The organism is Micromonospora sp. NPDC005413, assembly GCF_040606435.1.
In the GTDB taxonomy this organism is placed as follows: domain Bacteria; phylum Actinomycetota; class Actinomycetes; order Mycobacteriales; family Micromonosporaceae; genus Micromonospora.
This window is the reverse complement of record NZ_JBEXEV010000006.1, coordinates 55,280-112,003: the sequence shown is the minus strand read 5'-3', so window position 1 is coordinate 112,003 and position 56,724 is coordinate 55,280. Positions and strand designations below refer to the sequence as shown.

Below are 56,724 nucleotides of genomic sequence, written 5' to 3'. Positions count from 1 at the left end.
ACCCGCTGCCGAACCCGCGGCGTGGCCGGCTTGCCCGGCGTGGCCGACGGTTCCGGGTCCGGTGGTGTGGAAACGGCCTGCTCGGGCTGGCCGCCACCGAACGCGTTCCAGGACGGCCCGGCCCCCAGGCTGCGGGTGGCCCGGCTGAGCAGGTCCGAGTCGAAGCGGGCGGGCGCGGCGACGGCCGCCGTGAGGGCCCGTGCGCCATGTTCGGGCTTGAGTGCCGCCGTACGCCGGTCTCGTTCCGGCACCGTGGCACGGGCCACGGCGGCTCCGGCCGGGTCGGCGCGGCGCAGCACCAGTGACGCCGATGGGATCTCCAGGTGGGCGGTCACCCCACCGCCGGCGGTGGCGGCCAGGCCCACCTCCCAGCCGTGACGGCGGGCCAACCGGCCCACCACGAAGAGACCGAGCACCTCGGTCGGTGTCAGGTCGAGCCGCTCCCGGCGGGCGAACCGGGCGTTCTCCTCGGCCAGCCGTTGCTCGCCCATGCCGATGCCGTGATCCACCACGGTGATCCGCGCGCCGAGGCCGGACGCCTCCGCGGCCACCAGCACCCGGGTGTGGGGCGGGGAGAAGACGGTGGCGTTCTCCATCAGCTCGGCCAGCGCCAGGATGAGGTCGCCGACCACCGCTGGCGCGGCCGAGATGCCCGCAGGCACCCGCACCTCCACCCGGGTGTAGTCCTCGATCTCGCCGAGCGCCAACCGGACCACATCGGCCAGCGGCACCGGCGCGGTGTGCGGGTCGGCCCCGGCCGAGCCGGAGAGCACCACCAGGCTGCCGGCATTGCGCCGCAACCGGCTGGAGATGTGGTCGAGGCGGTACAGGTGCTCCAGCCGGCCCGGGTCGACCTCCTGCTGCTCCAGCCGGTCGATCAGCGCGATCTGCCGGCCCACCAGGTTCTGGGTGCGCCGCCCGACGTGGCCGAACATCTGCGCCACGTTGCGTCGCCCGGCGACCTGCCGTTCGACCAGCCGCGCCGCCGTGCTCTGCACCCGGTCGAAGGCTCGGGCCAGGTCGCCGATCTCGTCGTTGGCCCGGATGTCCACCGGCTCCAGTCGGACCGGTTGATGACTTTCCGCCTCGTCGTCGGTGACCCGGACCAGCTCCGCCTCCGCGATGCGGGCGACCCGGTCGGCCGAGCGGGTGAGTCGGGTCAGCGGCCGGGCCACCGTCCGCGCGACCGCCGCGCTGAGCAGCACCACAAGCGCCAGGATCAGCGCCGCCGCGGCACCGACCAGGTACGCGGCGGTCAGCGCCCGCCGCTGCTCGGCGGTCACCTCGGTGAGCACGTCGGCGACCAGCTTCTTCTCCACGAACTGACCGAGTCGGATCATCGTGCGGACGGCCGGGAAGAGCGCGTCCATCGGCACCTCGCGGACCGCGCTGGCCGGGTCCCGGGCGCTGGTGACCAGGAAGTCGGCGCTGGTACGCGCGGCCACGGCCGCGTCGTTGAGCTGTGCCACCTTGAGCTGCTCGGGCGTGATCAGGCTACGGAAGCGCCTACTGTCGACCTGGAGGGCCGCGATGCACGCCACGTACCCGGCGGTGGTGTCCGGGCTGCCGATCGCCTTGACCAGCACGCTCAGAGTGGCGCAGGCGCCCAGGCCCTCGTCGGCGCGGAGCAGCCCGTCGAGGGCGAGCACCTGACGGCCCGGCAACGTGTCGGTGTCCACACCGAACACCAGCTGCAACGACTCGATCAACCCCATGTTGACCGGGCCGAAAGCCTCCATCACCTGGCCCGGGTTCGCCACCCGGGCCAGCACGGCCGTCCGCAGGTCGATGAGGCTGGACACCCCGTCCAGGGCGCGGTCGACCCGGTCGGTCAGCGCATCGCTCCCCCCGGCCCGCAGGTCGGCCACCCGATCGTCGACATCGGCGGACTTGCGGACCAGCTCGCTACGGTCGACCCTGCCGAGCAGGTAGCCGACCGAGAGGATGCGTTCCTGCTGGAGGTCCTGGACCAGGCTGCCGACGCGGCTGGCGAGCCGTACCCGGTCGGCGGTGTCGCCGGCCCGCTGCGCCGCGGCCACCCGGTCGAGCATCACGGGCACGGCCAGGCCGACCATGCTGAGCAGCGGGATCACCACGAGCAGCGCGAGCTTTCCGCGGATGCGGAGCCTACCGAGCAGCATCGAACGCCCCCCACTGTGTGGCCTCCAGGTCACCGACCGCGCCGGCCGGTTGCAGCCCTCGCGGGTCGCCGGCCGCCGGTTGCCAGGGGTCGCCCTGCGACGGGGTGTCGGGGCTGTCCGCGTGGGTCGCGGCCATGGCGGCCCGGTGCCGGGCCCGGCGTCCGGCGGTGATCAGCAGCGCGGCGAGCCAGCTCAGCAGCAGCCCGGCGATCACCCCCGCGCCGATGGTCAGCCAGCGGTCCCGGTCGAGCTCGTCGATGCGCTCGACCAGCAGGGCGTCCAGCTCAGCGAGGATGACCGGCTGAAGTTGGCGGGCTGCGCGGTGCGTGTTGATCCCGGCGGCGCCCACCTTGCCCGGGTCCACCACGCCCGTGCCGTTGGCCGGGGCGGAGTACGCGGCCAGGGCCTCCACCGAGCGTTGGTAGTTGTCCAGCGGGGTGAGCACGTTGGCGCCGAGATCGGTGCTCTCCGAGCCGTCCACGGCGGAGCGCAGGTTGTCGACGAGGTCGTTGGCGGGTGCCAGGGCGCTCACCCGTAGGGCGGTCAGCTCGAGCAGGCCGCGGGGTTGCTCGGCAGCCGGCCGGCGGGAGACCAGCGTGGCCAGATCGGCGAGCCGGCTGGCGGCCACCACCGCCTCGGGCAACTCCTGGCCGGCGCTGTCCTGAAGGAAGAAGGAGTCGGCTGCGGGATCGCGTACCAGCCCGGAGCTTTCTCGAACCTTGCTGTGCAGATCCAGCAGCAGGTCGGTGACCTCGCTGTACGCCGTGAAGGCCGACTCCGGGTCGGCGGGGCTGCGGTCGCCCAGCGCTTCCAGCTTGGCCCGTACTCCGGCCCAGCGTTCCTGGCTGAGCAGCTCGACGCCGATTCGCGCGTCCACCGCGGCGGCCTCTTCGATCGCGCGGTTCAGCGCCTCGGAGGAGGCGGGGCGGCCGTTGACCGCGGCGGACTGGGCCTCCACGAGGGCATCGGCGACCGGGGCCAGAGCGCTCAGGTACTGCACGCCGAGCCGTTCCCGGGCGGCCAGGTCCCGGTCGTGGGTGGTCTGCCGCCAGGTAGACGTGAAGAGCAGACCCACCGGTGCCAGTAGTGCCCCGACGAGCAGCAGGGGCAGCAGTCGGCCCAGGGCGGACGGCCGTCGACGGGCCCGCGGCGCGGGGACTGTCATGTGTGTTTCTCCTCCGGCGTGGGGCGCGGATCGGCGCGGTGTCGGGTAAGCCGACAAGTCCCGTGCACCGGACCGGAAAACTAATCGAAACCCCCACGGGTCAGGCCTTGGTCGATGAGTCAGGTTCGCGTCACTTCGCGCGATGTCACCATTCGTCCTTGTCTCCGACACGCTCTGTTTCATCCGTGGGTGTGACATGGAGGGATCGAGGTGGATATCCGACGAAGATCGGAATTCACGGAATCCGAACTCAACTCACTGCGCCGCGCCAGACGATGCGCGCTCGCACCCCACCCGTCACCGATCGGGGCAACCGGACGGACGTACGGCGGATCTCAGCCAACGCTCAGGCTGTGGGCCGTACCGTGTGCCGCATGACATCGCCGTCGCCGGCCGCGTGGTTCCGGCGTGCCCTGCCCACCCGCCGTCGCGCGACCGCCGCAGCGGCGGTCGTCGTGCTGTTGGCCGCCGCCGTGACCTGGGCGGTGTGGCCACAGGGACCGGGCGTACGCACCGAGAACGCGATGCTCACCGTCCGCTCCGGACCGTCCGGCGACCAGCCGGTGGACCTGGACACGACCTTCTACCTGCCGGACGACGCCTCGTCCGGTCGGAAGGTGCCGGCGGTGCTGTTGGCCCACGGGTTCGGCGGCACAAAGGAGTCGGTGCGCTCCGACGCGGAGGAGTTCGCCGGGCGCGGCTACGCGGTGCTGACCTGGACCGCGCGGGGCTTCGGGCGCAGCGGCGGCGAGATCCACCTGGACAGCCCGGACTACGAGGTGCGCGACGCCGAGCGGCTGCTGGACTGGCTGGCCGCTCGGCCGGAGGTGCGCACCGACGCCGCCGGTGACCCGAAGGTCGGTGTGGTCGGTGGCTCGTACGGCGGTGGGCTGGCCCTGCTGCTGGCAGCCCAGGACCCCCGGGTGGACGCGATCGTCCCCATGATCACCTGGAATGACCTGTCCCGTGCCTTCCTGCCGGAGAGCACCGGCGGAGCGCCGACCGAGGGTGTGTTCAAGAAGGGCTGGGCTGGCCTCTTCTTCGGTGGCGGCGGCAACGTGGGTTCCGGCCCGGCCGGGCTCTCCGGTGGGACCGCCGCCCAGCCGGAGGGTGCACCGGCGTCGGCCGGCCCGCCCAGCCCGGAGCCGGGGGCGGGCCCGGGCACCGGTCCCGGTGGCGCTCCGGCTGGTGCAGCCAACCCGTCCTGCGGTCGCTTCGCCGCCGACGTGTGCGCCGCGTACCTGCGGATCGCCACCACCGGGCAGGCCGATCAGGCCGCCGTGGACCTGCTGCGTCGCTCCAGCCCGGCAGGCGTGCTGAACAAGATCACGGCACCCACCCTGCTGGTGCAGGGCGAGGCGGACACGCTCTTCCCCCTCGGTGAGGCCGACGCCAACGCGAAGGGCATCGCCGCCGCCGGCACCCCCGTGAAGGTCGCCTGGTTCACCGGAGGTCACGACGGCGGTGCCGGCCCCCGCTCGGACTCGGACCGTGTGAAGTTCCTGACCGTCCAGTGGCTCGACCACTACGTCAAGGGTGCGGGCGACGCGCCCGGCGACGACTTCACCTGGTCGCGAATCGCCGGCTTCGACGCGCTCGACCGGGGTCTCGTCGCCACCGGCTTCCGCCGCGCCGACTACCCGGGCCTGACCGGCGACGCCCGCCGGGAGGTCGCGGTCGCCGGCCCGGCCCAGTCGATCGCGAACCCGCCCAACGGCAACCCGGCCGCCATCTCCTCGATCCCGTTCGCTGGCGGGCTCGCCTCGCTGCTGGACGGCGTGGCTGGCGACGTGCCCGGCCAGCACGCCCGGTTCGAGTCCGCGCCGCTGACCGAGGCGGTGGACGTGGCGGGTGCGCCCACCGTCACCCTGCGCGCCGCGTCGCCGACCGGTGAGGCGGTGCTCTTCGTCAAGCTCTACGACGTCGACAAGGACGGTGCGGCCACCCTGCCGAGCGGGCTGGTCGCCCCGGTTCGCCTCACCGGCCTGCCCCAGCGGGTGCAGGACGCCCGCCCGGTCACCGTGACGCTGCCCGGGATCGTCCGCCGGGTGGAGGCCGGCCACCGGCTGCGCCTGGTGGTGGCCAGCTCCGACCAGGCGTACACCACGCCTGCCGAACCGACCGTCTACACGGTCGCGGCGGACGGCGCGGTCACGCTGCCCACGGTCAGCGGCGAGCCGATCCCCACCGCGGCGACGATCTGGCGCTGGGTGCTCGCCGGTCTGCTCGCCGCCATCGCGATCGGCCTCGTCGTGGTCGTGGCGGTGGTCCGCCGCCGGCACCGCCGCCAGGACCGGTCGGTGCATCCGGAGTACGCGGACACCCCGCTGGCCGTGCGCTCACTGCGCAAGGAGTACGCGGACGGCTTCGTCGCGGTGTCGAACGTCGACTTCGAGGTGCACCCGGGCCAGGTGGTGGGTCTGCTCGGGCCGAACGGCGCCGGTAAGACCACCACACTGCGGGTGCTGATGGGGCTGACCCAGCCGACCGCCGGGGAGATCTACGTCTTCGGTCGCCGGCTGGTGCCCGGCTCGCCGGTGCTGTCCCGGATCGGCGCGCTGGTGGAGGGGCCCGGTTTCCTGCCGCACCTGTCCGGGTTGGACAACCTGAAGGCGTACTGGCAGGCCACCGGGCGGCCGGCGGAGGACGCGCACTTCGACGCGGCGCTGGAGATCGCCGGGCTGGGCGACTCCGTACACCGGAAAATCAAGAACTACAGCCATGGGATGCGTCAGCGGCTGGCGATCGCCCAGGCCATGCTCGGCCTCCCCGAGCTGCTGGTGCTGGACGAGCCGACCGACGGGCTCGACCCGCCGCAGATCGCCGAGATGCGCCGGGTGCTCCAGCGGTACGCCACGGACGGCCGGGCGGTGCTGGTCTCCAGCCACCTGCTGGCCGAGGTGGAGCAGACGTGCACGCACGCGGTGGTGGTGAACAAGGGCCGGATCGTGGCGTCCGGGCCGGTGGAGGAGATCGTGGGCGAGTCGCCGAGTGTGCTCTTCGACGTCACCGACCCGGTGGCGGCGCGGGCGGTGCTGGAGCAACTGCACGGGGTCCGCGTGTTGCCGGAGAGTGACGGCCAGTTGGTGGTCGACACCAACGGCACGGCCCGCAGCGAGGTGGTCGCCGAGCTGGTGCGTGCCGGCATCGGGGTGGACCGGGTGGTGCCCCGACGGCGCCTGGAGGACGCGTTCCTCGCCCTGGTGGGCGAGAACTCTCGGGGAAGCGGTGACCGCTGATGGCTGGCTCTTCCGTCGAGACGCCGCTGGGCGTCACCGACCCGGCCGGTGCGGCCCGGGGCTACCGGCCGTCGGCGACCATGCCGTTCGCGGCGGAGTTCCGTCGGCAGGCGTCCCGGCGGCGGACCCAGCTGGCGCTCGGGTTCATGGTGCTGCTGCCGCTGATCATCCTGGTCGCGTTCCAGTTCGATTCGGGCGGCGACGACGACAACGGCCGCAACGAGTTCTCCAGCCTGGTCGACCTGGCCACCTCGGGCGGGCTCAACTTCACCCTGTTCTCGATCTTCGTCTCGGCGTCGTTCCTGCTGGTGGTGGTCGTCGCGCTGTTCTGCGGCGACACGGTGGCCAGTGAGGCGAGCTGGGGCAGCCTGCGTTACCTGCTGGCGATCCCCGTGCCCCGGGCCCGGTTGTTGACGGTGAAGCTGGTGGTCGCGCTCGCGTACTCGGGACTGGCTCTGCTTCTGTTGGCAGGCACCGCGCTGTTGGCCGGCACCCTGCGCTACGGGTGGTCACCGTTGCGCAGCACGGTCGCCGCCGAACTGGAGCCCACCGAGGGGTTGCTCCGGTTGCTGGCCGTGCTCGGCTACCTGGCCGTCGTACTGCTGGTGGTGGCCGGGCTGGCGTTCCTGCTGTCGGTGATCACGGACGCCGCGTTGGGCGCGGTCGGCGGCGCGGTGCTGCTCTGGATCCTGTCCAGCATCCTGGACCAGATCACCGCCCTGGGCGCGGTGCGCGACTTCCTGCCCACCCACTTCAGCACCGCCTGGCTGGGGTTGCTCTCCACCCCGGTGCAGACCGACGACGTGGTACGCGGCTGCATCTCGGCGATCAGCTACGCGACGCTGTTCTGGGGCTTGGCGTTCTGGCGCTTCACCCGCAAGGACATCACGTCATAGCCGGCTGTCCGGTGGGCTCACCGATGACGGCACCGCGCTCGGTGCCGGCGGCGGGGCCGGTCGCGTCGGTGCCGGCGTGGACGGGTCGGCCTTCTTCCAGGCGCTGACGCCGATCCGGCCGGTGTTGCCCAGGTCGACCGGCCCGTCCGGGTCGACCTCCTCGGCCGGCTGCCCGGCAGCGGGTGCCACCGTCAGAAACTCGCCGTTGGTGGCCACCACGGTCGAATCGGTGACCAGGTTGCGCCAGAGCACCACGGCGGTGGCCCGCTCCTGGGGGGCGAGAGTGACCTTCCGGGGCGGCTGGTCGAAGCCCGAGGTGATCTCCTTGGCGCCATTGACCACCCGCAGCAAGATCGGCTCGCGCTGCTCGTCGAACACGTGCAGCACCGGGTACCCGTTGAGCTGGTAGGGGCTGTCGCCGCAGTTGACCAGCTCCAGGCCGAGGGCGCGCAGGCCCATCGCGGCGTCCCCGCCCGTCGACCGGATCCGAACGCCGGACGCCGGGCACGTGGCCATCGGGTCGACGCTCGCTGAAGGGTTGGGTGCAGTCGGTGGTCTCGGGCCGTCCCCGGACTGGCCGCGATGGTCGGCAGGAGTGCAGCCGCCGAGCACGAGAGCCATCGCGACCGACGCGCTGATGCGTCGCCGTGCTGCCGCGTCGCGAGAGATCATCCGTTGATCCTCGCCCACGTAGGCAGCACACCACCGCCCGGCCCCGGCCCTCGCCGGCTCTCACTGCGCCGCCACACGAGTTGCCTGGGGACCTCTCCTGGTGCGCCTTTGGAGCTGAATCGTTTGCGACATCGCTCGCCGGATCACGCTATGCCGTCTGGTGGTCCTTCAGGATCATGTCCAGGTTGTAGACCTTGACCTCGCGCCGCACCTGCCGCGTGCCCTCGACTCGAACTATCAACTCAGAGTTGATAGTTGCCTCGGTCACCTCCTCGTCGGCCAGCACCCGGAACACGATCTGCCCGATGTTCTGCACCGTAGAGAAGCAGCTCGCCGGCAGGATCGGTCACCCGTGGCCCCCTTCGGTCAGGGCTCGGGTGATCTCGGTGGCGTCGAATCGGGCGGGCTGGAAGTCGGCGGCCGAGGCCAGTCCGAGCCATTCCAGCCGGTCGCCGTGTTCGGGGTGGCCGGGATCGCTCAACACCTCGACAAGTTCGGCATAGCCCCAGACACCGCCGCAGTCTTCCGGCGGGGCCGCCCGCCGCCCGCCCGTGCATCGTGGGTACGCGATGGGCTGGCGAGACAGCACCTTCTCCACGACGATCTCGTGGGCCCAGTCGTCGCCGAAGTCGTACGTGTACCTGAACCGGTCACCGACACCGGCTGCGACCTGCTCCAGTGTCACCGAGCTATCGGCGCGGTGACCCAACTCCCGGTCGGCGACCCCGAAGTCGCCGTAGGCGGTCTCGAAACCGTGCAGGTGGGAGTCGTCCCAACCGAAAGCCACCTGGATGATGTCGTGCAGGTCGGCCAGGCTGGTGTCGGCAGGCAGTTCCAAACGCCGCCAGATCGGTGGCTTCGCCCCCCGCAGACTCACCTTGAGTTGGTAGATGGGTGCGGCAGGGCCGGATTTCTTGCGCTTGGCCGGCAGCTTCGGCCCGGCGGTACGCCGTCCTGCGCGGGTTTGGATCTGCTGCGCCTGCCCGGCGATCTGGGTCATCATCTCCAGCAGTTCGAGGGTGGTCTGACGGGCGTCGTGCTGGGCTGGCGGGCGCGTCGGCTCGGGCAGCGTACGGATCCGGGCTCGCAGCAGCACCGCCAGCAGGTGGTAGCCCAGCCCGTCCTCGTCGGATTCCTCGTCGAACTCCGAGGGGTCACGTTCCCGGTCGTGGTCCGCGCGGGCGTCGAGGGCCCGTTCGACCTGCCACCGAAACTCGGCCGGGTCCAACAACTCCTCGGCGATTGTCAGACCGGCACGACGGCCGTTCTGCTGGATGGTGCTGACAACCTCGTTCAGGGCGTCAGCGGGAAAGAGCACGATGTCGGCCGCCGCGTCACAGTCGAGGTGGTCGACGTGGACGACGAACCCGTACGATCGCCCGGCTCGCTCGAAAGCGCAGACGAGCATGGACGCGCTGCCCGCCGGGTCGGCGAACCGTCGACATGGGCCGACCCGCACGGGCTGGCGCAACTCGCCGGCCCAACTCGGCGCTGCCACGCCCTCGTCCAGCAGACGCTGGGCGGCGGCCGCGGCGACAGTGCCCTCCTGGACGGAGTCGATCGCGAGCAGCACCGCGAGCGCTTCCGACGTACCGATTTCGGCGACGGCCGGCAGCATGCCCTCGTTGAGCGCCTCGGTGAAGCCTTCGCCGGCAAGGTCACCGGCGGACAGGAACGTCGCGGCAAACAACTCGGCCTCGACGGGATCGTCCGTCTTGATCAGGTCAGCAGCGCCGGCGACCAGGTCGTCGATGAAGCTCTGCGGGTCATAGGCGCCATCTGAGCACGCCGGGCAGTCACACTGATCCACCTCGGCGGGACGGGCGCGACGCACGACCTGCTGCCCGGACCGACTGGGCTTGGCACGCTTACGGCGGCGGCTCTCGGGACTCATCCGAGCATGTTTTCACGGCTGCGCGAGGTCGGCCTCGCACGACCCGCCGGGGTGGTCGGTCGGCAGGGTGCAACGGGCGCCGCCAGGGAGGCGATGGTCGCACCAGACACGGGCACGCACGAACTGACGGTCCTCCTCGCTCAGGGTCGTCTCGCCGAAGTCGATGGCGGTGACGTGGGCGAGCGAGTCGCGCAGCGCCTCGGCCAGCGCCCGTGCGCCGTCCACGCTGGTCAGCGTCGTCGGCAGGTGCACGATCCAGCGGGCCGGTACCTCGTACTCCGTCATGGTTCTCCCTTCGCTGCGGCGGCGCCGAGGCGGGCGGGGCGGCCGGCGGAGGTCCGGACCCGCGCCGGCCGGAGCCCGGCACCCGCCCCGGGCCAGCTTCAGGTGGTCGGTCCGCCGGCTCCGGACAACCCCTCGGTGTACGACGTCAGCGCCTCTACGGCCGCCGTAAGGCTCTCCGCCATCAGGTTGAGCTGCTCGGCGGCCCGGGACCACTGTCCGCTCGCCGTCTCGGTGGCCGCGTCGGGCTGGCCGGCGTCGACGAGCTGCTGGCCGGCGGCGTTGATCCGGACGGGGAGCTGTCCGACCCGCTCGGCCGCCGCGCCCAACTGGTCGCGGGCGGTGTCCAACACCTCGACCAGGTCGCCGATGCTGGGCTGGCCCGCTTCGGTGTGCAGTCGGCGTACCCCGTCGCTGAGTTGGCGTTGCGCCTCACCGGCCAGGTCGAGCGCGTCATCCCCGCAGCGTCGGGCCTGCCGGATCGCCGGGTGGGCGTAGCCCGCGCTGGTCCGCTCCAGCAGAACGGTCGCGGCGGCCACGGCGAGGTACGTCTCGCGCAGCTCGCCGGCCACCTGCTCGACCTCCCAGGCGGCGCTTGCCTCGGGCACGGTCATCGGGCCTCCTTGTGGCTTGGTGGGGTGCCGGGGCAGCGCGACAACCAGCCCAGATGGGGGACATCTGGACCGCCATGCGCGCTGCCCCGGCTCGGTTCCGGGGGCTGCCCCCGGAGGGTGAACCCAGCCCTGGTGCCAACCCGGGAGGCTCACCGAAACGCTATTCCACTTAGTGACATAGGTCAACCATGTTCTTGAGGGTGGGTTGCGCGGCGTGATCAGATAGGGCTGCCAACCCGGGAGGACCACCCATGCCCGCGATCCCACTGAGCTACGTCGACATCGCTGCGGACATCGCCGCTCGCATCAAAACCGGCGAGTACGAGCCGGGTGCCAAGCTGCCGTCCTACACGCAACTCGGTGACCTCTACTCGGTCTCGTTCTCGACCGCTGCACGCGCTGTGGCGCTGCTGCGCGACCGGGGCATTGTGGTTGGGGCACCAGGGCGCGGGGTCTACGTCAAGGAGCAAGACGCGGGCAATCCCTGACGGCTGCCTCGGTCTCGATCCTCAGGTCGATCAAGAACAACGCCATCTTGGCGAGCGAGGTGGCGTAGCGGGGCGCGTCATCTCTTTCGTTGGGCCGGCCGTCTGCCCCGTGTCTGAGCCGCTCGACATGCTGTACGGGGCGCTCGACAGGCAGTACCGTCAATTCGGGAGCGCTCCCATAGCGGTCGGGCCGGCATGGCGCTCGGGTCGAGTTCTTGCGTGGGCGCAGCTGAGGGCATCGCCCCCCGCATTGTCACCGGGCTGCTCGTCGCCACGGGTGCAGCCCTGGCATGTTCCGACCGGGGATTTTCCCACTAGCAAGGAATTAATGAACTTCAATGGATTCATGCTTCACCATGGGTATGTATCGATCCCTATCCATGGAGGTTTCCATGAACGTCTCTCGGCTCGGCGGGCCGACCCTGTCCCTGTTCCGCATCGTGACCGGCCTGCTGTTTACGTTGCACGGACTGTCCTCGATCTTCGGGTTGTTCGGCGGCAACCCGATGACCGGCACGGCAATACCCTTCGGCGCCTGGCCGGGCTGGTGGGCCGCGCTGATCCAACTGGTCTGTGGCGTGCTCGTGCTGGCCGGGCTCTTCACCCGGCCCGCCGCGCTTCTCGCGTCCGGCTCGATGGCGTACGCCTACTTCGTGGTGCACCAGCCGGAGGGCCTGCTGCCGCAGCACAACGGAGGTGAGCTGGCAGCGCTCTTCTGCTGGTCGTTCCTGCTGGTCGCGACGCTCGGCCCGGGTGCCTGGGCGCTCGACACGCTGCTCGCCCGGCGTCGCGTCGACACTCCATCGGCATCGGTGGCCGAGCCCAGCCCGGTATCCGTCTGACTGTACGCGCACCGCGCGTCGCCGGAGCCTCGACGAGGCGGTTCCGGCGGCGCGTCCGCTCAGGGGTTGCACGAAGGTCGAGGTACGGATGTCGCCGCTCCCAGCCCCGCCCTTCGATGATGTCGTAAACGATTCAGCTCCAAAGCGTGCGCCGGTCGCCGGCCGAACCGCGGCGTACCGCGCACCGGCTGTCGGTGCTGGTGGACGAGGACGGCCCGTTGGCGGCGGCGCACCTCGCGGCACCCGCCCAGCACGAGGGCCGCAGCCGGCGAACGACGGCGGCGGGGCGTCAGGCTGAGGTGCGCGTGCTGAGGACCGCATCCAGGAGGCCGGGGTAGAGACGGTCCAGCTCGTCGCGGCGGAGCCGGACCAGACGGCTGGTGCCGGCGGCCCGGGTGCGGGTCAGGCCGGCCTCGCGCAGCACCTTGAGGTGGTGACTGCGGGTCGCCTTGGAGACGCCGAACTCGAAGGTGCTGCAGGCGAACTCACCACCCTCGGCGAGCGCCCGGACGATCTGTAGCCGCACGTCGTCGGCGAGTGCGGCCAGCACGGTGGTGCCGGGGGGTCGAAGTGGTGGTGCTCGGTGTGGTCGGCTTCGCCGGCTTCAACCTGCTCACCAGCCTGGCGCTCGCACACGCCGCCCCGCAGCAGATCGCCCTCTTCGTGGCCACCACCCCGGTGATCACCCAACTGGTCCGCTGGGCCCGCGACGGCGTACGCCCAAAGCCCCTCCTGCTGGCCCTCTCGCTGGTGGCGCTCCTCGGAGTCGGCCTTGTGATCACCCGCGGAAGTCTGGCCGGACTCGGCCAGTTCGGCCTCGGCGGGCTGATGATGATCGGTGCGGTGGTCGGTTGGGGCATCTACACCCACGGTGCCAGCCGGTTCGGCACCTGGTCGCCTCTGCGCTTCACCACGCTGACCGCGCTCGCTGGGACTGCGGCCATGCTGACCGCGAGCATCGGCGCCGACGCCGTCGGGTGGCAGCACGCGCCGGCCGTCGCCGACGTCGTGGCGGTCGCCCCGCAATTGGCGTACGCCACGATCGGTGGCGCGGTGATCGACCCGGCGGCGGTGAGCGTCCGCTGACCCACGCACTGGGATCTGCGGTGGAGGTCGCCGCCGACGGTGCCTAGACTCGACGGCACAACTGAATACCTCATCCAGAGGGGCTGAGGGATACGGCCCGACGACGCCCCGGCAACCACCCCGCGCGCTCACCGCTGAGCGACCCGCGGGGCAGGTGCCAATTCCGTCCCCGCCGCACCGTGCGATGCGGGGAAAGATGAGAGGACCCTCGACATGACGTCGACGCTCGCCGCCTCCGGCATCGACACCTCCGCCAGCCCCGCTCGCGCCCTGGTCTGCCGTGCCTGCTCGGCCCGCTATCCGCTGGCCGCCCAGCACGCCTGCTACGAGTGTTTCGGCCCGCTGGAGGTCGACTACGACGCCGCCGTGCTGGCCACGGTCACCCGGGAGCAGATCGAGGCCGGCCCGAACAACATCTGGCGGTACGCCGCGCTGCTGCCCGCCGGTCAGGACCCGGCCACCCGGGTCACCCTCGACCCGGGGCTCACCCCGCTGGTGGCGGCCCCGCACCTCGCCGCCGAGCTGGGCATCACCGCGCCGCTCTGGGTCAAGGACGACAGCGCCAACCCCACCCACTCGTTCAAGGACCGGGTCGTCTCGGTGGCGCTCACCGCCGCGAAGGCGCTCGGCTTCGCCCGGTTCGCCTGCGCGTCGACCGGCAACCTGGCCAACTCGGTGGCCGCACACGCCGCCCGCGCCGGGGTGCCCTCGGTGGTCTTCATCCCCAGCGACCTGGAACAGGGCAAGGTGATCACCACGGCCGTCTACGGCGGCGAGCTGGTCGCCATCGACGGCTCGTACGACGATGTGAACCGGCTCTGCGGCGAGCTGGTGGAAACCGACGAGTTCGAGGACACGGCGTTCGTCAACGTCAACGTCCGGCCGTACTACGCGGAGGGCTCCAAGACGCTCGGCTACGAGGTGGCCGAACAGCTCGGCTGGCGGATCCCCGCACAGGTGGTCATCCCGATGGCCAGCGGTGAGCTGCTCACCAAGATCGACAAGGCGTTCACCGAGCTGGTCGAGATCGGCCTGGTGGAGGCGCCAGCCGCCGGCTGGAAGGTCTTCGGCGCCCAGTCGGCCGGCTGCAACCCCATCGCCACCGCCCTGCACGCCGACACCGACACGATCACCCCGGTCAAGCCCACCGGCATCGCCAAGTCACTTAACATCGGCGACCCGGCCGCTGGCCTCTACGCCCTGGAAGCGGTCCGCCGCACCGGCGGCTGGATGGAGTACGCCGACGACGACGAGATCCGCGCCGGCATCCGCGATCTGGCCCGCACCACCGGCGTCTTCGCCGAGACCGCAGGCGGGGTCACCGTGGCGGTGCTGCGCAAGCTGGTCGAGTCCGGTCGGCTCGACCCGACGGCGGAGACCGTCGTGTTCAACACCGGCGAGGGCCTGAAGACCATCGACGCGGTAGCCGGCCAGGTCGGCCCCACCCACCACATCAAGCCCTCGCTGCGCGCCGCCCGCGACGCCGGCCTCCTCGGCTGACGCCCGCCCGCCCGCCCGCCCGCCCGCCCGCTCCGCCCGCCCGCCCGCTCCGTCGCCCGTCCGTCCGCCCGCTCCGTCGTCCGCCCGCTCCGTCGTCCGTCTCGGTCGCCGGTCGCGGTACCGGCCATGTGCGTGATCGACTCCGTTTCGCCGACATGGCGGTATCCGATGGCCTGCAAACCGCAACATCGGCGATACGGAGTGGATCACGGGCCGCGCCGGGTCGGGCCGCGCCGGGTCGGGTCGGGCCGCGCCGGGTCGGGTCGCGCCGGGTTGGGCCGGGTCGGGTCGGACCGCGCCGGGTCGGGTCGCGCCGGGTTGGGCCGGGTCGGGTCGGACCGCGCCGGGTCGGACCGCGCCGGGTCGGGCCGTGCGGGGGATGGGGGATCGGGTGGATGGGGGAGCGGGTGGATCCGCCGGGTAACTGGGTTTTCGCGGTGAGTGTGGAAAACCCGCCGCTACGGACTTGACGGCAGGAACCGGACGGCGCAAGATGCTCCGTGCGGGAGGGCATTTCGCCGAAGACTTTTGAAGTTCTTGCGACCCAACGCCGGAGGCGTTGTGCGAGTGTCCCTCCCGACCACGTTCGATCAGGCCAGCGATTATTCGCTGGCCTGATCGCTTTTCCAGGGTGCACGCTCAGCGGCATGAGCATCACGATCGCGTCGTTCGACGGCGCCGACCGGACGTCGGTCGACGAGGCGTACCGGATCGGCGCGGCGGCCACCGATGTCGACGTGCCGGACTTCCCACCCTTCTGCCGACGCCGCTTCGACGCGCTGTTCCACACGCCGATGCCCGGCACCGAATCGCTCTGGGCGCTGGCCCGGCTGGACGGCGCGCCGGCCGGCTACCTCCAGCTGGACCTGCCGCAACTCGACAACACCGACAACGCCACCGCCGAGCTGACGGTGCATCCCGAGCTGCGGCGCCGTGGCCTCGGTCGCGCACTGCACGAGTACGGGGTACGCCTGCTTCGCGAGCACGGCCGCAAGCGGGTCGTCGCGATGACCGTCTCCGCGCTGCCGGACGGGCCGGCGCGATCAGCGGCGGGAGACGCGTTCGCCGCCACCACCGGCGCCCAGTCGGCGCTGCCCGAGGTGCGTCGCCGCCTCGACGTCGGCGCGATCGACCGGATCGCGCTGCGCGCGGCGCTGGCCGACGCCCAGCCGCGAGCCGAGGGCTATCAGTCGGTCTGCTGGCAGGGCTCCACCCCGCAGGAGTACGTGGCGGACATCGCCTACCTGGACGGCCGGCTGCTCATGGACGCGCCCATGGGTGACGTGCAGTGGGACCCGGAGCAGGTGGACGCCGAGCGCATCCGTGGCACCGAGCGCGCCCTGGACGCCCAGGGCCGGCGGCGCTACCACCTCGGGATGCGCCACGACGCGTCCGGCCGGCTGGTCGCCTGGACCCTGCTGGACGTGGGCGCCTCCACCGACTGGCACGCCTTCCAGCAGATCACCATCGTCGACCCGGCCCACCGTGGGCACCGGCTCGGTCTCATCGCCAAGGCGGAGAACCTGCACCACCTGCTGACCCACGAGCCGGCGGTCCGCGTCATCGACACCTTCAACGCCGCCAGCAACAGCTACATGGTGGCGATCAACGAGCAGCTCGGCTTCCGCCCGGTGGACGCCTGGAACAACTGGCAGCTCACCCTCTGACGGGGATCAGCGCTTCTGCTCCCGAACCCGACTGCGGCATGATGGCGGGCATGACGGAGACCCCGCATCCCCTGTACGACAGGCACGCCGACACCCTCAACCGTGCGCTGACCGCGATCACCGAGCGGGGCTACTGGTCCGCCTATCCCGAATCTCCCAGCCCTCGGGTGTACGGCGAAACCGCCGCCGCCGACGGTAAGGCCGCCTTCGAGGCGTACCTCGGTGGCGACTTCCCGCTCGACCAGCCGGGCACCGGCGTTCGGGTCGCCACCGAGACGAGCCCGTTCGGGGTGGAGTTGGCGGTGCGTTACCCGCACGCCGGCACCGACGAGCTGGTCAGCGCTGCTTTGGTCGCCCTGCCGGCGTGGCGCGACGCCGGTCCGCGGGCCCGGGTGGGCGTCTGTCTGGAGATCCTCGACCGGCTGCACAAGCACATCTTCGAGCTGGCCAACGCGGTGCAGTTCACCAGCGGGCAGGCGTTCGTGATGGCCTTCCAGGCCGGCGGCGCGCACGCGCTGGACCGGGCGCTGGAAGCGCTGGCGTACGCGTACGCCGAGATGACCCGGCACCCGGCCACGGCGGGCTGGGAGAAGGCCGCCGGAAAGGGCGACCCGCTGCGGATGACCAAGACGTTCCACGTGGTGCCGCGTGGGGTGGCGCTGGTCATCGGGTGCAACACCTTCCCGACCTGGAACTCGTACCCGGGGCTGTTCGCCTCGCTGGTCACCGGCAACCCGGTGATCGTCAAGCCGCACCCGCGCGCGGTGCTGCCGCTGGCCATCACCGTGAAGTACGCCCGGGAGGTGCTCGCCGAGGCCGGCTTCGACCCGAACCTCATCATGCTGGCGGCCGAGGCACCCGGTGAGAAGCTCGCCAGCGATCTGGCCCTGCACCGGGCCATCAAGATCGTCGACTTCACCGGTTCCACCGAGTACGGCGACTGGCTGGAGACGCACGCCCGGCAGGCGTCGGTCTACACCGAGAAGGCCGGTCTGAACACGGTCGTCATCGACTCCACCGACGACTTCGCCGGCATGTGCCGCAACCTCGGCTTCACGCTGACCCTCTACAGCGGTCAGATGTGCACCACCTCGCAGAACATCCTCATCCCGACCGGCGGCATCGAGACCGACCAGGGGCACAAGAGCTTCGACGAGGTGGCCGGCGGGATCGCCGCGGCGGTCGGCAAGATCACCGCGGACCCGGCCCGGGGCGTGGAGCTGACCGGCGCGATCGTCAACGACGGTGTGCTGGAGCGGCTGGCCGAGGTGACCAAGGTTGGCGAGCCGGTGCTGGAGTCGCGGGCCGTGGCCCACCCGTCGTACGCCGACGCGGTGGTGCGTACCCCGACGATCGTGAAGTTGGGCGCGGACGACACGGAGACGTACGGCCGGGAGTGGTTCGGGCCGATCTCGTTCGCCATCGCCACCGACTCCACGGCGCACAGCCTGGAGCTGCTGCGCCGGACGGTCGGCGAGAAGGGCGCGCTCACCGCCGGGGTCTACTCCACCGACGAGTCGGTGCTGGACGCGACCGAGGCGGTGGCGGTCGAGGTCGGGGTGCACCTGTCCTGCAACCTGACCGGCGGGGTTTTCGTCAACCAGTCGGCGGCGTTCTCCGACTTCCACGGGAGTGGGGCCAACGCGGCGGCCAACTCGGCGTTGACCGACGGGGCTTACGTGGCTAACCGGTTCCGGATTGTGCAGTCTCGGCGTCCGGTCTGATTTGGTTGCGGTTGGGGGTTTCCGGGGCAGCCCGACCCGCTCCGGGCGGTCAGGCTTGATCCCTGCGCGGGTCGGGCTGCCCCGGAAACCCTTTGTGGGCACGCTGGTCGGAACGCAGCCGGCTTTGGGGGTGGGCAGCACAGGGCTCTGCCCTGGGGTGGTTTTCAGGCTGGGCGGCGCATTTGTAGCTCGGTCAGGGCTGGGATCGTGGGGTGTGGGACGCGTACGCCGGTGTCGATGAAGCCCAGCCGCTGGTACGCCCGGTAGGCGCGGTCGTTGCCGACCACCACCTCCAGCAGTAACTCCGGCCGGCCGCAGGCGCGTGACCAGGCGGCGACCCCGTCGATCAGCTCGCCGAGCAGCCCGCTGCCCCGCCAGGTCGGCGTGACGTACACGGCGTAGATCACCGTCAGCCCGGGCTCGTTCGGGGCGACCATGCCACCGGCGTGCCCAACCAGCCGTCCGTCCGGGTCGGCGATGAACTGCGCGTTGCTGGAGCCGGCCGAGGTGTACGCGACCCGCGCGGCGAACTCGGTGTGCGGTCGGGCTGCCGCGTCCGCCAGGGTCTCCAGGAAGGCCAACGGTGCGTCGGCGAGCATCTCCAGGCGCAGTGCTCGCATCCGGGCGGCGTCCTCCGGCCGAACCCGACGGATCTCCGCCTGGCGAACAACGGTTGAGCCGGTAGCGGTGGTCATGTCCGCATGCCTACCACAGGTGCTGGACGCCGTTTTCCGAGCTGTGCCCGATCTCCGTCGCCTCGCGGCACCGCCTCGTTCTCTTTTGCCGACGGTACTCATGGGCGTAAATCTGATTGATCGAAAACCTGGGTGGCCGGCGCGGCTGGAGGCGGCGCCGGAGCGCCCGGGAGTATGCCCGATTTGTGGGCGGTGCGCGGGCGTCGCTCCTCGTGTAGCGTGCGATTTCGGTCACCTCTTTCAGTGGTCGTCATCGATCGCTGAGGCGGGTCCGAGGGCGCCCGGCCGCGCCGTGCGCCGGGCAGGCAACGCCGTGCAGAGTGAGGGAAGTGCACCGTGGCACAGGGCGCCGTGAAGTGGTTCAACGCCGAAAAGGGCTACGGCTTCATCGCCGTCGACGGCGGTCAGGACGTGTTCGTTCACTTCTCCGCGATCGAGATGGACGGCTACAAGGCGCTGGACGACGGCCAGCGGGTGGAGTTCGAGATCGCCCAGGGCCAGAAGGGCCCGCAGGCGGAGCACGTACGCATCGTCGCCTGAGTTCCGTCCCCGATCGGCCCCGCGCGTCGGGGCTGCGGCGCGGGCGCGCACCCGGGAAGATCGTGAACCGTTCCAGCCGATGCTGAGGAGCGTTCATGACCGACCAGCCACCCTCGCCCACCCCACCCCCCGGGCCGGGGGAGTCGGGCCCGTTCGACCCGGCCTCGCCCGCCAGCGGTTCTGGCGCGGCACCGGGCACGCCGCCCGCCTCTGAGCCGCCGCCCGGGCCGACCCAGGGTTGGGGTCAAGCCGGCCCCGTCGGTCCGCCGCCCGGCTGGGATCCCGCGCAGGGAGGTTGGGGTCCGCCGCCTCCTGGGTGGGTGTTTCCGCCCACTGGCGGCTACCCGCCCGGGGTGGGTCCCTACGGAGGGCAGCCGTGGTATCCAGGGCCGCCGACCGGCTGGTACCCGCCGGGTCATGGCCTCGACCCCAACGATGCCCTGGTCACTCCGCCCGGTGCCGGTATCCAGGGCTGGCTCAGCCGGTTCAACGGGGCGCTGCGTCGAGGTTGGCGGCAGTTGGTGCCGATCCTGCTCCTCACCCAGGTGCTGCCGGCGGCGGTCCTCTCGGTCATCTCGCTGGGCGTGGACCCGTCGGCCGGCTGGGAGACGCAGGCCGAGTTGGACCCGGCGGGCGGGCTGCCGGACAACTTCGCCCTCGACCTGGCAACGCTTCTCGTGGCGCTGATCGGCGGCAGCCTGCTCATTGGTCTGGTGCAGGCGGTGGGGTGGGCCGCCGGCAGTTGGGTGATCACTCAGCAGGCGGCCGGCAGGCCGGCCAGCATCGACGCGGCGCTGCGGTACGGCGTGCGCCGGGCGCTCGGCCTGTGGGGTTGGACTCTGCTGATCAGTGTGCTCGTCGGTGTAGGTGTCTGTTTCTGCGTACTGCCGGGCATCTACCTGGCGTTCGCGCTGAGCATGGCCGGCCCGGTCTACCTCTTTGAACGGCAGAACCCGATCGGCCGGTCGTTCCGGATGTTCCACGACCGGCTCGGGCTGTTGCTCGGCCGGGTGGCGCTGGTGGGCGGGGTGGTGATCGTCGGCAGCATGATTCCCGGTTTCCTGGAGTCGCTGGGCACCGTCGCGTTCGGTCCGGACCCGCTGGCGTCGCCGGGCGCCGCGGTCGGGGCGGTGGCCGTGATCGGGGTCACTGCGGTGCTGGCCCTGCCGGCCCACCTCGTCCAGTTGGTCGGCCTGCTGATCACATACACCGAGCAGCGGGCCCATGAGGCGCCGGTAAACGCTGCCGGACTGGCAGCGGAACTCGGCTGAGCGGCCCCATCGTGCTTGCACTCGGCAGGGGAGAGTGCTAAACAAGTCATTGGCACTCGCATACCGTGAGTGCCAATGGTCGGGACGGTGGGGCCAGGTTGCACCGGCGTGGAGACGCCGGGGCGACACATGGCCGGTCGTCGCGGGCTATCCGGCCCGGCCGAAGGACGTCGTCGTCGCCAGGTGGCGACGTCCCAAGGTGCGTACACCAGGCGGCCCATCCGGGGCACATCTCGGGTGGCCCGTGAGTGTCCAGGAGGACAACGCCGTATGGCCAAGATGATCGCGTTCGACGAAGAGGCGCGCCGCGGCCTCGAGCGGGGCATGAACCAGCTCGCCGACGCCGTAAAGGTGACCCTCGGCCCCAAGGGCCGCAACGTCGTGCTCGAGAAGAAGTGGGGTGCCCCCACCATCACCAACGATGGTGTGAGCATCGCCAAGGAGATCGAGCTCGAGGACCCGTACGAGAAGATCGGCGCTGAGCTGGTCAAGGAGGTCGCCAAGAAGACCGACGACGTTGCCGGTGACGGCACGACGACGGCGACCGTCCTGGCCCAGGCCCTGGTTCGCGAGGGCCTGCGCAACGTGGCCGCTGGCGCCAACCCGATGGCCCTGAAGCGGGGCATCGAGGCTGCGGTCGCGAGCGTCTCGGAGGAGCTGTCCAAGCTCGCCAAGGACGTCGAGACCAAGGAGCAGATCGCCTCCACCGCCTCCATCTCCGCTGGCGACAGCACCGTCGGCGAGATCATCGCCGAGGCGATGGACAAGGTCGGCAAGGAAGGCGTCATCACCGTCGAGGAGAGCAACACCTTCGGGCTGGAGCTGGAGCTCACCGAGGGTATGCGCTTCGACAAGGGCTACATCTCGGCCTACTTCATGACCGACCCGGAGCGTATGGAGGCCGTCTTCGACGACCCGTACATCCTGATCGCCAACAGCAAGATCTCGTCGGTGAAGGACCTGCTCCCGATCCTGGAGAAGGTCATGCAGTCGGGCAAGCCGCTGCTGATCATCGCCGAGGACCTGGAGGGCGAGGCTCTCGCCACCCTGGTGGTCAACAAGGTCCGTGGCACCTTCAAGTCTGTCGCCGTCAAGGCGCCGGGCTTCGGTGACCGCCGCAAGGCCATGCTGACCGACATCGCCATCCTCGCCGGTGGCCAGGTCATCAGCGAGGAGGTCGGCCTCAAGCTCGACGCCGCCAGCCTCGACATGCTGGGCCGCGCCCGCAAGGTCGTGGTGACCAAGGACGAGACCACCATCGTCGACGGTGCCGGTGACGCCGAGCAGATCCAGGGCCGGGTCAACCAGATCCGGGCCGAGATCGACAAGAGCGACTCCGACTACGACCGGGAGAAGCTGCAGGAGCGGCTGGCCAAGCTGGCCGGCGGCGTTGCGGTCATCAAGGTCGGCGCGGCCACCGAGGTCGAGCTCAAGGAGCGCAAGCACCGCATCGAGGACGCCGTTCGCAACGCGAAGGCGGCCGTCGAAGAGGGCATCGTCCCGGGTGGTGGCGTCGCGCTGGTGCAGGCCGGCAAGACCGCCTTCGACAAGCTCGACCTGGTCGGCGACGAGGCGACCGGTGCGAACATCGTCAAGGTCGCGCTGGACGCCCCGCTGCGGCAGATCGCCGTCAACGCCGGCCTTGAGGGCGGCGTCGTGGTGGAGAAGGTCCGTAACCTCGAAGCGGGTCACGGCCTCAACGCCGCCAACGGCGAGTACGTTGACCTGCTGGCCGCGGGCATCATCGACCCGGCCAAGGTGACGCGCTCGGCGCTGCAGAACGCCGCTTCCATCGCGGCGCTCTTCCTCACCACCGAAGCCGTTGTCGCGGACAAGCCGGAGAAGAACCCGGCTGCCCCGGCTGGCCCGGGTGGCGGGGACATGGACTTCTGAGTCCAGATCCGACACAGAACGGGGCGGGCCGCTGACGCGGTCCGCCCCGTTCGTCGTCAGGTCGGTAGTGGGCGCTGGTTGCGCCGCTTCTGCGCCCGGTCGTACGGCGGAAGCAGTTGGATCGGGGCGTCCACCATCTCCTGCGGCTCCTCGACCATCGCCGACTCGCCGTCGGTGGTCATCTCGGCCAGTTGCTCGGCGTCGCCGTAGTCGAGCCGGTCGAATGGCAGTTGGCCGGGGAGTTCGCCGACCGGTTTCCAGGTGATCGGCGGGCCGTCCTCGGTCTTGTCGTCATCCGTGGTCATGGCTGCCTCCTCTACCGAAACGGTAGGGGGCGTCGATGGCCGATGCGGGCGAATGGCGCTATCAGGGCCTATATCCTATTCGCCCCTTATTCTGCGCCGACTGTCCGCCGGTACAGGAAGAAGACCCGCTCGATCCGGGCACCCGCGCTGCCCGAGTAGAACGGCACCGGCCCCACCCAGCCGATCTGCGCCCGGCCCACCCCTGCCGCCTGCTGGTCTTGTAGGCAGCGCCGCAGCAGCACCCCACCAATGCCCGACCCCTCGGCAGCCGGCGCGGTGCCCATCGGCCCGAACCAACTCGGCCGGGACGACCCGTACGCGGCGAAGCCCAACACCTCGCCACCCCGCTCCGCCAGGTGACAACCGGCGCCGGCACGACCCACCGATCCGGCCAACTCGCCGTCCCACGTGCCACCGAAGGTGGACCGGGCGAACGCGGCCAGCGCCGGCAGGTCCGCCGGCTCCGCACGGCGTACGGTGACGCCCTGATCGGCCAGCCGCCGTTCCGCCGCCTCGGTGGACCGCAGCGCCGGCGACCCGTCGTACGACAGGTCGGCCGTCATGTTCCAGGCGGTCCGGTCCTGCTGGTAGCCCAGCGCGAGGGCAGCGCACACCGCTGGTGTGTAGCGGACGTCGATGCCCGGCCACGCGTAGTACGGCGGGTTGCCGGCCAACAGCACCTCGGTCACCCCGCGCTCGGCGAGCACCCGCTCGGCCCGCTTGAGCAGCGCCCGGCCGACGCCCCGGCGGCGCTGATCCGGGAGCACCGCGACCAGGTCCACGTGCCCGACACCCGCCTCGGTCGACGACACCGAGCAGAGGAGCACCCCGACCAGCTCCGCACCCCGGTACGCGCCCAGCCCAACCACCAGCCGGTCGGCGGCGGTGGCCCGGGGCCAGAGGACGTCCACGATCGGAGCCGCCTCGGCTGCGTCCTCGGGCAGGTCGAGAGCCTGCTCGCAGAGCCGTACCACGGTGGGGGCCAGGTCGGAGGTCAGCTCGGTGATGGTGATCTCGGCGTCCATGGTGGCCGACCCTAGATCAGCGCCTGCCGGTCGGCGCTCCCGCCCGACGTTTCCAGGTGAAAATCCTTCCTAGCGCTGAGCGGCTTGGACGGCGGCGAAAGCGTCGACCTCGCCGGCGCCGGTGATGTTCGACGGATTGCCACAGTCGTCGGCCGGGTTGCCGGAGCGGTAGGTCGGTGTCGCGGCCGTGGCGGTGTCCCGCAGGATCTGCCGGGTCCGGGTCACGTCGCCGACCAGCGCCGGGTTCGCCGACCACATCAGCGCGACCACCCCGGCAACCTGCGGGGTCGCCATCGAGGTGCCGTCCAGCGCGGCGTACGTGCCGCCCGGCATGGCCGACACCACACCCACACCCGGTGCCAGTACGTCCGGCTTACCCGTGCCGCCCGGAACCGGTCCGCGCGAGGAGAACTCGGCGACCCGCCGCTGCTCGTCCACCGCACCAACGGTCAGCACGTCCGCGTACGGCGCGGGCGGGTCGTCGATCGACGCGCACCACGGGCCGGTGTTTCCGGCCGCGGCGACCACGAAGATTCCGGCGGCGTCCAGCGCGGCCGTGGCCGGTCGCAGTGCCTGCTGGTCACAACCCTCGATGGGTGGGCAGCCCCACGAGTTGGTCAGCACCTGCGGGGCCCGCTCCGGACGGCCGTCGGTGAACGGGTCACCGCCGGCCGGGAAGGGCGCCAGCATGAACTGGAGACAGTCCAGGTAGTACGCGGGACTGCCCAGGTTGCGGTCCAGGTTGACGCAGCCCACCCACTGCGCGTCCGGTGCGACCCCGATGCCGCCCCGACCGACCGCGCTGCCCACCGTGTGGGTGCCGTGCCCGCCCTGGTCGGTCGGGCTCCGGGTGCCGTCCCACGGGTCGTACCAGGAGTCGTCCCCGCCACGGAACCCGGCTCGCAGCGCCGGATGGGTGCCGTCCACCCCCGAATCCGAGCTGCCCACCACGATGCCCGTGCCGGTCACCCCGAGCTGGGACCACACCCGGTCGGCGCCGATCTGGCGGATGTTCCACTCCGGGCCGGTGGGCGTGGGGGCGGTGCCCCGGCTCTGCCCGGCCGGGGCGGGCAGTGGCCGCAGGCGCTGGCTCACCAGCACCCGGGCCACCTCCGGTCGGCGGGCGAGCCAGGCCCGCACCACCGGGCCGCCGTCCACCTCGACCGCGTTCACCAGGTAGAACGGCACCGGGTCGAGTCGCAGGCGGTTCAGCCCTCGGAGCAGGTCGGCCTGGCTCTGCTCGGCGGTCGTCACCAGCCGCCGGTAGACCTCCCCCGCGCGGGCGTCCCGCCCGGCCCGACCGGGTGCGACCGCCGGTAGACCGGTCAGGTCGGCCTGTGCGCGCAGCACCACGAGCAGCCGCTCGCCGTACAGGCCGGGCTGGCCGGGGCCGAGGTCGACCACGCCGAACGCCGCCAGCAGCACCACGGCTGCCACCGCTGCGGCCCGACGGCTCGGGGTGCGTGCCGTCGGCCGGGCGAGCAGCACTCCGTACCCGATGGCGACCAGGACGGCGACGGCGAGCCCGGCGCCGGCGGCGGCTGCCACCCAGAACGGCACGTCCCGGGTGCCGACCAGCAGCAGGCTGATCTCTTCCGGGTCGGTGAAGGCCAGCGGACCGAGTGCGGCCAGGCCCACGAGCCAGCCCGTCGCCGCTCGACCAGCGCGCGTGGCGTCGGCCGGGTCGGCGCCGGGCCGCCAGGTCGCGGCCCACAGTGCGGCCAGCGCGAAACCCACTGGCGGCAGGGTCAGGAGCGCGGGCAACTGCGCGCCGGACTGGCCGGTGCCGGCCGCGAGCAGCAGCAGCGCCACCCCGGCGACCAGGCCTCCGACCAGCACCAGCCGAGCCGGCCGGGGCGGCCTGCCGACCGCGAACCGGGACCAGAAGGTGGCGTTCAGCAGCGTCGCGGCCAGCACCCCGAGCGCGGCGGCCGCCAGGAGTGCGAGCGCGGTCTCCAGGAGCCCGCCGAGCGCGCCCAGCCAGGCCCACGGCAGGAGCAGCGCCAACCCGGCGGCGACCGCGAGCAGCGGCACCGGGCCGGGCCGCCGCAACCCCCGTTGGCTTCCGACCGGCTCCGGGCGTCCGGCGGCCTCGGGCCGCGCGGCGTCGCCGTTTTCGGTGGGTGCCGCGCCGACCACAAAGCCGGTCGCTCCGGGGTACGCCCACCGGCGCGCCGACCAGCGCACGACGAGCGCGGTGAGCACCGCCGCGCCGGCCAGCCCGGCGAGGTACACCTCGTGGTGCGCCGGCGGCACCGCCCGCAGCAGCGTGAGTACCCCGAGTGTCAGCGCACCGACGAGCCAGACCCGCCCGCTGGCCCGGACCGTGGCCGACCGGGGCAGTACGGCCAGCAGCAGGGCGGGTGTGCCCACCAGCACGACGGTGGCCAGGCCCAGCGCCGGCCAGAGCCAGCCGACGCGATCCCGTCCGAAGCCCAGCAGCACCTGATCGGTGACCCAGCCACCGGCCTGGGTGGCCACGGTGACCGCAACCGTCCAGCCGCCGACCAGCACGGCCGCGACCACCGGCCACGGGCTGGCCCGGCCCGACGGCAGCGGGTGGGGCGGCGTTTGACCAGCGGGTGACGGAGGCCCGACCTGCATGACTCGCACAGTACGGGGCGGGCGGCGAATGTCGACGCGTTGGCGCGACGGTTACGGTGGACGGGTGCGTGACCCCAATATCTCCCGATCCGTCGCCGGTCAGCTATCGCCGGTCCGCCGTGCGTCCGACCTGCGCCGACTGCGCGCCGAGCGCTTCGACGTGCTGGTCATCGGTGGTGGGGTGACCGGTGCCGGAGCCGCCCTGGACGCGGCGTCCCGAGGCCTGAAGGTGGCCCTGGTCGAGGCGCGCGACCTCGCCGCCGGCACCTCCAGCCGATCCAGCAAGCTCATCCACGGTGGGCTGCGCTACCTGGAGCAGTTGGAGTTCCACCTGGTCCACGAGGCGCTGACCGAGCGGGGTCTGCTGGCGACCCGGCTCGCGCCGCACCTGGTGCGGCCGGTGCCGTTCCTGGTGCCGCTGCCGGCCGGGCGGGGCCTGCGGGACCTGCCCGCCCGGATCTTCCGCCGCTCGTACTACGGCGCCGGTGTGGCCACCTACGACGCCTTCGCCGGTCTCTTCGGCGGCGGCCGGGGCATGCCGCTGCACCGGCACCTCACCCGGGAGGGGGCGCGGCGGATCTTCCCGAGTCTGCGGGCCGACGCGCTGGCCGGGGCGATCCGCTACTACGACGGGCAGGTCGACGACGCCCGGCTGGTGGTCACCCTGGCCCGCACCGCGGCCAGCCTCGGCGCCACGGTGGTGAGCAGCGCCCGCGCCGTCGGGCTGATCCGGCAGGCGCGGGAGGTGACCGGCGTACGGGTTCGCGACCTGGAGGCGCCGGCCGGCTCACCGGACGCGGAGTTCGAGGTGCAGGCCCGCACCGTCATCGCCGCCACCGGGGTGTGGAGCGACGACATGTCCCGGATGCTCAACGACGTGGGCCTGCGCCCCGGCGTCCGGGTGCGCGCCTCGAAGGGGGTGCACCTGGTGGTGCCCCGCTCGGCGATCACCGGCGAGACGGGGCTCATCCTGCGTACGGCGCGTTCGGTGCTCTTCGTCATCCCGTGGGGCGGGCACTGGATCATCGGCACGACGGACACCGACTGGCGGTTGGACAGGTCCCACCCGGCGGCCTCGGCCCGCGACATCGACTACCTGTTGCAGCAGGTCAACACCGTGCTGGACCGGCCGTTGACCACCGCCGACATCGAGGGGGTGTACGCGGGGCTGCGGCCGTTGCTGGCCGGCGAGGCCGACTCCACCTCGAAGCTCTCCCGTGAGCACGCCGTGTTCGAGCCGATGCTCGGGCTGTTGCTGGTCGCCGGAGGCAAGTACACGACGTACCGGGTGATGGCTTCCGACGTGGTCGATCGCGCGGCCCGCCGGCTCGGCGGCGCCCGCTCGTCGCGTACCGCCGACCTGCCGCTGCTCGGCGCCGACGGGTTCCCGGCGATGTGGCGGGACCGGGCCGACCTGGCCCGCCGGCACGGCGTGCCGGTGGGCGTGGTGGAGCACCTGCTGGAGCGGTACGGCACCCTCACCCTGGACCTGCTGGGGCTGATCAATGCCGATCCGTTGCTCGGCTCTCCGTTGGCCGGCGCCCCGGAGTACCTGGCGGCGGAGGTCGCCTACGCGACGCGGGCCGAGGGTGCGCTGCACCTGGAGGACGTGCTGACCCGCCGGACCCGGATCTCGTTCGAGACCAGCCATCGGGGGCTGGAGTCGGCGGAGCACGCGGCCGAGCTGATGGGCGCGGTGCTCGGTTGGGACGCGGCCACCCGGGCGCGCGAGGTCGAGCACTACCGCGTGCGGGTGGAGGCGGAGCGGCAGTCCCAGTTGATGCCGGACGACGCTGCGGCGGACGCGGCCCGGCTCGGCGCTCCGGATGTCCGGGGTTACGCGGCCGATCGGGGTGGCGACGACGATCAGGCTGAGCTGCGTCCGTCCACTCGGTGACGAATTGGAACGTTACCGAGGGGTAACTATCGATACCGACCCGGATGGTGGTTTCGGTGTTACCTACGGTGGGGTAGGTTTCCGCGCGTGCTTTCCCGCCCGCGTCCTCGTCTGCTCGCACCTCTTCTCGCCGCCGCGCTGGTCGGTGCCCTGACCGGGTGTTCGCTGCTCGACCGGGACGCGGCGGGCACGCCAGCGGCGCAACCGTCCGCTGGCACGGCGGGTGGCGGATCACAGCTGGAGATCCCCACCACGGTCGCCGCCGGCCAGGTGAGCCTGCTTCAGCGGCTCGGCGCCGACGGCCCGCTGCGCACCCTGAGCGTCGAACGGAACGGCGCGTGGCAGTGCCTCGACTGCGCCGGTGACGGGGTCACCTCCCGGGGCACGCTCGCCCCGGAGCTGACCGAACGGCTCCAGGTGCTGCTCGCCAACCCGGCGCTGACCACCGAGACCGATCAGGCCCGGAAGTACCGGACGACCTGCATCGACGCGCTGACGTCCAGCCTGCTCACCTCCACCGGGCTGATCACCTCGCAGGACTGCCCGGGCGAGGAGCGCACGGCGGTCGCCGGGGAGATCCTGCTGCTGCTCACCCAGGCGACCCCGGCCGAAGTCAACGGCTGACCCGCCGCGCCGGTGCGCGGGTCAGAGCACGGTGCACGGGTCGGAGCACCTTGCCGGGGTTGAGCAGGCCGGCCGGGTCCAGCGCCGACTTGATCGCCTGATGCACCCGGACGCCCACCGGCCCGATCTCCCGGGCCAGCCAGTCGCGCTTGAGCAGCCCCACCCCGTGCTCGCCGGTGCAGGTGCCGCCCAGGTCCAGGCCGAGGCGCATGATCTCGTCGAACGCCCGCCGACCCCGCTCCACGCTCGCCGGGTCGGCCCGGTCGACCACGATGTTCGGGTGCATGTTGCCGTCCCCGGCGTGCCCCACCACGCCGATCGGCACCTCGCACTCCGCCGCGATCCGGGCCACCCCGTCCAGCAGGGCGGCGAGCGAGCCGCGCGGCACCGCCACATCGTCAATGACCAGACCGCCGTTGCCGCCCGGGTAGGCATCGGCCGCGAACTTCTCCATCGCCGGATGCGCCAGCCGGCGGGCCTGCAACAGCGCTGCCGCCTCCACCGCGTCGGTGGCCGCGTAGACCTCGTCGGCGCCGGCCGCCTCGCACACCTCGGCCAGGCCGGCCAGGTCGTCGGCGGCCCGGGTACCGGTGTCCGCGGCGGCCAGCAGCAGGGCCTGCGCGTCGGTCCGCAGCCCCATCGGCTGGTACGCCTCGATCGCCCGCAGGTGGGTCTGGTCCAGCAGCTCCAGCAGGCTGGGGGTGAGCCCACGAGCCGCGATCGCGGCCACCGCCGCGCCGGCCGCGGCGGTGGACGGGAAGACCGCCACCAGGGTCAGCGAGTCGGCCGGTGCGGGCCGCAACGCCACGGTCACCTCGGTGATCACCCCGAGGGTGCCCTCCGAGCCGACGAAGAGCCGGGTCAGGTCGTAACCGGCCACCCCCTTGGCCGTACGCCGGCCGGTGCGCAGCACCTCCCCGGAGGCGAGCACCACCTCCAGGCCGAGCACGTACTCGGTGGTCACGCCGTACTTCACGCAGCACATGCCGCCCGCGTTGGTGGCCACGTTGCCGCCGATCGTGGACGACTCCCAGGAGCCGGGGTCCGGCGGGTACCAGAGCCCCTGCTTGGCGACCGCCCCGGCCAGTGCCGCGTTGACCACCCCTGGTTGGACCACCGCGATCCGGCTCACCGGGTCGATCTCCCGGATCTCGTCCATCGCGACGGTGCTGAGGACCACCGCGCCGTCCACCGCGTTCGCCGCGCCGGCCAACCCGGTCCGCGCGCCCTGCGGCACCACCGGTACGCCGTGCCGCGCCGCCGCCCGGACCACCGCGACCACCTGCTCGGTGGTGCGCGGGCGGGTCACCACCAGCGGCGTTCCGGCGGCGCAGAGGTCGGCCTCGTCCCGCTGGTGCATCCGCAGGAGGTCCGGGTCGGTGAGCACGGCGTTGTCACCGAGCGCGACGCGCAGGTCGTCGAGGAGAGTGGTGGGGGCCATGCAGCCGAGGCTAGGTCGCCGACCGCCGATCATCAACATGATCCACTGCGCGGGATAGCTTGGGCGCCATGCTCTATCTGGACCGGCCTGCCTGGCCGTGGCGCGGTCGGCTCTGGTCGCACCTGATCAGCGACGTCTCGTACGCCGAGCTGCACGCCTTCGCTGAGGCACTCGGCGCGCCCCGGCGCGGCTTCGACCGGGACCACTACGACATCCCGGCCGACCGGTTCGCGGCGGCGGTGTGGCTGGGTGCCCAGGTGGTGCCGAGCCGGGAGCTGGTCCGGTTGCTCCGCGCCGCCGGCCTGCGCCGCCCGAAGCACCTGGTCAGCCCGCGCCAGGCCCCGTGAGCGTGGCCAGCTCGCGGCGCACGTTGTCCCGGGCGGGCTCCTCCCACCGACTGGCCAGCGGCGGCAGCCGGAACAGCGCGGGCAGCGCCAGCAGGCTGGTCAACACCGCGGCCCGACCAGCCCGGAAGGCCGGCTCGGGCACATGGGCGTACTCCCGCCGGATGGCCGCCGCGTAACGGTCGTACGTGGCCGGCGGCGCGGCCAGCACGGCGAGGTCCGCATCGCAGAGCAGGGCGCCGTCCCGGTCGCCCGGTGCCACCGCGTGCCCGGCCGTGAGCAGCACCAGCCGGCGCACCTCGGCCACCGCGGGTGCCGGCACTCCGAGCCCGGCGAGCACGCTTTCGGCCAGCGCGGCGCTGTCCCGTTCGTTGGCGTCGCCGACGGCCCGTGGGTCGTAGACCGCGTCGTGGCACCAGGCCGCCAGCCGGACCACGTCGACCCGATCGGTCAGCCCGGCGTGCTGGTCCACCACGTCGAGCACTGCGCTCAGGTGGGCCACCGTGTGGTAGTGCCGGTGCGGCTCCCGCCATCGGGCGAGCAGCTGCTCCCCGGCCCGGGTCGACCCCGCGTCCGGCCTCGCGCCGGCACCCCGGACCGCCGCCCGCCATCGATCCAGCAGATCAGCCACCGCCCGAGTCTGCCGCATCGCGCCGGGGTGCGCGGCGCGGGAGGAATCATCAGGCCCACCACGGGTAGTCGCGCCCATGGCCGTGGCCCGGGACAAGCGACCTCCAGTGGTGCGACGTACCGCGCTGCGCCAAGGGCTGGTGGACGTCGACGGGGCACGGATCGCCGAGGCCACCGAGGAGCTGCGGCATCGCGGCCGGACCACCCTGCACGACCGGCTGCACCGGGTGCGGATGGCCGGCGGGCTGGCCGTACAGGCCGGGCTGGCGGCCGGGCTGGCGTACTTCATCTCGCACCGGGTGCTCGGCAACCCGCAGCCGGTCTTCGCGCCGATCTCGGCGGTCGGCACCCTGGCCGCGTCGGTCGGTCAGCGGTTCCGCCGGACCGTGGAGCTGATCGTCGGGGTGGCGATCGGGGTGGCCATCGGCGACCTCCTGATCTACCTGCTGGGCACCGGGGCATGGCAGCTCGGCCTGGTGGTGACGGTGGCGATCCTGCTCACCATCTTCGCCGGGGCCAGCGTGGCCATCGTCATCCAGGCGGCGGCCACAGCGGTGCTGATCGTGACGCTGAGCCCCTCCACCAAGGATCTGGAGATCCCCCGCTTCGTCGACGCGTTCCTCGGCGGTGGAATCGCGCTGCTGGTCACGGCGGTGCTGCTGCCGCTGAACCCGCTCCGGGTGATCAACCGGGCCGCCCGTCCGGCGCTGGACCTGCTCGCCACCCAACTCGACGCCACCGCCGACGGGCTGCGCAAACGGGACCGCGCCGGCACCCAGCAGGCGCTCGAACGGTTGCGCAACAACAAGGAGGAGTTGGCCACGTTGGCCGAGGCGATCGAGGGGGCCAAGGAGACCTCCACTCTCTCCCCGGCCCGCTGGCATCGGCGCGACGAGCTCACCCACTACGCGGAGGCGGCCGACCCGATCGACCGGGCGATGCGCAACACCGGCACGCTGATCCGCCGGGCCGTGACGCTGATCGAGGACGAGGAGCCGGTGCCCGATCCGATGCCGGACGCGATCGGCCACCTCGCCGAGTCGGTCCGGCTCCTCAAGCACGAGTTCGCCGTCGGTGAGGAACCGGAAAAGTCCAGGGAGCGGTCCCTGCGGGCGGTCAGCGAAGCCGGCCGGGCGTATGGCGCCGGGGTCGGCTTCTCGGGCAGCGTGGTGGTCGCCCAGATCCGGACCACTGCGAGCGACCTGCTGGTGGCCTCCGGGATCGAGCAGGAGGAGGCGAACCGGTGGATCCGTACCGCCTTCGGGGAGCAGGAGCGGCCGGTCGGTGAACCGGCCGAGCCGGGCGAGCCGCCGAAGCCGCCCACCGCCCCACCGGTCGGCTGACCGGGGCGCCTCATCCCAACTCAGCCCAAGGTGGCGAGCGCGGCGAGCAGCCGGTCCACCTGAGCGACGGTGCTGCCCAGGCCGATGCTGGCGCGCAACGCGGTGGGCGGCAGGTCCCGTCGGCCGGTTCGCCCCGCCGCCTCGGTGAGCAGGCGCCGGGCCAGCGGGTGGGCGCAGAACAGCCCGTCGCGTACGCCGATCCGGTGCTCGGCGGCCAGCCGTGTGGCGACGTCGGCGGAATCCCACCCGGCGACCACGAACGAGACGATGCCGACGCGCGGCGCGTCCGGGCCGAAGGTGCGCAACTCCACCACGTGCGGCAGGGCGGCGATGCCGGTCCGCAGTCGGGCCAGCAGCGCCTGCTCGTGGGCGGCCAGCGCGGCCCGGTCCGCCTCGTCGAGCGCCGCGCACACCGCGGCCAGTGCCACCGCGCCGAGCAGGTTCGGGGTGCCGCCCTCGTGCCGTGCCGTGCCGGTCGCCCAGGTCACGTCGTGCGTGGCTGGCCCGACGTTGCTGGTGGCGCCGCCACCGGCCAGGTACGGCGGGGCGGCGTCCAGCCAGTCCGCGCGGCCGATCAGCACCCCCGCACCGAACGGCGCGTACAGCTTGTGGCCGGACACGGCCAGGTAGTCGACGTCGAGCGTGAGCAGGTCGACCGGGGCGTGCGGGGCGAGTTGCGCGGCGTCGAGCACGATCCGGGCCCCATGCCGGTGGGCCACCCGGGCCAACTCGGCGACCGGCCACCGCTCGCCGGTCACGTTGCTCGCACCGGTCACCGCGACCAGCACCGGCAGCGCCGGGCTGCTGCCCCGGCGCAGCTCGGTGAGGGCGGCGGCGAGGTCGCGTACCGCCCCGTCCGGGCCGGTGGGCACCGGGAGCCGGACGGAGCCGCGCGGCCAGGGCAGCAGGTTCGCGTGATGCTCGCCGGCGAAAGTGACCACGGTCGTGCCGGCGGGCAGCGCCCGGGCCAGCAGGTTGAGCGCGTCAGTGGTGTTGCGGGTGAAGATCACGTGATCGTCGGCGCGGGCGCCGAAGAAGTCGCCGACCGTCTGCCGGGCCTGCTCGTATTCCAGGGTGCAGCGCCGGGACAACGCTCCCGCGCCACGGTGCACGCTGGCGTACCAGGGCAGCAGCTCAGCCACCGCGTCGGCGGCGGCCCGCGCGCACGGCGCGCTCGCCGCGTAGTCCAGGTTGATCTCGCCCGGTACGCCGAGGACGTCGAGCGGCCGCGACGAAGCCGCTGCGGGCGCGGTGTCGAAGCGGGTGGGCAGCGAGGGAACGAGGGTGACGGACACGCCGGAACCTCCGGGGTCAGGGACCCCGGGTGCACAGTCGGGACGGGGTCCGCGCTTGCCCAGCGCACCGATCGGGCTGGGCCCGGTCATCACCCGGGGCACCCCACCGCGAACTCGACGAGGGTTGCCGGCCAGCAAGCCGGGGCTTGATGCTGGCGCTCGTGACCAGCCAGCAGCATAGCGGCTGTGGATGCGAGCGGACCAGCCGGCAATGGATGGCTACGCTGACCGCATGGCCGACACCCCGCCCGGTTCACCGCTGCCGTCGTCGCCCGCACCCGCAGCCCCGCCCGTCGGCGAGGCGCCCCGGATGCCGCTGCGCCGACTGGGCTGGCGGCGGTTCCTGGTGCTGGCCGGGGTGGTGCTGTTCATCGCCGCCTGCGCGGTGTTCATGGTCTTCACGCTGGGCCAGTCGCTCGGCCTGCAAGCCCTGCTGATCGGGGTGGTCGCCGCCATCCTGCCGGTGCCGGTGCTGGTCGCCTGCTTCCTCTGGCTGGACCGGTACGAACCGGAGCCGCTCAAGTATTTGATCTTCTGCTTCGCCTGGGGGGCGTTCGTCTCCACGGCCGCCTCGCTCACGGTGAACGAGTTCGCCGCCAACCGCTTCGCCGACTGGGGCCTGCCGTCCGCGCTCACCGGGGTGCTGGTCGCGCCGTTCATCGAGGAGCTGACCAAGGCCCTGGGCCCGATCCTGCTGCTGGTGTTCCGCCGCCGGGAGTGGTCCGGGATCACCGACGGCCTGGTCTACTGCGGGCTCTCCGCCGTCGGCTTCGCCATGGTGGAGAACATCCTCTACCTGGGCGGGTACGGCTTTGCGGCCGGCGCCGACCGGTACGGCCCGGCGACCGGCGCGCAGCAGGTCATCGCGATCTTCATCGTACGGATCCTGCTGTTCGGGTTCGCCCACCCGCTTTTCACCTCGATGACCGGTGTGGGGCTGGGCATCGCGGCCCGGACGGCAGACCGGCGGGTCCGGGTGCTCGCCCCGATCGGCGGCCTGCTGCTGGCGATGATGCTGCACGGCACGTGGAACCTGCTGCCCACGCTGACCCAGGCCACCGGCGAGGCAGTGATCATGCTGTACGGCTTCCTGGGCCTGATGGTGCCGGTCTTCTTCGGCATGGTGGGGCTCGCGGTGTGGCTGCGCGCCTGGGAGGGGCGGCTCACGGAGCGGACACTGCCGGACTACGTACGCGCCGGCTGGCTGAGCCCGCCCGAGGTGGCCGCCCTGAGCAGCCTCGGCAGACGACACGCGGCCCGCAGTTGGGCCCGGCGGGTGGCTGGGGACGCCGGGGCGCGGGCGATGCGCGGCTACCAGTTCGCCGCCACCCGGCTGGCCCTGCTGCGCGACGGGACACTGCGCGGCCTGGACCGCAAACCCGCCGATCAGGAGCGGACCGCCCGCGAGGAGCGTGAGTTGCTGGACGCGATCAGCGCGTACCGGTCGTTCTTCGTGGGTCGGGACCCGCAGGCCCCGGTCGGGGTCTGGGACGGCAGCCGCTACCACCTGCGCTTCCCGGACGGGACCCAGCGTCCGGTCGCCGCGCCGGACGAGCCGGTGGTGCCGATCCCGGTGGTGCTGGCCCCTGCTCCGCCTCCGATGGGCTACGCCCCGCCCGGCTGGCCCGGCCTGCGGCCGGGGGCGCCCTGGCCGCCCGGTCACCCCTGACGGCTGGCGGCTTACTGCTGGCGGCTTGCGGCTCAGGTCATCAGGGTTGCGGCTCAGGTCATCAGGGTGGTGAGGAAATCACCGAAGCCCTGGAACATCGCGATCAGCGCGGCACCGATCGCCTTGAACATCTGCGCCGCGCCGTCCGGCCGGAAGGCCATGAAGTAGATCAGGAACGCGACACTGCCCCAGGTCAACAGCTTCTTCACGAATACTGGCATCGTCCCTCCCCAGGGCCACGGTCGCCGGATGGCTTCCCGTCGTGCGGCCGGGCAAACGGCGCGCCTGGGGGAGGTGCGTCAGAGGTAGAGGCCGGTGGAGTCGTTCTCGATCCGCTCGGCGGCCACGGCGTGCACGTCCCGCTCCCGCAGCAGCACGTACCCGCGGCCGTGTAGCTCGACCTCGGAGCGGTCGTCCGGGTCGAAGAGCACCCGGTCGCCGGAGACGATGGCACGTACGTTCGGCCCGACCCCGACCGTGGTGGCCCACGCGAGGCGCTTGCCGACCGCGGCGGTCGCCGGGATGACGATGCCCGCGGTGGAGCGACGTTCGCCCTCGCTGCCCTCCATACGGACCAGCACGCGGTCATGCAGCAGACGGATCGGCAGGCCGGCGTCGAGATCGTTGTCGGCGGTCACGCCGCAGACGCTACCGTGCGGCCGACGACGGGCTGCCGGTGGTTACGCCGGAGGTGCGCGGGGCAATGTGTGGCGGAACTGCCCTACGGTGTCGGGAACGGACGTATGCTGTCCGACCTGTCGTCGTGGGCGGACCATTTCTTCTGCCAGGAGGTGCGCTTGAGCCGCTTCGAGCGAGTACGCGGGCGGCTCCGCCGTGCCTACCAGTCGGGACGGGAGTCGGTCCGCGCCGACGAGAGCTCGTCGAATGACGCGCTGAGCGACGTGTCGGAGTCGGCCCAGGTGGCTTCGCCAGCCGTGCCGGGGCCGACCGCACCGCCGACGGCCACGGTCGTCGGCGCGGAACCTCCGGTGGACCTGCACAGCTCGACCTCCAGCCGGGACGACGCCGACGTTCCGCACGGGCTGCGGATCGCCGCCGCGTGGTGCTGGCGCCTGATCGTGATCGGTGTGGTGGCCTGGGCCCTGCTCAGGATCGTCGGCACGATCAAGATCGTGATCATTCCGCTGGCCATCGCGCTGCTGCTCTCCGCGCTGCTCGCGCCAGCGGTGGGCTGGCTGTTGCGGGCTCGACTGCCCCGGTCGCTGGCGACGGCGGTGGTGCTGGTCGGTGGCCTGGCCGGGGTGATCGGCACGCTGACGCTGGTCGTCAACGAGTTCATTCGCGGTGTGCCGGAGCTGAGCGAGAAGTCCTCGGAGGGCGTCCGGCAGATCCAGAACTGGCTGAAGACGGGCCCGCTGCACCTCTCCGACACCCAGCTCAACCGTTACATCGACGAGGCGCAGGGCTGGATCAACGACAACACCTCGAAGTTCACCAGTGGTGCGCTGAGCACCGCCGCGACGCTGGCCGAGGTGCTGACCGGCACGCTGCTGGTGCTCTTCGCGACGTTCTTCTTCCTGCGTGACGGCAACCGGATCTGGCGTTTCCTGGTCCGGCTGCTGCCGGTGGCCGCCCGGTGGAAGGTCGACGACGCGGGCCGCGCCTCCTGGCAGACGCTTGTCGCCTACGTCCGCGCGACAGTGCTGGTCGCCTTCATCGACGCGGTCGGCATCGGCATCTTCCTGGTCGTCTTCGACATCCCGTTCGCCTTCCCGCTGGCCGCGCTGGTCTTCCTCGGCGCGTTCATCCCGATCGTCGGTGCGGCGCTCTCCGGTGGCGTGGCGGTGTTGGTGGCGCTGGTCGACAGCGGCCCGGTCACCGCGTTGATCATCCTGGGCGCCGTGATCGGTGTGCAGCAGATCGAGGGGCACGTGCTCCAGCCGCTGATCATGGGGCGGGCGGTCGCCCTTCACCCGCTCGCGGTCATCATCGGCATCGCCGCCGGGGTCGTCCTCGCCGGCATCACCGGCGCGCTGGTCTCGGTGCCGCTCATCGCAGTGCTGAACACCGCCGTCCGCCGGCTGGCCGCCCGAACGGTCCCGGACACCCCGCCCGATGCCGTGGTCGTCGCCGCACAGGCGCCCTGACACACCGCGCGGCGCCGTCGTCGCGGTGAAGATCGTGCAGTTTCCTGGAAAGAGTGGCCTCCCGCTGACTGGAGGCCACTCTTTCCTTGATGTTGCGCGATCTTGGGAGAGTGGATGTTGCGCGATCTTTGGGGGCGTGCAGCCGGGACGCCGGCAAGGACCCGCGTCAGGAAGTGGCTAGGCGTTGCAGGGCGCCACGGGCCACCTCGGGACGGGTGGTGTACCAGAACGGCGGCAGCGAGCGGCGCAGGAACGGCCCGTAGCCGCGGGCCGTCTCCAGCCGGGAGTCGAGCACCGCGACCACGCCCCGGTCGCCGTTCGCCCGGATCAACCGGCCCACGCCCTGAGCCAGCCGCACCGCCGCGATCGGCACGCTGACCGCGGCGAAGCCGGAGCCGCCGCCCGCGTCCACAGCGGCGGCGCGGGCGGCGGCCAGCGGCTCGTCCGGGCGTGGGAAGGGCAGCCGGTCGATGACCACGAGCTGGCACGCGTCACCCGGCACATCCACCCCCTGCCAGAGCGACATCACCCCGAACAGGCAGCTGGCACGCTCCTCGCGGAATCGCCGGACCAGCAACGGCAGCGACTCCTCACCCTGCAGCAACACCGGCAGGTCGGTCCGCGCGCGCAACAGCTCCGCCGCCTGCTGCGCGGCCCGCCGGGAGGAGAAGAGCCCGAGAGTACGACCACCGAGTGCTTCGACCAGCGCGAGCAGCTCCTCTCCGGCAGCCTCGGGCAGCCCGGAGACGCTGGGGCGGGGCAGATGCGCGGCGACGTACAGGATGCCCTGCCGGGCGTAGTCGAACGGCGACCCCACGTCCAGCGACCGCCAACCCGGACCTTCTGTCGCCGGGACGGTGGCACCCGGAATGGCGTCGGCGGCCAGCCGTCGGCCCGGCGTCTCGGCGGCCGGGCGACCCGGGCCGGTGCGGGCGGCCAGCGCGGCGGCAGCCGGAGACGCCGGAACCGGCGGCGCGTCCAGCCCGAGGGCGCGGGCCACCGTGTCGAAACGGCCGCCCAGCGCCAGGGTCGCCGAGGTGGCGACGACGGTGCGTTCGTCGTACAGGTGGGTGGCGAGGGTGCCGGCCACCGACAGTGGCGCGACCACCAGCGCCCGCCGGCTGCCGCTGTCGTTCTTCTCCACCCAGGCCACGTCGTGGTCGGCCTCCTCCAGCAACCGTTGCGCGGTGGTGGAGAGCTCGTCCAGCGCAGCCTTGGCCTGCTGCTTGCGGACCGGGTCGGAGTCATCGGACTTGATCTCGCCGATCGCGTCCAGCGCGGAACGGGTCGCCGCGTCGAGCAGCGTGCACGCCTCCCGCAGTGGCGTCGGCAGCCCGGCGGTGAGCCGCCCGGCCGGCGCCTCGGCCAGCCCGACCGCGAGGGCGTCGCCGGCGGCGGTGAGCGCCTCGGCGGTCTCCGGCCGCAGCAGAGGGCGGGCCCGCCGGGTGGACCTGTCGATCAGATCCGGCACCAGCTCCGCCTGGGCCGCGGAGGAGACCCGGTCGGCCAGCTCGTGTGCCTCGTCGACGATGAGCAGCTTGTGCGGCGGCACGATGTGCCGGTCGGCGAGCATGTCGACCGCGAGCAGGCTGTGGTTGGTCACCACGATGTCGGCTTCACGGGCCCGGGCCCGCGACGCCTCGGCGAAGCACTCCTGCCCGAACGGGCACCGGGTCGCCCCGACGCACTCCCGGGCTGGCATCGACACCAGCCGCCAGGCCTGATCGTCGACGCCCGGGTCCAGCTCGTCCCGGTCGCCGGTGGCCGTCTTCTCGGCCCAGTCGCGCAGCCGTTCGACCTGCTTGCCCAGCCGGCCCGCCTCACCGAGCCACTTCGTCCCCCCGCCGGGACGAGCGGCCGGGGCGTCGAAGAGGGTGTCCTCCGGCTCCTCCTCGGTGGAGTTGTCCAGGCGGGCGAGGCAGAGGTAGTGGTGGCGCCCCTTGAGCACCGCGAAGGTGGGCCGGCGCCCGAGCAGCGGCTCGACCGCGTCGGCCAGCCGGGGCAGGTCGTGGTCGACCAGCTGGGACTGCAACGCCAGGGTGGCGGTGGAGACCACCACCGGGCCGTCCACGGTGAGCGCTGGCGCGAGGTAGGCCAACGACTTGCCGGTGCCGGTGCCCGCCTGCACGAGCAGATGCTCGCGGCCGGCCACGCACTCCTCGATCGCGGTGGTCATCTGCTGCTGGCCGGGGCGTTCCGCGCCGCCGGGCACCGCGCCGACCGCCGCCGCCAGCAGCTCCGTGCCGCTGGGCCGGGCACCCCGCCGCCGGCTCCCGGCACGGGCCGACGGGGTGGCGGAACCGGTGGCGGTGCGGGGCGGAGTCACCGTGCGACGGTACCCGGCGCCGCAGACACCGGCCGCGCCCATCCGCCGCGTGGCGCGATGTCGGCCTGGCCCGGTCGGCGTGGTCGGTGCCGTCCGGTTACGGCCGCGCTACGACGCGTGGGCAGTATCGGTTAGGGTGCGAATCATGCCGAGCGACGTGGTCCGAGTGATCTACCGCAAGTACGACGGCAGCGCCCACCGCGACTACCCGGCCCGTCGCCTCACCGAGGACGACCTCGGCGTCTGGCTCGGCGTGCCCGAAGGCACCCAGTCGGTCTACCACGGCCGGCCGTCGGTGGAGAAGATTCCGTTCGTGCTGCTGGTGCCGCATCGCTCCTGGTGGACGGCCATGTTCAACCCGCCGCCCCGCACCAGCGAGGTCTACTGCGACATCACCACCCCGGCCCACTGGGAATCCGAGGACACCGTCCACCTCATCGACCTGGACCTGGACGTGGTCCGGCGTCGGGCCACCGGCCTGGTGGAGCTGCTTGACGAGGACGAGTTCGCCGAGCACCGGGCCCGGTTCGGCTACCCGGACGACGTGGTGGTCGAGGCCGAAGCGGCGGCCCACCGGCTGTTCGGGGCGCTCGGCGACGGCAGCGAGCCGTTCGCCACCTCGTACCGCAAATGGTTGGCCCTGGTGGTCTGACGCCGCACGCCCGGCCGGGCCGGCTCACCAGCGCGGTGGCCAGCGGTCGTCCTCACCCAGCGGCGGCAGGCCGGCCAGTTTCTCCGGATTGGACTGGTTGTAGATGGCGGTGATCCGCCCCTGGTCCACCGCGAATGCGGTCACCAGGCGCATCGGCCGCCCGTCGCTGTGCACCGTCTCCGTCTGTAGGCCGAGCACGCCGTCGACCAGCACCGGCCGGGCCCCCAACCGCTGGGCGTACCGGCCGGCCTGGCCGAGCACGCCGAGCGCGAAGCGGCCCACCGCGTTCGCGCCGACCACCGGCCGGCGGGCCGTGGGGAAGTGCCCGCCCGAGTCGCCGACGAAGACCACGTCCGGCGCGAGCACCTGGAGCAGTTGGTCCAGCTCGCCGGACTCGGTGGCGGCGACGAACGCTCGGAGCACCCGGCGCTGCTCGGCCGGGTCCGCGGTGTGCCGGGGCACGTCCGGCGCGGTGACCGCCCGACGTGCCCGGGAGGCGAGCTGCCGGGCGGCCACCTCGGTGGTGCCGAGCACGTCGGCGACGCGGGCGAACGGCACCGCGAACACGTCATGCAGCACGAGGGCGACCCGCTGCTCCGGTGCGAGTCGCTCCAGCACCACCAACAGCGCCGTGCCGACCTGGTCGGTGCGGACCGCCCGCTCCGCCGGGTCGGGCGCGTACCCGTCGGTCGGCGGCGTGCCCAACGGGCTCACCACCGGCTCCGGCAGCCACTGCCCGGGGTACGCCTCCCGACGGACCCGGGCGGAGCGGAGCACGTCCAGGCAGATCCGCGCACAGGTGGTGGTCAACCACGCGGACAGCTCACGGATCTCGGCGCGAGCCGCTGGGCTGGCGAGCGCCCCGGCGTAGCGCAGCCAGGTCTCCTGCACCGCGTCCTCCGCCTCGCTGCGGCTGCCCAGCATCCGGTGGGCCACCGCGAGCAGCCGGCTCCGCTCGGCCTCGAACTCCGTCGCCAGGTCCCGCACGACCCACCACCCTTTCCGGTCGGCGCCGTCCTGGCGTACATCCTGCCGCCGACGGGTCGCGCCGGCAGCCCCGGGTGGCGGCCGGCCGTCACCCGGCGGTGCCCTCGGCAGGCGGATGGACTGCGGGTGGGCGATGATCCGTGGATGAGCGCACCCCAGCAAGGGCAGATCGTGGCGCCGAACGGCGGCTCCGTCCGGGAGCTGCTGCGGGTCACCGCACCGGTGGATCTCGGCGCGATCGACCCGCGGTCCACGCCCGGCCTGCCGGCGACGGCGGGGCGCGGCGAGCGCCGTAAGGCGTGGGCCCGCGAGCAGGTGGAGTTGGTCGGCGGCGAGCTGGGCCGGCAGCAGGAGATGCTCTTCGCGATGGCCAATGCCGGGTCGGACCGGCCGGCGCGTCGCGTGCTGCTGGTGCTCCAGGCGATGGACTGCGGTGGCAAGGACGGCACGATCAAGCGAGTGGCCGGCGCGATGAACCCGCTGGGCCTGCACATCCGCTCGTTCGGTCCGCCGACCCCGCAGGAGTTGCGGCACGACTTCCTCTGGCGGATCCGCCGGGCGCTGCCGCCAGCGGGGTACGTCGGGATGTTCAACCGTTCGCACTACGAGGACGTGTTGATCGCCCGGGTCGGCTCGCTCGTGCCGGAGGCGACCTGGCGGGCCCGCTATGACGACATCAACTCGTTCGAGCGGCAGCTGACCGGGGACGGCGTGACCCTGATCAAGGTGATGCTGCACATCTCGTACGCCGAGCAGGGCAAGCGCCTGCTGGAACGGCTCACCGACCCGCACAAGCACTGGAAGTACAACCCCTCGGACGTCGACTCCCGGGCCCAGTGGGACGACTACCAGGCCGCGTACGCCGGGGCCCTCAGCCGGTGCGCCACGGACGCCGCGCCCTGGTTCGTGGTGCCGGCGGACCGCAAGTGGTACCGGGACTGGGCGGTGGCCCACCTGTTGCGGGAGACGTTCGACACGCTTGATCTGGGGTATCCGGCTGCCGATTTCGACGTGGCGCACGAGCGGGAGCGCTTGCTTGCTGGGGGAGCGGGTGCGGGTGGGACGGCCGAGATGAACAGCAGGTGAACGAGCGGTGAATGAGGCCTGGCCAGGGGTGGGCCGCCGAATTCGCGGTTCTGCCGTTTCCTAGCATTCACCGGGCGGGCGCTCATCGGGCACCGCCACCCTTCCACCGACGCGACGAGGTCTGTGCTGTGAAGTTTTCCTTCCGCCCCACCGAGGGCGCCTTCTACGAGCTCTTCACCAGGGCCGCGCAGAACCTGGTCCGGGGCACCGCGCTGCTGAACGAACTGGCCCTGCCCGGCGTTGACGTGCAGTCGGTCAGCGAGCGGCTGACCGAGGTCGAGCACGACAGCGACCAGATCACCCACGACCTGTACAAGAAGATCAACTCGACCTTCATCACCCCGTTCGACCGGGAGGACATCTACCGGCTCGGCTCGCTGCTGGACGACGTGATGGACCACCTGGAAGCGGTGGGCGACCTGCTCTACCTGTACGGGCTGACCGAGCTTCCGGCGCTGCCCCGCGAGCTGCACGAGATGGTGAACGTGCTCGACCAGCAGGCCAAGTTGACCGCCGACGCGATGCCGCGGCTGAAGTCGATGAAGGACCTGGAGGACTACTGGATCGAGTGCAACCGGCTGGAGAACGAGGGCGACCGGATCAACCGGCAGCTGCTCGTCCGCCTCTTCTCCGGCGAGTACGACGCGTTGACGGTGCTGAAGATGAAGGAGGTGGCCGACGAGCTGGAGGCCGCCTGCGACGCCTTCGAGCACGTGGCCAACACCGTCGAGACCATCGCCGTCAAGGAGTCCTGAGCCCGTGTCCCCCGAACTCATCGCCGTGCTGGCGGTGATCGCGGTGGCCCTGGCGTTCGACTACACCAACGGCTTCCACGACGCCGCCAACGCGATCGCGACCAGCGTCTCCACTCGGGCGCTGACACCCCGGATCGCCCTCGGGCTCGCCGCGGTCGGAAACTTCGTCGGCGCCCACTTCGGCGCCGGGGTCGCCAAGACCGTCGGCGACGGCCTGGTCACCCTGCCCACCGGGGTCGCCAGCCTCGGGGTGGTCTTCGCCGGTGTGCTCGGCGCCATCGCCTGGAACCTGATCACCTGGTACTTCGGCCTGCCGTCGTCGTCCTCGCACGCGCTCTTCGGTGGCCTTGTCGGCGCGACCCTGCTGTCCGCCGGCGGCATCGTGCAGTGGGGCACCATCGGGGTGAAGGTGCTGCTGCCGATGGTGCTCTCGCCGATCGTCGGCCTCACCCTCGGTTATCTGCTGATGCTGGCCATCCTCTGGCTGTTCCGGAAGGGGCAGCCGGGCAAGCTCAACCGGGGCTTCCGGTGGGCGCAGACCGCCTCGGCGGCCGCCATGTCGGTCGGCCACGGCATGCAGGACGCCGCGAAGACCATGGGCATCGTGGTTCTCGCCCTGTACACGGGCGGCTTCCAGGACGACAAGACACACATCCCCGGCTGGGTGTTCTGGACCTCGGCGACGATGCTTGCCCTGGGCACCTACGCCGGTGGTTGGCGGATCATCCGCACCCTCGGCCGCAAGATCATCGACCTGGGCCCGCCGGAGGGCTTCGCCGCCGAGACGGTGGCCAGCGCGGTGCTCTACTTCAACGCCCTGGTGCTCAAGGCGCCAATCTCCACCACCCACACCATCACCTCGGCGATCATGGGCGTGGGCGCGACCAAGCGGCTCTCCGCGGTCCGCTGGAACGTCGCCGGCAACATCGTGATCGCCTGGATCGTCACGTTCCCGGCTGCCGCGCTGATCTCCTGCCTCACCTACCTGCTGGTCCGGCCGCTCTTCGGCTGACCGCCGTTTCAGGAAAGGCTCCTTGTCACGGTTTCGCCGTGACAAGGAGCCTTCTCTGTTCAGACGTACCGGACGCCGATCTGCTCGCGGACCGTGTCCAGCAGCGCCATCACCTCGAGGGTGGCGGCGTGCGGCACCAGCGGGCTCTCGGTCAGCCCCGCCGCCAGGCAGCGCTGCACCTCGATCGCCTCGTACTGGTAGCCGTTGCCGACCTCGTCGGCGGTGATCGTCTCCGGCTCGGCGCCGGCCCGGTGCAGGGTCAGCGAAGTCGGCCGGAAGAACGGCTCCGGCAGGTCGATCCGGCCCGTGCTGCCGGTGATCGAGGCGGACAGCTCACTCGCCCCGACCATGCCGCAGCTCAACGTGGCCAGCGCCCCGGTGTCGTAGCCGAACAGGATGCCGGTGTTCTCGTCCGTCCCCTCCGGGCCGAGCTGTGCCCAGGACCGGATGTGCTGGGGCACGCCGAGCAGCAGGTGGGCCAGGCTGATCGGGTAGATCCCCAGGTCGAGCAGAGCGCCCCCGCCCAGTGCCGCGGACCGCATCCGGTGCTCCGGCGGGAACGGCCCGGACACCCCGAAGTCGGCCCGGACGCCGCTCACCGTGCCGATCGCCCCATCCGCGATCAGCTGCACCACCCGCAGGATCATCGGATTCAATCGCATCCACATGGCCTCCATGAGGAAGACCCCGGCGGCGCGGGCGGTGTCCACCAGCTCGGTGCTGCTGGCCAGGTCGAGGGTGAACGGCTTCTCCAGCAGCACCGCGCGGCCAGCGGTGAGGCAGGTCATCGCCGCCTCGTAGTGCGCGGAGTGCGGGGTCGCCACGTAGATCACGTCGACCTCCGGGTCGGCGGCCAGCTCCACCCAGGAGCCGTATGCGCGCTTCGCGCCGTACGTGTCGGCGAAGCGCTGCGCGCTCTCGACGGCACGGGAGCCGACCGCGACCAGCTCGGCGTCCGGCACCAGCCGGAGGTCTTCAGCGAAACGGCTGGCGATGTGGCCGGTGGCCAGGATGCCCCAACGAGTCATGCTGGAACGCTAGCCGAGCCAGGTGAACCGCCGGCCAGCCGGCCACGCTTGCCGGGATGCGTGCCCCTGATCAACTCCGTGTCGGCGAGGTGGGGGTGTCCTGGTGGCGGGATACCGCGATATCGCCGATATGGAGTCGATCACGGGCTGGGCGCGCCCCGATCGCCGCGTCTTCGGCAACTAGGCTCGCGGCATGACGATCGACAGCGATGGCTTCGCCGCCCCGGCCGCCCTGATCGAGCACGCCCGCCGGTTCCAGGCCGAGGGCGGCACCCCGGCGGTGCCCCGGGTCGCGGCGACCGTGTTGCTGCTGCGCCCGACCGACACCGACTTCGAGGTGTACGTCATCCGCCGGGTCGCCGCCATGACCTTCGGCGGGATGTACGCCTTCCCCGGTGGCGGGGTGGACCGCTCCGACTCCGAGGCACACCTGGACTGGGCGGGCCCCTCACCGAACGAGTGGGCGACCCGACTCGGCGTGGCCCCGGACGCCGCCCAGGCAGTGGTCTGCGCCGCCGCCCGAGAGGTCTTCGAGGAGTCGGGTGTGCTGCTCGCCGGCCCGGACCAGGCGACCGTGGTGGGCGACGTCAGCGGCGACGACTGGGAGGCGGCCCGCCAGGACCTGGAGGGACGCCGGCTGGGCTTCGCGGCGCTGCTCGCCGACCGTCAACTCACGCTGCGGTCGGACCTTCTGCTGCCGTGGAGCCGGTGGATCACCCCCGAGTTCGAGCCGCGCCGCTTCGACACGTACTTCTTCGTGGCTCTGCTCCCGGCGGGGCAGCGGACCCGAGACGTCTCCGGCGAGGCCGACCACACCCTGTGGATCAGGCCGGCGGACGCGCTCGCCCGGGCCGAGGCCGGCGAGCTGACCATGCTGCCGCCGACCCTGGTCACGCTGGCCCAGGTGGCGGCGGCCGGCGACCTGGCCGGAGTCGCGCAGGCGGCGGCCGACCAGGACGCCGCCACCCCGATCGCCCCACGCCTGGACTTCCCAGCCGACGGCAAGCCCCGCTTCGTACTGGGCTGACCCCCGCCCCGCCCGCCCCCGCCCCGCGCCCGCCCCCGCCCCCGCCACCGCCCCCGCCCGCCCCCGCCCCCACACCCCGTCGATCTAGGGCTTGTTGCTGTCAGTCGATCTTTGAACACAGCGATCTTCCCTAGATCGACGACGTGTGGGGGTGGGGGAGGGGAGGGAGGGGGGAGGGGAGGGGAGGGTGGGGGTTAGCCGAAGCGGCCCGTGATGTAGTCCTCGGTCTTTTTCACGCTCGGGTTGCTGAAGATCTTCTGGGTGTTGTCGTACTCGATCAGCCGGCCCGGGTCGCCGGTCTTCTCGATCGAGAAGAAGGCGGTCCGGTCCGAGACACGGGCGGCCTGCTGCATGTTGTGCGTCACGATGATGATCGTGAACTTGTCCTTGAGCTGGAACATCAGGTCCTCGATCGCCAGCGTGGAGATCGGGTCCAGGGCCGAGCACGGCTCGTCCATCAGCACGACCTGCGGCTCGACCGCGATGGTCCGGGCGATGCAGAGCCGCTGCTGCTGACCGCCGGAGAGGCCCGCGCCGGGCTTGCCCAGCCGGTCCTTGACCTCGTCCCACAGGTTCGCCGAGCGCAGCGCCTTCTCGGCCGCGTCCTCCAGGATCGACTTCTTGCGGACCCCGTTGAGCTTCAGGCCGGCCACCACGTTCTCGAAGATGCTCATGGTGGGGAACGGGTTCGGCCGCTGGAAGACCATGCCGATCATGCGCCGGACCGCGGTGACGTCCACGTCCCGGTCGTAGATGTCCTGTTCGTCGATGGTCAGGCTGCCCTCGACCCGGGCCCCCGGGAGCACCTCGTGCATCCGGTTGATGGACCGCAGGAAGGTGGACTTGCCGCAACCGGACGGGCCGATGAGGGCGGTGACCGTCTTCGGCTCGACGGTCAGGTTGATGTTCTCGATCGCCTTGAAGCCACCGTAGTAGGCGGTGACGTTCGAGGCTGCGACGCGCTTGGCCATGGTGGTACCTCCGGGGTTCATCGGCTGAGCCTGTTGCGACGGGCCAGCAGCTTCGCCGCGATCGTCAGGATGAGCACGAGGGCGACCAGGGTGAGTGCCGCCGTCCACGCCCGTGCCGGCGCGTACCTCGACGCGTCACCGGCCTGCTGGTAGACGAAGAGGGACAGCGACGACTGGTTGTTCTCGAAGGGGTTGGTGTTGATCGCGGCGCCGCCGCCGGCGACCAGCAGCACCGGCGCGGTCTCGCCGGCCGCACGGGCGATGGCGAGCATGACGCCGGTGACGATGCCGGGCAGCGCCGTCGGCAGCACCACCCGCAGGATGGTCTTCCACTTGGGTACGCCGAGCGCGTACGCGCCCTCGCGCAGTGGCGCCGGGACGAGGCGGAGCATCTCCTCGGTGGACCGGACGATGGTGGGCAGCATGAGCACGCTCAGCGCGAGCGCGGCGGCGAAGCCGGAGAAGCTCGGCCGGCCGTCGTTGAACCACGGCGACACGACGAGCACCCAGAACGCCAGCACGAAGAGGCCGGAGACGATCGACGGGATGCCGGTCATCACGTCCACGAAGAACCGGATCGCGAAGGCGAACTTGCCCCGGCCGTACTCGACGATGTAGATCGCGCAGAGGATGCCGAGTGGCACGGTGATCAGGGTGGCGATGCCGACCTGCTCCAGCGTGCCGATGATCGCGTGGTACGCGCCGCCGTTGGCGTCGCGGGCCCCGATGTTGTTCATCGAGGTCTGGAAGAAGTTGACGTCCAGCCGCTCGGCGCCCTTGCTGACCAGCGTCCAGACCACGGACACGAGCGGCAGCACCGCCAGGACGAACGCGGAGTGGATCAGCGCGCTCCAGGTGCGGTTGCGGGCCGACCGGCGCCCCTCGACCGCGTTGGCCGCGGCGAAGAGCCCGGCCAGGTAGAGCACGGCGGCCAGGACGACCACGAGGACCGGGCCGCCGGTGTCGGTGCCGTAGACGAGCACGGCGGAGAGCGCCAGGGCCGCCACGGCGATGGCCGGTGCGGCGTACCAGGGCAGCCGGCGAGCCCGCAGCGTGGAGGGCTGGGCCGGCGGACGGGTGCGGTGGGAGGTGACGGTTGTGGTCATGCGGCCGACTCCGTGAACTCCCGGCGGCGGTAGACGATCGCGCGCGCCGTGATGTTGACGATCAGCGTGATGGTGAACAGCACCAGGCCGGAGGCGATCAGCGCGCCCCGGCCGGTCTCGTTCGCCTCGCCGAACGCGTTGGCGATGTTGGCGGCGATGGTGTTGCCGCCGTTCTGGATCAGGTTGAACGAGATGCCGAAGGTGATGCCGAGGGTCAGCGCCAGGGCGATGGTCTCGCCGAGCGCCCGGCCGAGGCCGAGCATCACCGCGGCGATGATGCCGGGGCGGCCGTAGGGGAGCACCGCGGTGCGGAGCATCTCCCAGCGGGTGGCGCCCAGGGCGAGGGCGGCCTCCTCGTTCGCGGTCGGCGTCTGGAGGAACACCTCGCGGGAGAGCGAGGTGATGATCGGCAACACCATGATCGCGAGCACCAAAGCGCCCAGCATGATCGACTTACCGAACGGGCCGTCGCCGCCGAAGATCGGGATCCAGCCGAAGTATTCGTTCAGCCAGACCGAGAAGTCCCGGACCGGGTTGATGAAGATGTCCCGCCCCCAGAGGCCGAAGACCACGCTCGGCACCGCGGCGAGCAGGTCGACCAGGAAGCCGAGCGCGGTGCCCAGCCGGCGGGGCGCGTAGTGCGAGAGGTAGAGCGCGATGCCGAGTGCCACCGGCACTGCCATGAGCAGCGCCAGCGCCGAGCTGAGCACGGTGCCGAAGGCGAGCGTGCCGATGCCGAACTTGGGCTGCGTCTCGTTGGGGGACCAGCCCTCGTAGGACCAGAAGTTCTCGGTGTTGGCACGCAGGGCCGGCACCGCCTTGGCGACCAGGAAGATCGCGATGGCGGCGATGATGACCAGAACGGCGGTGCCGGCGGCCAGGGTGAGACCGCGGAAGGCCCGCTCGGCGCCGAACTTCCGGCTGCGCGGCAGCGCGCCGCCGCCGCCCAGCCCGGCGCCGCCCGGGGAACGGGTGCTGACTGGTGCCTCGGCCACACGCGCCGAGGCACCGGCGGGCCACTCGTGACTCTGGGTCACGCGCGTCCCGCCGGTGCCGGCGTCGGCCGAGCGGTGAGGGGTTTCACCCATCTGCTCGCTCGATTCGATTGCGGAGTGGTGTCGGTCAGGAGATGTTCTTGACTGCGGCCTCGACCTTGGTGCGGACGCTCTCCGGCAGCGGGGCATAGCCCAGCTCGGTCATGGCAGCCTGGCCCTCGGTGCTGGCCGCGTAGCCCAGCAGACCCTTGACCAGCGGCAGCTTGTCGGCGGCGAGGCCCTTGCTGCAGACGATCTCGTACGTCGCCAGGACGATCGGGTAGGCCCCGGCCTCCTTGGTGTTGTAGTCGATCTTCAGCTTGAGGTCGTCGCCCTGGCCCTCGATGGCGGCACCGGCGATGGTCTTGCCGGCGGCCTCGGCGGTCAGCGCGGCGAACTCACCGTTGCCGTTGCCGATCTTGGACATCTTCAGACCGGCGTTCTCGGCGAACGACCACTCCATGTAGCCGATCGAGCCGTCAGCGCCCTTGACCGAGCTGGCCACGCCGTCCGAGCCCTTGGCGCCGGTGCCGCCCGGGGCCTTCCACGCCTTGGCGTTGCCCAGGGTCCAGTCCGCCTCGGCGGTCTTGGAGAGGTACTTGGTGAAGTTGTCGGTGGTGCCCGACTCGTCCGAGCGGTGGACGGTCTGGATGGTGGTCGCCGGGAGCTTGGCGTCCGGGTTGTCGGCCTTGATCGTCGCGTCGTCCCACTTGGTGACCTTGCCAGCGAAGATCTTCGCCAGCGTGGCCGGCTTGAGCTGGAGGTTGTCCACGCCGCTGACGTTGTAGGCGACGGCCACCGGGCCGATCACCATCGGCAGGTGGATGGCCTTGCCACCGACGCACTTGGCGTCGGCCTGCGGCTGCTCCTCCGGCTTGAGCGCGGAGTCGGAGCCGGCGAAGTCGGCGGTCCCGGCGATGAACGCCTGGATGCCGGCGCCCGAGCCGGTCGGCTCGTAGTTGATCGTGGTGCCCTGGCACTTCTGCTGGTACGCCTTGATCCACTCGGCCATGGCGTTCTTCTGCGCCGATGAGCCCTGGGCGTTCAGCGTGCCGGTAGCGCAGTCGACCGCGGCGGTCGAGCCCGAAGCGCTGGCGCCGGAGGCGGGCTCGTTGTTGTCCGAGCCGCATGCGCTGAGGCCGAGCGTCGCGGCAAGAGCGAGGCCGGCAATAGCGCCGTACCGCTGGAGCTTCACCTGAGGGGTTTCCCTTCGCGTCTGACTTGGCGCCCCGATCCCGGGGCCCGAGGACCGGCGTTGACCGGCTGACACGAAAGTTAGAAGTGCCAGGTGGCCGGTTCGCCGGTCGCAAGTGAACGCAAGGTGAACACGTACGGCCGCCGAGGTGACCGCTTGCTGAGGGTGAGTTGTCCGTTAAGTGAACCGGGGTACACCTGTCGGATGTATGGGTATATATCCGGTTCAGCGTTATCCCGCCGACGCCCGGCCGTTACCTACCGGTGATCCGGCTGCGACGACGACCGACGGTCAGCCGAGGTGGTAGTTGATGTGCGCGGACCAGCGGGCGAAGCCCAGCCGCTCGTAGAGCGCGACCGCCCCGGCGTTCGACTCGTCCACGTAGAGCATCACCCGGTCCAGGCCGCACTTGTCCCGCAGGTACGCCAGCCCGGCAGTGGTCAGCGCCCGGCCGAGCCCGCCGCCGTGCGCGGTCGGCTCCACGCCCAGGACGTACACCTCGCCGATCCGGGCCGACCCCGGGCGCTCGTGCACCTTGGTCCAGTGGAAGCCCAGCAGCCGGCCGGTCGCGGTCTCCTCGGCGAGCAGGAAACCGGCCGGGTCGAACCACGGCTCGGCGAGGCGGACCCGCAGGTCGTCCGAGGTCCACCGCCCCTGCTCGGGGTGCTCGGCGAAGGCGCGGGCGTTGAGGGTCAGCCAGGCCGCGTCGTCCGCCCCGGGCTGGAACGCGCGCAGCGCCACCCCGTCGGGCAGGCGCGGCTCGCCCAGCGGGGCGGCCAGTGGCCGGCGCAACTGCAGGAGCACCCGCGCCCGGGTGAACCCGAGGTCGACGCCGAGTGCCGCGGCCGAGGGGTGGTCGCCGTGCGCCCACGCCCGCAGCGGCCCGGTGGCCGAGGCGAGCACACCCCGGGCCAGCGCCCGACCGGTGCCCCGCCGCCGGTACGCGGGGTGCACCACCAGCTCGACCCCGATCCCGCCGACCGGGTCGGTGGTGTCCAGGTGCGCGTACCCGGTGAGGGTGCCTTCGTCCGCGCGGGCGATCAGGTGCAGGGCCGGTGCGTCCGGGTCACGCAGTCGGAGCAGGACGTGCTCGTCGAGCGGGTTCGCGCCGTCGGTGTCGCCTGCGGAGCTGGCGAGGGCCAGGACGTCGGCGATCTCCGCCGGTGCCAGTCGGTCGGTCCGGGTCACCTGGTCGCTCGTCGGCTCCGCGCTGCTCATCCCGTCACCGTATCCGTTGCGTGTCGTGACGCCCGGACCGTCGCCGAGTAAAGCCGCTGCGTCGCCGAGTGAGGCCGCTGCGTCGCTGGCCGGGTAGAGCCGCGGCCGGCGTTGAGTCGAGGCTGCGGCGGCGCTGGTGCGAGGTGCTTGTCGACGACTGTGGAGCTGAATCGTTTGCGACATCACCGGCCGGGCTGCGGCGGTGTCCGTGACGCGGGTTGTGGCGCCGGACAGAAAACGCCAGCCTGGCGGGCTGAATCGTCTATGACATCAGCTCCAAAGGCGGCACACCTAGCCCTACGTCCCGAGGGGCGGGCAGAGGACGGGCAGCCCGAGCGGGGAGTCTGAGCGGGAAGTGCGTGGGGTGGAGGCTGTCGCCCGGCTCACGTCGGGTTGACGGGCAGTGCCTCCAGCTCGAACCGCGCGGTCAGGTCGGGCAGGATCCGGCGCAGCGCGTCCACCGTGCCCTGCCGGTCCCCACCGGCGTCGTGCAGCAGCACCACCGAGCCCGGTTCGGCCTGGGACACCACCGTCGCGGTGATCTTGCTGGCACCGGGCAGCTCCCAGTCCGACGGGTCGATCGACCAGTGCAGCGGGGTCATGCCGAGCTGCCGCGCCACCGACACCACCGGGTTCGTCCAGGCGCCGCCCGGCTGCCGGTACCAGACGATCGGCGCGTCCGGCACCGCCGCCCGGATCGCCGCGTTGGTGCGTCTCAGGTCGGCACGGATCTGGTCCGGCGACCGGTTGCCCAGCGAGACGTCATGCTGCCAGGAGTGGTTGCAGAGGGTGTGCCCGTCGGCCACGATCGCCTGGATCAGGTCCGGGTGGTCCTGGGCGTTCTCGCCCACCACGCAGAACGTGGCCTTGACGTCGTATTCGCGCAGCGTGGCGAGCACCTGCGGGGTGTACCGCGGGTCTGGCCCGTCGTCGAAGGTCAGCGCGAGCCCTGGGGAGCCGGTGGTGGTGTGCGCGCCGAACAGCTTGTCGTCTCCGGCGTCACTTCCCGTCCCGTCCTGACCGGCCTCGGCGGGGCCTGTGCTGGCGCTGGCGCTGGCGCTGGCGCTGGCGCTGGCACTCGGCACTCCGGTCGGCTCGCCACCGCTGGGTTGATCGGCGTAGTGCGGCCCGTCGGCGGTCGTGGTGACACCCGTGGAGTGGCGTTGGGTCCGGTCGGGTACGAGGCTGCGGCCCAGTACGTACGCCGAGCCGAGTAGCCCCGCCAGCACCAGTGTCACGATCGTCGCCGCCCTCGCGGTCGAGTTGCCCCGCGTCACGACTTCCGCCTGGCTGGCCGGTCAGGCCGGCCCGTCGCCCCCGTGCTCAGTGCGCGCACCGTCGCCCCTTTCTCCGACAAACCCGGCAGTCAGAATATGACTGCCAAGCTGCGCAAAAAGGGCATATGGGAAATCGTCCAGGACGACCCGCGGGATCAGACGGGCAGTGGCGCGTGCTCCGCCTCGGCCAGCGATCGCGACGGCGGGACGACGAACTTGTAACCCACCTGGCGAACGGTGCCGATCATCGACTCGTACTCCGAGCCGAGCTTGGCCCGCAGTCGCCGCACGTGCACGTCCACCGTGCGGGTGCCGCCGAAGTAGTCGTAGCCCCAGACCTCGCGCAGGAGCTGGTCCCGGGTGAACACCCGACCCGGGTGCTGGGCCAGGAACTTCAGCAGCTCGAACTCCTTGTAGGTGAGGTCGAGCGGGCGACCCTTGAGCTTGGCCGCGTACGTGTCGGGGTCGATGGTCAGCTCGCCGGCCCGGATCGAACCGCCCGCACCGGCGGTCGTGTTGCTCAGCCGGCCCACCGCCAACCGCAGCCGCGCCTCGACCTCAGCGGGGCCGGCCGAGGCAAGGATGACGTCATCGACACCCCAGTCGGCGTTCAGCGCGATCAGGCCGGCCTCGGTCACCACCGCGACCAGCGGCACGCCGAGCCCGGTGGCGTGCAACATCCGACAGGTCGCGCGTGCCTCGCTCAACTCCGATCGGGCGTCCACCAGCACCGCGTCCGGGCTGGGGCCCGCGACCAGGGTGCGGACGTCGCGCGGCGCGGTGCGGACCGAGTGCGGCAGCAGGTCGAGTGCCGGCAGCACAGCCGACGGTTCCCCTGCGCGCGCGGTCACCAGCAGCAGGATCTCCACGATCACCTCCGTCCCGGCGGCCACGGGCCGCACGCGACCAGACGCACTCACAATGGAGTGCGCTGAGAAATTGCGTGGTCCCGGCGTCGCTGACGGGCGGGTAACGGGTTGAGCGTAACCGATCGCCTCGGCTGCGCTGCCAGGCCATTTCCCGTTTGTCTAGCTTGCCCCTGATCGTGGCCCAGGTTTTAACGTTGCTGAAACCCGTGACCACCGCGTCGGGCCGTCGGTCTGGCACGATCAGGTCGTGTTTCCCTCCACCTCGCCCGAGGCCGGCCGCGAATCGTGGCCCGCCGGGCCCCATCCGGGCCCGGCCGCCGCACCGACCCGCGGCCACCCGCCCGCACCGCGTACCGGTCCGGCCACCACCGACGGCGACCGCCGCGAACGAGGTGGGCCTCGTCGTGCCCGTCGCGCCGGCGAACCGGCCCGCCGATCCGAGGACGAGATCGACGAGCCGGAGGAGGAGGTCGTACCCCCGGTCGAGGTGCGCCGCCAGTTGGCGCTGACCATCGCCGGCTTCGCCGCGCTGCTCGGTGTCGGCCTGGTGCTCGGCGCACAGACGTCAGGCCCCGGTCACCGGCTGCCGTTCGCCTTCATCATCTTCGGCGTCCAGTTGCTGTTCGTGCTCGCCTGGACGATGGCCATGCGCCCGCCCGCGCTGCTGGTGGTCGCCGGGATCAGCGCCGCGGTCGCGGCGCTCGTGGACATCGCCGCGGTGCAGACCGACATCGCCGGCCTGGCACCGCTGGGCTACCTGGCCGCCGGCGGGTTCCTCGCTGCGGTGCTCGGCCAGTTGGTCCGCCGGGTCGACCGGGTCCGGGTCACCGACTCACTCGGCGCCACGCTGCTCATCGTGGTCGGAGTGGTGGCCTTCGGCACCCTCATCGTGCTCAGCCGGATCCCGGCCGGCACCCAGGCGATCACGGTCTGCCTGACCGCGAGCGGCGTCGCGCTGACCGTCGCCCGGCTCACTGACGCGGTGCTGCCCTGGCCCCGGCTGGCCCCGCAGGTGCCCCGGGGCGCCGCTGGCGTGGTGGCCGGCGCGATGGCCGGCACGCTGACCAGCGCGCTCCTCGGCAGCTACCTGGTGGCTCCCTTCACGCCGACGCGGGCCGCCGTGATCGGCCTGGTCGCGGCGGTCACCGCCGTCCTCTCCGACCTCGCCGTGGGGTACGCGGAGGCGGGCCGGTTGATGGCCGGCGAACCGCCGACGATGTGGGTGGCTCGGCACATGCAGGGCCCGCTCGGCGGTTTCGCCCTGGCGGCGCCGGCCGCGTACGCCATGTGCATGCTCTTCCTCTGAGTCACGGTTGAGCCTGGAGCAGGTCGGGTACCTACGGGTGCGCCGCCCTGCGGCAACCGGTATGGACGACCGTCGCGATGCGGCGGGCGGAGACAGGAGGCGGCGTGGCGCAGGACTACCCAGCGGACGAGGCGCGGCCCCGACGGCGCGGTCGCAAGCTGCTCATCGGCCTGTTCGTCCTGCTCCTGCTGGTGGCCGGGTTGCTGGTGGTCGCCGACCGGGTAGCGGTCGGGGTGGCCGAGCGGGAAATCGCCAAGCGGGTCAGCCAGGAGGTCACCAAGCAGGGGGCGCAGTCGGCCGAGCCCGATGTGGAAGTGGCCGGCACCCCGTTCCTCACCCAGGTGCTCGACGGCCGTTACCAGAAGATCACCATCAACCTGCGGGACGTGCAGGCTTCGGTGGAGGGTGACGCCGTGCGGCTGCCGGTGCTGGACGTGACCGCCCGCAACGTGCGCGCCTCGCTGGACACCCTGCGCACCGGGAAGGGCGACGTCGTGGCGGACACCGTCAACGGCGCCGGCACGATCAGCTACGACAGTCTCGCGGCGCTGCTGAACCGCCCAGGGCTCACTCTCGGCGAACAGAACGGCAAGCTCGCCGTCACCGCCCCCGTCGACATCCTCGGTCAGAAGCTCACCGTCAGCGGCACCGCCGACGTCACCGTCGCCGACAACGGCGCGGTCGCCCTGCGCTTCAACGACCTGGACGCGGCGGGTCTGCCGAACCTGCCGCTGGCCCGCGCCCTGCTGAACAACTACGCCAAGGGCATCTCCATCGACGTGCCCCTGCCCGACCTGCCGTTCCAGCTCGCCGTCCGGGAGGTCCGGCCGTTGCCGGAAGGGCTGGCGGTCACCGCCGACGCGAAGAACGTGCCGATCAACTCCGCTGGCTGACGCCGAGGCCGGCGGTGGGACGCCAAACCTGCCGCCAGCCGTGGCGGTTCCCGGATGGTGGTCGGTTCAGTGGCAGCACGGTCACTGG

General features: G+C 71.9%; 51 protein-coding genes and 2 riboswitches (1 of these 53 running past the window's edge). Of the genes, 24 read left to right on the top strand and 27 right to left on the bottom strand.

Annotated elements, in window-relative coordinates; translation table 11 throughout:
• Positions 1–2,141, bottom strand: the 5' portion of a protein-coding gene (locus ABZS37_RS10675) for a nitrate- and nitrite sensing domain-containing protein (protein WP_355167639.1). It extends 484 nt beyond the left edge of the window; 2,141 of the gene's 2,625 nt are visible here — the first part of the coding sequence; it begins with the start codon at positions 2,139–2,141; its stop codon lies off the left edge, out of view.
• Entirely contained in the window at positions 2,128–3,306 is a 1,179-nt protein-coding gene (locus ABZS37_RS10670) for a hypothetical protein (protein WP_355167637.1), read from the bottom strand. The genes ABZS37_RS10675 and ABZS37_RS10670 overlap by 14 nt, the downstream gene beginning before the upstream one ends.
• Before the next feature lie 374 nt (positions 3,307–3,680).
• Here ABZS37_RS10670 and ABZS37_RS10665 point away from each other — a divergent pair, with 374 nt between their 5' ends.
• On the top strand, positions 3,681–6,545 hold the full coding sequence (locus tag ABZS37_RS10665; protein ID WP_355167635.1) for an alpha/beta fold hydrolase: 2,865 nt from the start codon (positions 3,681–3,683) through the stop codon (positions 6,543–6,545).
• Entirely contained in the window at positions 6,545–7,441 is an 897-nt protein-coding gene (locus ABZS37_RS10660; RefSeq protein ID WP_355167633.1) for an ABC transporter permease subunit, read from the top strand. The genes ABZS37_RS10665 and ABZS37_RS10660 overlap by 1 nt, the downstream gene beginning before the upstream one ends.
• Here the strand turns inward: ABZS37_RS10660 and ABZS37_RS10655 are convergent.
• The 5 genes from ABZS37_RS10655 to ABZS37_RS10635 all read right to left on the bottom strand — a co-directional run bounded on the left by ABZS37_RS10655 (position 7,436) and on the right by ABZS37_RS10635 (position 10,903).
• Entirely contained in the window at positions 7,436–7,957 is a 522-nt protein-coding gene (locus tag ABZS37_RS10655; RefSeq protein ID WP_355167631.1) for a DUF4232 domain-containing protein, read from the bottom strand. The two genes, ABZS37_RS10660 and ABZS37_RS10655, sit on opposite strands and share 6 nt — an antisense overlap.
• A 304-nt stretch (positions 7,958–8,261) precedes the next feature.
• Positions 8,262–8,429 carry a hypothetical protein gene (locus ABZS37_RS10650; protein ID WP_355167630.1) on the bottom strand — a complete coding sequence of 56 codons (168 nt, stop codon included), beginning with the start codon at positions 8,427–8,429 and terminating at the stop codon, positions 8,262–8,264.
• 30 nt (positions 8,430–8,459) lie between these two features.
• Complete coding sequence (locus ABZS37_RS10645; protein ID WP_355167628.1) at positions 8,460–10,007, bottom strand: plasmid pRiA4b ORF-3 family protein; 1,548 nt, start codon at positions 10,005–10,007, stop codon at positions 8,460–8,462.
• Between the two features lie 12 nt (positions 10,008–10,019).
• Positions 10,020–10,292, bottom strand: a complete 273-nt coding sequence (locus ABZS37_RS10640) for a hypothetical protein (protein ID WP_355167626.1) — start codon at positions 10,290–10,292, stop codon at positions 10,020–10,022.
• A 98-nt stretch (positions 10,293–10,390) separates the two neighbouring features.
• The gene (locus ABZS37_RS10635; RefSeq protein WP_355167624.1) at positions 10,391–10,903 is read right to left on the bottom strand and encodes a hypothetical protein; all 513 of its coding nucleotides are present in this window, start codon (positions 10,901–10,903) and stop codon (positions 10,391–10,393) included.
• 251 nt (positions 10,904–11,154) lie between these two features.
• On the opposite strand from ABZS37_RS10635, the gene ABZS37_RS10630 reads away from it, so the two are divergent.
• A complete protein-coding gene (locus tag ABZS37_RS10630) occupies positions 11,155–11,391 on the top strand; it encodes a winged helix-turn-helix domain-containing protein (RefSeq protein ID WP_355167622.1) in 237 nt (78 codons plus the stop codon).
• A gap of 392 nt (positions 11,392–11,783) precedes the next feature.
• Complete coding sequence (locus ABZS37_RS10625) at positions 11,784–12,233, top strand: DoxX family protein (protein ID WP_355167620.1); 450 nt, start codon at positions 11,784–11,786, stop codon at positions 12,231–12,233.
• 289 nt (positions 12,234–12,522) lie between these two features.
• On the opposite strand, the gene ABZS37_RS10620 is transcribed toward ABZS37_RS10625, so the two are convergent.
• On the bottom strand, positions 12,523–12,783 hold the full coding sequence (locus ABZS37_RS10620; RefSeq protein ID WP_355167618.1) for a metalloregulator ArsR/SmtB family transcription factor: 261 nt from the start codon (positions 12,781–12,783) through the stop codon (positions 12,523–12,525).
• A gap of 23 nt (positions 12,784–12,806) precedes the next feature.
• Between ABZS37_RS10620 and ABZS37_RS10615 the strand changes: the two genes are divergently transcribed.
• From ABZS37_RS10615 to paaN, 4 genes are all read left to right on the top strand, one after another.
• The gene (locus ABZS37_RS10615; RefSeq protein ID WP_355167617.1) at positions 12,807–13,319 is read left to right on the top strand and encodes a hypothetical protein; all 513 of its coding nucleotides are present in this window, start codon (positions 12,807–12,809) and stop codon (positions 13,317–13,319) included.
• Between the two features lie 67 nt (positions 13,320–13,386).
• Positions 13,387–13,522, top strand: a riboswitch (SAM riboswitch).
• Positions 13,523–13,532: 10 nt separating this feature from the next.
• Complete coding sequence (gene thrC / locus ABZS37_RS10610; RefSeq protein ID WP_355167615.1) at positions 13,533–14,819, top strand: threonine synthase; 1,287 nt, start codon at positions 13,533–13,535, stop codon at positions 14,817–14,819.
• Positions 14,820–15,466: 647 nt separating this feature from the next.
• Positions 15,467–16,486 carry a GNAT family N-acetyltransferase gene (locus ABZS37_RS10605; protein WP_355167613.1) on the top strand — a complete coding sequence of 340 codons (1,020 nt, stop codon included), beginning with the start codon at positions 15,467–15,469 and terminating at the stop codon, positions 16,484–16,486.
• Positions 16,487–16,536: 50 nt separating this feature from the next.
• Complete coding sequence (gene paaN, locus ABZS37_RS10600) at positions 16,537–18,210, top strand: phenylacetic acid degradation protein PaaN (RefSeq protein ID WP_355167611.1); 1,674 nt, start codon at positions 16,537–16,539, stop codon at positions 18,208–18,210.
• A gap of 164 nt (positions 18,211–18,374) precedes the next feature.
• On the opposite strand, the gene ABZS37_RS10595 is transcribed toward paaN, so the two are convergent.
• Positions 18,375–18,905 (bottom strand): GNAT family N-acetyltransferase, encoded by a 531-nt coding sequence (locus ABZS37_RS10595; RefSeq protein WP_355167610.1) that lies wholly within the window; start codon positions 18,903–18,905, stop codon positions 18,375–18,377.
• A gap of 336 nt (positions 18,906–19,241) precedes the next feature.
• Here ABZS37_RS10595 and ABZS37_RS10590 point away from each other — a divergent pair, with 336 nt between their 5' ends.
• The 3 genes from ABZS37_RS10590 to groL all read left to right on the top strand — a co-directional run bounded on the left by ABZS37_RS10590 (position 19,242) and on the right by groL (position 22,609).
• Positions 19,242–19,445 (top strand): cold-shock protein, encoded by a 204-nt coding sequence (locus tag ABZS37_RS10590; protein ID WP_355167608.1) that lies wholly within the window; start codon positions 19,242–19,244, stop codon positions 19,443–19,445.
• Positions 19,446–19,798: 353 nt separating this feature from the next.
• Positions 19,799–20,716, top strand: a complete 918-nt coding sequence (locus ABZS37_RS10585) for a hypothetical protein (RefSeq protein WP_355167606.1) — start codon at positions 19,799–19,801, stop codon at positions 20,714–20,716.
• A 270-nt stretch (positions 20,717–20,986) separates the two neighbouring features.
• Entirely contained in the window at positions 20,987–22,609 is a 1,623-nt protein-coding gene (gene groL / locus ABZS37_RS10580) for a chaperonin GroEL (protein ID WP_088950420.1), read from the top strand.
• Between the two features lie 56 nt (positions 22,610–22,665).
• Here groL and ABZS37_RS10575 read toward each other — a convergent pair whose 3' ends face one another.
• The 3 genes from ABZS37_RS10575 to ABZS37_RS10565 form a co-directional block, all read right to left on the bottom strand.
• A complete protein-coding gene (locus ABZS37_RS10575; RefSeq protein ID WP_354994474.1) occupies positions 22,666–22,914 on the bottom strand; it encodes a hypothetical protein in 249 nt (82 codons plus the stop codon).
• A gap of 86 nt (positions 22,915–23,000) precedes the next feature.
• Positions 23,001–23,939, bottom strand: coding sequence for a GNAT family N-acetyltransferase (locus tag ABZS37_RS10570; protein ID WP_355167605.1), 939 nt, complete (start codon positions 23,937–23,939; stop codon positions 23,001–23,003).
• Between the two features lie 69 nt (positions 23,940–24,008).
• Positions 24,009–26,543, bottom strand: a complete 2,535-nt coding sequence (locus ABZS37_RS10565; protein WP_355167603.1) for a S8 family serine peptidase — start codon at positions 26,541–26,543, stop codon at positions 24,009–24,011.
• A gap of 79 nt (positions 26,544–26,622) precedes the next feature.
• On the opposite strand from ABZS37_RS10565, the gene ABZS37_RS10560 reads away from it, so the two are divergent.
• Complete coding sequence (locus ABZS37_RS10560; protein ID WP_355167815.1) at positions 26,623–28,440, top strand: glycerol-3-phosphate dehydrogenase/oxidase; 1,818 nt, start codon at positions 26,623–26,625, stop codon at positions 28,438–28,440.
• Positions 28,441–28,527: 87 nt separating this feature from the next.
• Entirely contained in the window at positions 28,528–29,064 is a 537-nt protein-coding gene (locus ABZS37_RS10555) for a hypothetical protein (RefSeq protein WP_355167601.1), read from the top strand.
• On the opposite strand, the gene ABZS37_RS10550 is transcribed toward ABZS37_RS10555, so the two are convergent.
• Positions 29,054–30,505 carry an FAD-linked oxidase C-terminal domain-containing protein gene (locus ABZS37_RS10550; RefSeq protein WP_355167599.1) on the bottom strand — a complete coding sequence of 484 codons (1,452 nt, stop codon included), beginning with the start codon at positions 30,503–30,505 and terminating at the stop codon, positions 29,054–29,056. The genes ABZS37_RS10555 and ABZS37_RS10550 overlap by 11 nt on opposite strands.
• Positions 30,506–30,573: 68 nt before the next feature.
• Here ABZS37_RS10550 and ABZS37_RS10545 point away from each other — a divergent pair, with 68 nt between their 5' ends.
• Positions 30,574–30,852, top strand: coding sequence for a DUF4031 domain-containing protein (locus ABZS37_RS10545; RefSeq protein ID WP_355167597.1), 279 nt, complete (start codon positions 30,574–30,576; stop codon positions 30,850–30,852).
• Here ABZS37_RS10545 and ABZS37_RS10540 read toward each other — a convergent pair.
• Positions 30,830–31,480 carry a metal-dependent phosphohydrolase gene (locus ABZS37_RS10540; RefSeq protein WP_355167595.1) on the bottom strand — a complete coding sequence of 217 codons (651 nt, stop codon included), beginning with the start codon at positions 31,478–31,480 and terminating at the stop codon, positions 30,830–30,832. The genes ABZS37_RS10545 and ABZS37_RS10540 overlap by 23 nt on opposite strands.
• Before the next feature lie 139 nt (positions 31,481–31,619).
• Between ABZS37_RS10540 and ABZS37_RS10535 the strand changes: the two genes are divergently transcribed.
• On the top strand, positions 31,620–32,822 hold the full coding sequence (locus tag ABZS37_RS10535; protein ID WP_355167813.1) for an FUSC family protein: 1,203 nt from the start codon (positions 31,620–31,622) through the stop codon (positions 32,820–32,822).
• A 20-nt stretch (positions 32,823–32,842) separates the two neighbouring features.
• Here ABZS37_RS10535 and ABZS37_RS10530 read toward each other — a convergent pair whose 3' ends face one another.
• Positions 32,843–34,093 carry an aminotransferase class V-fold PLP-dependent enzyme gene (locus ABZS37_RS10530; RefSeq protein WP_355167811.1) on the bottom strand — a complete coding sequence of 417 codons (1,251 nt, stop codon included), beginning with the start codon at positions 34,091–34,093 and terminating at the stop codon, positions 32,843–32,845.
• Between the two features lie 70 nt (positions 34,094–34,163).
• Positions 34,164–34,284: riboswitch (SAM riboswitch) on the bottom strand.
• A 23-nt stretch (positions 34,285–34,307) separates the two neighbouring features.
• On the opposite strand from ABZS37_RS10530, the gene ABZS37_RS10525 reads away from it, so the two are divergent.
• Positions 34,308–35,786: a PrsW family intramembrane metalloprotease gene (locus ABZS37_RS10525; protein ID WP_355167593.1), complete on the top strand. Its 1,479-nt coding sequence runs from the start codon at positions 34,308–34,310 to the stop codon at positions 35,784–35,786.
• Positions 35,787–35,839: 53 nt separating this feature from the next.
• On the opposite strand, the gene ABZS37_RS10520 is transcribed toward ABZS37_RS10525, so the two are convergent.
• Together ABZS37_RS10520 and ABZS37_RS10515 are read right to left on the bottom strand one after the other, a co-directional pair.
• Positions 35,840–36,007: a hypothetical protein gene (locus ABZS37_RS10520; RefSeq protein WP_167454707.1), complete on the bottom strand. Its 168-nt coding sequence runs from the start codon at positions 36,005–36,007 to the stop codon at positions 35,840–35,842.
• A 78-nt stretch (positions 36,008–36,085) separates the two neighbouring features.
• Entirely contained in the window at positions 36,086–36,424 is a 339-nt protein-coding gene (locus ABZS37_RS10515; protein WP_354994466.1) for a co-chaperone GroES, read from the bottom strand.
• 105 nt (positions 36,425–36,529) lie between these two features.
• Here ABZS37_RS10515 and ABZS37_RS10510 point away from each other — a divergent pair, with 105 nt between their 5' ends.
• Positions 36,530–37,894 (top strand): AI-2E family transporter, encoded by a 1,365-nt coding sequence (locus tag ABZS37_RS10510; RefSeq protein WP_355167591.1) that lies wholly within the window; start codon positions 36,530–36,532, stop codon positions 37,892–37,894.
• Between the two features lie 166 nt (positions 37,895–38,060).
• Here the strand turns inward: ABZS37_RS10510 and ABZS37_RS10505 are convergent, their stop codons facing one another.
• Entirely contained in the window at positions 38,061–40,262 is a 2,202-nt protein-coding gene (locus ABZS37_RS10505) for an ATP-dependent DNA helicase (RefSeq protein WP_355167589.1), read from the bottom strand.
• Positions 40,263–40,365: 103 nt separating this feature from the next.
• Between ABZS37_RS10505 and ABZS37_RS10500 the strand changes: the two genes are divergently transcribed.
• Positions 40,366–40,872 (top strand): DUF402 domain-containing protein, encoded by a 507-nt coding sequence (locus tag ABZS37_RS10500; protein WP_355167587.1) that lies wholly within the window; start codon positions 40,366–40,368, stop codon positions 40,870–40,872.
• Positions 40,873–40,896: 24 nt separating this feature from the next.
• Here ABZS37_RS10500 and sigJ read toward each other — a convergent pair whose 3' ends face one another.
• A complete protein-coding gene (gene sigJ / locus ABZS37_RS10495) occupies positions 40,897–41,859 on the bottom strand; it encodes an RNA polymerase sigma factor SigJ (RefSeq protein ID WP_355167585.1) in 963 nt (320 codons plus the stop codon).
• 144 nt (positions 41,860–42,003) lie between these two features.
• Between sigJ and ABZS37_RS10490 the strand changes: the two genes are divergently transcribed.
• The 3 genes from ABZS37_RS10490 to ABZS37_RS10480 all read left to right on the top strand — a co-directional run bounded on the left by ABZS37_RS10490 (position 42,004) and on the right by ABZS37_RS10480 (position 44,712).
• Positions 42,004–42,945, top strand: a complete 942-nt coding sequence (locus ABZS37_RS10490; RefSeq protein WP_355167583.1) for a PPK2 family polyphosphate kinase — start codon at positions 42,004–42,006, stop codon at positions 42,943–42,945.
• Positions 42,946–43,073: 128 nt separating this feature from the next.
• On the top strand, positions 43,074–43,700 hold the full coding sequence (locus ABZS37_RS10485; protein WP_053655020.1) for a DUF47 family protein: 627 nt from the start codon (positions 43,074–43,076) through the stop codon (positions 43,698–43,700).
• A 4-nt stretch (positions 43,701–43,704) separates the two neighbouring features.
• Positions 43,705–44,712 (top strand): inorganic phosphate transporter, encoded by a 1,008-nt coding sequence (locus tag ABZS37_RS10480; protein WP_355167581.1) that lies wholly within the window; start codon positions 43,705–43,707, stop codon positions 44,710–44,712.
• Between the two features lie 59 nt (positions 44,713–44,771).
• On the opposite strand, the gene ABZS37_RS10475 is transcribed toward ABZS37_RS10480, so the two are convergent.
• Positions 44,772–45,740: a Gfo/Idh/MocA family oxidoreductase gene (locus tag ABZS37_RS10475; RefSeq protein WP_355167579.1), complete on the bottom strand. Its 969-nt coding sequence runs from the start codon at positions 45,738–45,740 to the stop codon at positions 44,772–44,774.
• A gap of 193 nt (positions 45,741–45,933) precedes the next feature.
• Here ABZS37_RS10475 and ABZS37_RS10470 point away from each other — a divergent pair, with 193 nt between their 5' ends.
• Positions 45,934–46,767 carry an NUDIX hydrolase gene (locus ABZS37_RS10470; protein WP_355167577.1) on the top strand — a complete coding sequence of 278 codons (834 nt, stop codon included), beginning with the start codon at positions 45,934–45,936 and terminating at the stop codon, positions 46,765–46,767.
• A 194-nt stretch (positions 46,768–46,961) separates the two neighbouring features.
• On the opposite strand, the gene pstB is transcribed toward ABZS37_RS10470, so the two are convergent.
• From pstB to ABZS37_RS10435, 7 genes are all read right to left on the bottom strand, one after another.
• Positions 46,962–47,738, bottom strand: a complete 777-nt coding sequence (pstB, locus tag ABZS37_RS10465; RefSeq protein WP_354994686.1) for a phosphate ABC transporter ATP-binding protein PstB — start codon at positions 47,736–47,738, stop codon at positions 46,962–46,964.
• A 17-nt stretch (positions 47,739–47,755) separates the two neighbouring features.
• Positions 47,756–48,844 carry a phosphate ABC transporter permease PstA gene (gene pstA / locus ABZS37_RS10460; RefSeq protein WP_355167575.1) on the bottom strand — a complete coding sequence of 363 codons (1,089 nt, stop codon included), beginning with the start codon at positions 48,842–48,844 and terminating at the stop codon, positions 47,756–47,758.
• Positions 48,841–49,932, bottom strand: coding sequence for a phosphate ABC transporter permease subunit PstC (gene pstC, locus ABZS37_RS10455; RefSeq protein ID WP_354994456.1), 1,092 nt, complete (start codon positions 49,930–49,932; stop codon positions 48,841–48,843). Before pstC ends, pstA begins: the two co-directional genes overlap by 4 nt.
• Positions 49,933–49,966: 34 nt before the next feature.
• The gene (pstS, locus tag ABZS37_RS10450; RefSeq protein WP_355167573.1) at positions 49,967–51,073 is read right to left on the bottom strand and encodes a phosphate ABC transporter substrate-binding protein PstS; all 1,107 of its coding nucleotides are present in this window, start codon (positions 51,071–51,073) and stop codon (positions 49,967–49,969) included.
• Between the two features lie 291 nt (positions 51,074–51,364).
• Complete coding sequence (gene mshD, locus ABZS37_RS10445) at positions 51,365–52,291, bottom strand: mycothiol synthase (RefSeq protein ID WP_355167571.1); 927 nt, start codon at positions 52,289–52,291, stop codon at positions 51,365–51,367.
• Positions 52,292–52,674: 383 nt separating this feature from the next.
• Positions 52,675–53,568 (bottom strand): polysaccharide deacetylase family protein, encoded by an 894-nt coding sequence (locus tag ABZS37_RS10440; RefSeq protein WP_355167569.1) that lies wholly within the window; start codon positions 53,566–53,568, stop codon positions 52,675–52,677.
• A 155-nt stretch (positions 53,569–53,723) separates the two neighbouring features.
• Complete coding sequence (locus tag ABZS37_RS10435; RefSeq protein WP_355167809.1) at positions 53,724–54,443, bottom strand: response regulator transcription factor; 720 nt, start codon at positions 54,441–54,443, stop codon at positions 53,724–53,726.
• 241 nt (positions 54,444–54,684) lie between these two features.
• On the opposite strand from ABZS37_RS10435, the gene ABZS37_RS10430 reads away from it, so the two are divergent.
• Both ABZS37_RS10430 and ABZS37_RS10425 read left to right on the top strand, forming a co-directional pair.
• Complete coding sequence (locus ABZS37_RS10430; protein WP_355167568.1) at positions 54,685–55,743, top strand: hypothetical protein; 1,059 nt, start codon at positions 54,685–54,687, stop codon at positions 55,741–55,743.
• A 104-nt stretch (positions 55,744–55,847) separates the two neighbouring features.
• On the top strand, positions 55,848–56,636 hold the full coding sequence (locus ABZS37_RS10425) for a DUF2993 domain-containing protein (protein ID WP_355167566.1): 789 nt from the start codon (positions 55,848–55,850) through the stop codon (positions 56,634–56,636).
• Positions 56,637–56,724: the final 88 nt, after the last annotated feature.

Bases quoted from the DNA above. Each gene is read 5' to 3' on its own strand.
- ABZS37_RS10595 (WP_355167610.1), bottom strand. From the start codon at position 18,905: ATGACCACCGCTACCGGCTCAACCGTTGTTCGCCAGGCGGAGATCCGT.
- ABZS37_RS10490 (WP_355167583.1), top strand. From the start codon at position 42,004: ATGAGCGCACCCCAGCAAGGGCAGATCGTGGCGCCGAACGGCGGCTCC.
- ABZS37_RS10665 (WP_355167635.1), top strand. From the start codon at position 3,681: ATGACATCGCCGTCGCCGGCCGCGTGGTTCCGGCGTGCCCTGCCCACC.
- ABZS37_RS10470 (WP_355167577.1), top strand. From the start codon at position 45,934: ATGACGATCGACAGCGATGGCTTCGCCGCCCCGGCCGCCCTGATCGAG.
- ABZS37_RS10635 (WP_355167624.1), bottom strand. From the start codon at position 10,903: ATGACCGTGCCCGAGGCAAGCGCCGCCTGGGAGGTCGAGCAGGTGGCC.
- ABZS37_RS10525 (WP_355167593.1), top strand. From the start codon at position 34,308: ATGCGAGCGGACCAGCCGGCAATGGATGGCTACGCTGACCGCATGGCC.
- mshD (WP_355167571.1), bottom strand. From the start codon at position 52,291: ATGAGCAGCGCGGAGCCGACGAGCGACCAGGTGACCCGGACCGACCGA.
- ABZS37_RS10655 (WP_355167631.1), bottom strand. From the start codon at position 7,957: ATGGCCACGTGCCCGGCGTCCGGCGTTCGGATCCGGTCGACGGGCGGG.
- groL (WP_088950420.1), top strand. From the start codon at position 20,987: ATGGCCAAGATGATCGCGTTCGACGAAGAGGCGCGCCGCGGCCTCGAG.
- ABZS37_RS10565 (WP_355167603.1), bottom strand. From the start codon at position 26,543: ATGCAGGTCGGGCCTCCGTCACCCGCTGGTCAAACGCCGCCCCACCCG.
- ABZS37_RS10510 (WP_355167591.1), top strand. From the start codon at position 36,530: ATGCTGTCCGACCTGTCGTCGTGGGCGGACCATTTCTTCTGCCAGGAG.
- ABZS37_RS10645 (WP_355167628.1), bottom strand. From the start codon at position 10,007: ATGAGTCCCGAGAGCCGCCGCCGTAAGCGTGCCAAGCCCAGTCGGTCC.
- paaN (WP_355167611.1), top strand. From the start codon at position 16,537: ATGACGGAGACCCCGCATCCCCTGTACGACAGGCACGCCGACACCCTC.
- ABZS37_RS10605 (WP_355167613.1), top strand. From the start codon at position 15,467: ATGAGCATCACGATCGCGTCGTTCGACGGCGCCGACCGGACGTCGGTC.
- ABZS37_RS10570 (WP_355167605.1), bottom strand. From the start codon at position 23,939: ATGGACGCCGAGATCACCATCACCGAGCTGACCTCCGACCTGGCCCCC.
- ABZS37_RS10670 (WP_355167637.1), bottom strand. From the start codon at position 3,306: ATGACAGTCCCCGCGCCGCGGGCCCGTCGACGGCCGTCCGCCCTGGGC.
- ABZS37_RS10500 (WP_355167587.1), top strand. From the start codon at position 40,366: ATGCCGAGCGACGTGGTCCGAGTGATCTACCGCAAGTACGACGGCAGC.
- ABZS37_RS10550 (WP_355167599.1), bottom strand. From the start codon at position 30,505: ATGGCCCCCACCACTCTCCTCGACGACCTGCGCGTCGCGCTCGGTGAC.
- ABZS37_RS10520 (WP_167454707.1), bottom strand. From the start codon at position 36,007: ATGCCAGTATTCGTGAAGAAGCTGTTGACCTGGGGCAGTGTCGCGTTC.
- ABZS37_RS10640 (WP_355167626.1), bottom strand. From the start codon at position 10,292: ATGACGGAGTACGAGGTACCGGCCCGCTGGATCGTGCACCTGCCGACG.
- ABZS37_RS10630 (WP_355167622.1), top strand. From the start codon at position 11,155: ATGCCCGCGATCCCACTGAGCTACGTCGACATCGCTGCGGACATCGCC.
- ABZS37_RS10505 (WP_355167589.1), bottom strand. From the start codon at position 40,262: ATGGGCGCGGCCGGTGTCTGCGGCGCCGGGTACCGTCGCACGGTGACT.
- pstB (WP_354994686.1), bottom strand. From the start codon at position 47,738: ATGGCCAAGCGCGTCGCAGCCTCGAACGTCACCGCCTACTACGGTGGC.
- pstC (WP_354994456.1), bottom strand. From the start codon at position 49,932: ATGGGTGAAACCCCTCACCGCTCGGCCGACGCCGGCACCGGCGGGACG.
- ABZS37_RS10575 (WP_354994474.1), bottom strand. From the start codon at position 22,914: ATGACCACGGATGACGACAAGACCGAGGACGGCCCGCCGATCACCTGG.
- thrC (WP_355167615.1), top strand. From the start codon at position 13,533: ATGACGTCGACGCTCGCCGCCTCCGGCATCGACACCTCCGCCAGCCCC.
- ABZS37_RS10475 (WP_355167579.1), bottom strand. From the start codon at position 45,740: ATGACTCGTTGGGGCATCCTGGCCACCGGCCACATCGCCAGCCGTTTC.
- ABZS37_RS10660 (WP_355167633.1), top strand. From the start codon at position 6,545: ATGGCTGGCTCTTCCGTCGAGACGCCGCTGGGCGTCACCGACCCGGCC.
- ABZS37_RS10545 (WP_355167597.1), top strand. From the start codon at position 30,574: ATGCTCTATCTGGACCGGCCTGCCTGGCCGTGGCGCGGTCGGCTCTGG.
- pstA (WP_355167575.1), bottom strand. From the start codon at position 48,844: ATGACCACAACCGTCACCTCCCACCGCACCCGTCCGCCGGCCCAGCCC.
- ABZS37_RS10625 (WP_355167620.1), top strand. From the start codon at position 11,784: ATGAACGTCTCTCGGCTCGGCGGGCCGACCCTGTCCCTGTTCCGCATC.